The sequence below is a fragment of the Psychrobacter sp. H29 genome (assembly GCF_059073055.1).
The window spans coordinates 576,715-634,385 of sequence record NZ_JCACRY010000001.1; the positions used below are offsets into that span (position 1 = coordinate 576,715).

At 45.3% G+C, this 57,671-nt stretch carries 38 protein-coding genes, 1 tRNA gene and 1 riboswitch (1 of these 40 running past the window's edge); of the genes, 17 read left to right on the forward strand and 22 right to left on the reverse strand.

The window, feature by feature from the left end; translation table 11 throughout:
• Together AC5JP1_RS02375 and AC5JP1_RS02380 are read left to right on the forward strand one after the other, a co-directional pair.
• Positions 1–1,477, forward strand: the 3' portion of a protein-coding gene (locus tag AC5JP1_RS02375; protein ID WP_493842976.1) for an aldehyde dehydrogenase family protein. It extends 35 nt beyond the left edge of the window; 1,477 of the gene's 1,512 nt are visible here — the last part of the coding sequence; its start codon lies beyond the left edge, outside the window; its stop codon occupies positions 1,475–1,477.
• A 257-nt stretch (positions 1,478–1,734) separates the two neighbouring features.
• Positions 1,735–2,346: a TetR/AcrR family transcriptional regulator gene (locus AC5JP1_RS02380; RefSeq protein WP_493842977.1), complete on the forward strand. Its 612-nt coding sequence runs from the start codon at positions 1,735–1,737 to the stop codon at positions 2,344–2,346.
• Between the two features lie 17 nt (positions 2,347–2,363).
• On the opposite strand, the gene AC5JP1_RS02385 is transcribed toward AC5JP1_RS02380, so the two are convergent.
• From AC5JP1_RS02385 to AC5JP1_RS02415, 7 genes are all read right to left on the reverse strand, one after another.
• A complete protein-coding gene (locus AC5JP1_RS02385; RefSeq protein ID WP_443526379.1) occupies positions 2,364–2,993 on the reverse strand; it encodes a CDP-alcohol phosphatidyltransferase family protein in 630 nt (209 codons plus the stop codon).
• Positions 2,994–3,167: 174 nt separating this feature from the next.
• Entirely contained in the window at positions 3,168–3,812 is a 645-nt protein-coding gene (locus AC5JP1_RS02390; RefSeq protein ID WP_493842978.1) for an ATP-binding cassette domain-containing protein, read from the reverse strand.
• Between the two features lie 84 nt (positions 3,813–3,896).
• Complete coding sequence (locus AC5JP1_RS02395; protein ID WP_493842979.1) at positions 3,897–5,660, reverse strand: ABC transporter permease; 1,764 nt, start codon at positions 5,658–5,660, stop codon at positions 3,897–3,899.
• On the reverse strand, positions 5,657–6,955 hold the full coding sequence (locus AC5JP1_RS02400) for an ABC transporter substrate-binding protein (protein ID WP_493842980.1): 1,299 nt from the start codon (positions 6,953–6,955) through the stop codon (positions 5,657–5,659). The genes AC5JP1_RS02395 and AC5JP1_RS02400 overlap by 4 nt, the downstream gene beginning before the upstream one ends.
• 126 nt (positions 6,956–7,081) lie before the next feature.
• Positions 7,082–9,271 (reverse strand): dihydrolipoyl dehydrogenase family protein, encoded by a 2,190-nt coding sequence (locus AC5JP1_RS02405; protein WP_493842981.1) that lies wholly within the window; start codon positions 9,269–9,271, stop codon positions 7,082–7,084.
• A 230-nt stretch (positions 9,272–9,501) separates the two neighbouring features.
• Positions 9,502–9,906 carry a hypothetical protein gene (locus AC5JP1_RS02410; protein WP_493842982.1) on the reverse strand — a complete coding sequence of 135 codons (405 nt, stop codon included), beginning with the start codon at positions 9,904–9,906 and terminating at the stop codon, positions 9,502–9,504.
• A gap of 475 nt (positions 9,907–10,381) precedes the next feature.
• Positions 10,382–10,915: a DUF2058 domain-containing protein gene (locus tag AC5JP1_RS02415; RefSeq protein ID WP_493842983.1), complete on the reverse strand. Its 534-nt coding sequence runs from the start codon at positions 10,913–10,915 to the stop codon at positions 10,382–10,384.
• Positions 10,916–11,151: 236 nt separating this feature from the next.
• On the opposite strand from AC5JP1_RS02415, the gene AC5JP1_RS02420 reads away from it, so the two are divergent.
• The 7 genes from AC5JP1_RS02420 to AC5JP1_RS02450 all read left to right on the forward strand — a co-directional run bounded on the left by AC5JP1_RS02420 (position 11,152) and on the right by AC5JP1_RS02450 (position 30,950).
• Positions 11,152–12,015 carry a universal stress protein gene (locus AC5JP1_RS02420; protein WP_493842984.1) on the forward strand — a complete coding sequence of 288 codons (864 nt, stop codon included), beginning with the start codon at positions 11,152–11,154 and terminating at the stop codon, positions 12,013–12,015.
• 240 nt (positions 12,016–12,255) lie between these two features.
• Complete coding sequence (locus AC5JP1_RS02425; protein WP_493842985.1) at positions 12,256–12,924, forward strand: cupin domain-containing protein; 669 nt, start codon at positions 12,256–12,258, stop codon at positions 12,922–12,924.
• 1,167 nt (positions 12,925–14,091) lie between these two features.
• On the forward strand, positions 14,092–14,652 hold the full coding sequence (locus tag AC5JP1_RS02430; RefSeq protein WP_493842986.1) for a hypothetical protein: 561 nt from the start codon (positions 14,092–14,094) through the stop codon (positions 14,650–14,652).
• Between the two features lie 47 nt (positions 14,653–14,699).
• Entirely contained in the window at positions 14,700–25,274 is a 10,575-nt protein-coding gene (locus AC5JP1_RS02435) for an Ig-like domain-containing protein (protein WP_493842987.1), read from the forward strand.
• A 660-nt stretch (positions 25,275–25,934) separates the two neighbouring features.
• Positions 25,935–27,386, forward strand: a complete 1,452-nt coding sequence (locus tag AC5JP1_RS02440; protein WP_493842988.1) for a TolC family protein — start codon at positions 25,935–25,937, stop codon at positions 27,384–27,386.
• A gap of 67 nt (positions 27,387–27,453) precedes the next feature.
• Positions 27,454–29,778 carry a type I secretion system permease/ATPase gene (locus AC5JP1_RS02445; protein ID WP_493842989.1) on the forward strand — a complete coding sequence of 775 codons (2,325 nt, stop codon included), beginning with the start codon at positions 27,454–27,456 and terminating at the stop codon, positions 29,776–29,778.
• A 2-nt stretch (positions 29,779–29,780) separates the two neighbouring features.
• Positions 29,781–30,950 carry a beta-barrel domain-containing protein gene (locus tag AC5JP1_RS02450; RefSeq protein WP_319051487.1) on the forward strand — a complete coding sequence of 390 codons (1,170 nt, stop codon included), beginning with the start codon at positions 29,781–29,783 and terminating at the stop codon, positions 30,948–30,950.
• A gap of 131 nt (positions 30,951–31,081) precedes the next feature.
• Here AC5JP1_RS02450 and AC5JP1_RS02455 read toward each other — a convergent pair whose 3' ends face one another.
• From AC5JP1_RS02455 to AC5JP1_RS02485, 7 genes are all read right to left on the reverse strand, one after another.
• The gene (locus tag AC5JP1_RS02455) at positions 31,082–31,885 is read right to left on the reverse strand and encodes a hypothetical protein (protein WP_493842990.1); all 804 of its coding nucleotides are present in this window, start codon (positions 31,883–31,885) and stop codon (positions 31,082–31,084) included.
• A gap of 100 nt (positions 31,886–31,985) precedes the next feature.
• Positions 31,986–32,948 carry a 1-acylglycerol-3-phosphate O-acyltransferase, YihG family gene (gene yihG / locus AC5JP1_RS02460; protein WP_319051489.1) on the reverse strand — a complete coding sequence of 321 codons (963 nt, stop codon included), beginning with the start codon at positions 32,946–32,948 and terminating at the stop codon, positions 31,986–31,988.
• Between the two features lie 246 nt (positions 32,949–33,194).
• Positions 33,195–33,737 carry a peroxiredoxin-like family protein gene (locus tag AC5JP1_RS02465; RefSeq protein ID WP_319051490.1) on the reverse strand — a complete coding sequence of 181 codons (543 nt, stop codon included), beginning with the start codon at positions 33,735–33,737 and terminating at the stop codon, positions 33,195–33,197.
• Positions 33,738–33,942: 205 nt separating this feature from the next.
• Positions 33,943–34,833 (reverse strand): glutathione-dependent disulfide-bond oxidoreductase, encoded by an 891-nt coding sequence (gene yghU / locus AC5JP1_RS02470; protein ID WP_493842991.1) that lies wholly within the window; start codon positions 34,831–34,833, stop codon positions 33,943–33,945.
• Between the two features lie 81 nt (positions 34,834–34,914).
• Positions 34,915–35,568, reverse strand: coding sequence for a DsbA family oxidoreductase (locus AC5JP1_RS02475; protein ID WP_493842992.1), 654 nt, complete (start codon positions 35,566–35,568; stop codon positions 34,915–34,917).
• Positions 35,569–35,679: 111 nt separating this feature from the next.
• Positions 35,680–36,234 (reverse strand): carboxymuconolactone decarboxylase family protein, encoded by a 555-nt coding sequence (locus AC5JP1_RS02480; RefSeq protein WP_493842993.1) that lies wholly within the window; start codon positions 36,232–36,234, stop codon positions 35,680–35,682.
• A 506-nt stretch (positions 36,235–36,740) separates the two neighbouring features.
• Positions 36,741–37,031, reverse strand: coding sequence for a putative quinol monooxygenase (locus tag AC5JP1_RS02485; RefSeq protein WP_493842994.1), 291 nt, complete (start codon positions 37,029–37,031; stop codon positions 36,741–36,743).
• 240 nt (positions 37,032–37,271) lie between these two features.
• Here AC5JP1_RS02485 and AC5JP1_RS02490 point away from each other — a divergent pair, with 240 nt between their 5' ends.
• Both AC5JP1_RS02490 and AC5JP1_RS02495 read left to right on the forward strand, forming a co-directional pair.
• Positions 37,272–37,952, forward strand: coding sequence for a glutathione S-transferase family protein (locus tag AC5JP1_RS02490; protein WP_443526921.1), 681 nt, complete (start codon positions 37,272–37,274; stop codon positions 37,950–37,952).
• A 122-nt stretch (positions 37,953–38,074) separates the two neighbouring features.
• Complete coding sequence (locus AC5JP1_RS02495; protein WP_443526922.1) at positions 38,075–38,659, forward strand: TetR/AcrR family transcriptional regulator; 585 nt, start codon at positions 38,075–38,077, stop codon at positions 38,657–38,659.
• 108 nt (positions 38,660–38,767) lie between these two features.
• On the opposite strand, the gene AC5JP1_RS02500 is transcribed toward AC5JP1_RS02495, so the two are convergent.
• On the reverse strand, positions 38,768–39,697 hold the full coding sequence (locus tag AC5JP1_RS02500) for a haloalkane dehalogenase (RefSeq protein WP_493842995.1): 930 nt from the start codon (positions 39,695–39,697) through the stop codon (positions 38,768–38,770).
• A 262-nt stretch (positions 39,698–39,959) separates the two neighbouring features.
• Positions 39,960–41,225, reverse strand: coding sequence for a siderophore-interacting protein (locus tag AC5JP1_RS02505; RefSeq protein ID WP_493842996.1), 1,266 nt, complete (start codon positions 41,223–41,225; stop codon positions 39,960–39,962).
• 172 nt (positions 41,226–41,397) lie between these two features.
• Between AC5JP1_RS02505 and AC5JP1_RS02510 the strand changes: the two genes are divergently transcribed.
• The 6 genes from AC5JP1_RS02510 (at position 41,398) to AC5JP1_RS02535 (ending at position 49,248) form a co-directional block, all read left to right on the forward strand.
• On the forward strand, positions 41,398–42,162 hold the full coding sequence (locus tag AC5JP1_RS02510) for an ABC transporter ATP-binding protein (protein ID WP_493842997.1): 765 nt from the start codon (positions 41,398–41,400) through the stop codon (positions 42,160–42,162).
• A 50-nt stretch (positions 42,163–42,212) separates the two neighbouring features.
• Positions 42,213–43,256, forward strand: a complete 1,044-nt coding sequence (locus AC5JP1_RS02515) for an ABC transporter substrate-binding protein (RefSeq protein WP_493842998.1) — start codon at positions 42,213–42,215, stop codon at positions 43,254–43,256.
• Complete coding sequence (gene fhuB, locus AC5JP1_RS02520; RefSeq protein ID WP_493842999.1) at positions 43,253–45,421, forward strand: Fe(3+)-hydroxamate ABC transporter permease FhuB; 2,169 nt, start codon at positions 43,253–43,255, stop codon at positions 45,419–45,421. The genes AC5JP1_RS02515 and fhuB overlap by 4 nt, the downstream gene beginning before the upstream one ends.
• A 221-nt stretch (positions 45,422–45,642) precedes the next feature.
• On the forward strand, positions 45,643–48,042 hold the full coding sequence (locus AC5JP1_RS02525; protein WP_493843000.1) for a TonB-dependent receptor: 2,400 nt from the start codon (positions 45,643–45,645) through the stop codon (positions 48,040–48,042).
• A 218-nt stretch (positions 48,043–48,260) separates the two neighbouring features.
• Positions 48,261–48,429: riboswitch (yybP-ykoY riboswitch) on the forward strand.
• A complete protein-coding gene (locus AC5JP1_RS02530; protein WP_493843001.1) occupies positions 48,400–49,011 on the forward strand; it encodes a manganese efflux pump MntP in 612 nt (203 codons plus the stop codon). Its footprint overlaps the riboswitch before it by 30 nt.
• Positions 49,012–49,020: 9 nt before the next feature.
• On the forward strand, positions 49,021–49,248 hold the full coding sequence (locus tag AC5JP1_RS02535; RefSeq protein WP_319051504.1) for a hypothetical protein: 228 nt from the start codon (positions 49,021–49,023) through the stop codon (positions 49,246–49,248).
• A gap of 326 nt (positions 49,249–49,574) precedes the next feature.
• Here AC5JP1_RS02535 and AC5JP1_RS02540 read toward each other — a convergent pair.
• The 6 genes from AC5JP1_RS02540 to AC5JP1_RS02565 form a co-directional block, all read right to left on the reverse strand.
• Positions 49,575–49,651, reverse strand: a tRNA-Ile gene (locus tag AC5JP1_RS02540).
• Between the two features lie 93 nt (positions 49,652–49,744).
• Entirely contained in the window at positions 49,745–50,521 is a 777-nt protein-coding gene (locus AC5JP1_RS02545; protein ID WP_493843002.1) for a pteridine reductase, read from the reverse strand.
• A 68-nt stretch (positions 50,522–50,589) separates the two neighbouring features.
• Positions 50,590–51,771: a tRNA nucleotidyltransferase gene (locus AC5JP1_RS02550; RefSeq protein WP_493843003.1), complete on the reverse strand. Its 1,182-nt coding sequence runs from the start codon at positions 51,769–51,771 to the stop codon at positions 50,590–50,592.
• 188 nt (positions 51,772–51,959) lie between these two features.
• A complete protein-coding gene (locus tag AC5JP1_RS02555; protein ID WP_319051507.1) occupies positions 51,960–54,278 on the reverse strand; it encodes an NADP-dependent malic enzyme in 2,319 nt (772 codons plus the stop codon).
• Between the two features lie 348 nt (positions 54,279–54,626).
• Complete coding sequence (locus AC5JP1_RS02560) at positions 54,627–56,093, reverse strand: protein adenylyltransferase SelO (RefSeq protein ID WP_493843004.1); 1,467 nt, start codon at positions 56,091–56,093, stop codon at positions 54,627–54,629.
• A 347-nt stretch (positions 56,094–56,440) separates the two neighbouring features.
• Positions 56,441–57,643, reverse strand: a complete 1,203-nt coding sequence (locus AC5JP1_RS02565; protein WP_493844418.1) for an acyl-CoA desaturase — start codon at positions 57,641–57,643, stop codon at positions 56,441–56,443.
• Between the last annotated feature and the right edge of the window lie 28 nt (positions 57,644–57,671).

The window sequence follows — 57,671 nt, forward strand, 5'->3', positions numbered from 1 at the left end:
AAAGGCCCAACAGGTCGCCCAAGAAGAAGTGGTATTAAATGCCGCTTATATTAATGGCGACTGGATCGCTATTGACAGCCTCACTACCGATTCTGATAATAAAAATAGCCATGCCCTATATGACCCCAACTCAGGCGAAATAATTGCCACGACACGCTTGTGTAGCAGCGCTCATGTCGAATCAGCAGTCAGTGCTGCTACTGAGGCTTATGCCAGCTGGTCACAGACTGATGTGAGCATACGCGCCCGTTATCTAAGCGCGATTGCAGAGTCCATGGAGCAGCAGTTTGATAAATTGGTTGGGCTATCGGTGCTAAACAACGGCAAGCCAATTGAGGAGGCCAAGATAGACGTTGGTGATGCGATTGCTTGCTATCGCTATTATGCCGATCTCATCACCGATCAGGCCACATGGTCTAAGGTATCTACACTTGAATCGGGCATCAGGCTGCTAAAGACGTACGCGCCTGTAGGTGTTTGTGCGCTGATTACCCCCTGGAACTTCCCGATGGTGACGACAGCTTGGAAGCTAGCACCGGCGCTAGCAGCGGGCTGTACGGTATTATTAAAGCCGTCTGAGGTGACACTGTTGCCAGAGCTGATGTTAGGTAATATCTTATCCCAGATAGGATTGCCCCAAGGCGTGGTAAATATCTTACCAGGAGCAGCTGAAGTGGGCGCTGCTATGACCAGTCATCCGCTAATTGATAAAGTCTCGTTTACCGGCAGTAATGCGGTGGGCGAAAAGGTCATGAGTCAAGCAGCCAAAAACGTCAAAGACATCAGTCTAGAGCTGGGCGGCAAATCTGCCATCGTGGTATGCGCAGATGCCGATATTGATCACGCTTGTGATTTGATTATTGGTGGTATATTTACTAACGCGGGTCAAATATGTTCGGCAACTTCACGGCTAATTGTCCACCAAAGTATAGCCAAGTCGCTATTTGAGACCTTAAAAGTAAAAACGACAAATCTACAAATCGGTGACGGTTTTGATACCGATACGCAAATGGGTCCACTGGTAAGCAAGCAGCAACTAGACCAAGTCAAAAAATACGTTGATATTGCCACGACCGAGCAGCTCACGTGCTTAACGGGTGGCAAGATCATGGATAGCGCAGGATATTTTGCGACGCCAACCATCTATACAGACGTGCCAACGACCAGTCAGTTATGGATAGAGGAAGTGTTTGGTCCTGTATTGGTCAGTACAATTTTTACCGAAGCGTCAGAAGCCATTCGCTTAGCCAATGATAGCAAATTTGCCTTGGCAGCGACTATCGTGAGTGCCGATGAGACTGTAGCGCTGGAGATGGCATTACAAATCCAAGCGGGCCACTTTTGGATTAATGAGCAGCAAATCGTGTTGCCAGAAGCGGGCTGGGGCGGATTTAAGCAAAGCGGTATCGGCCGCGAGCTGGGCGGCGATGGTTTATCTGCTTACCAAAAGAGCAAGCACGTACTGCTGACACAATGAATGCTCACTGATTAGATTGCTTATGCTTCTATAAGATACTTTAGAGCCGTGCCCCTAGCTATATGGTGATTGATAGCTAGGGGCATTAGCATCTTATGTTCTATTGACTAATTCGTTTACTATATCAAGGTTGTTAACGTTATTAAAAGGCATTAACTTTACTGGAGGGCTCATTCAGGATAAAATTGAGCAATCATTCAAATTTATCGCCGTGCTCATTTTCATATGATGTCACGGCTTTTTACATGGGGCATAGTATGTCACGCAGCGCACTCTACAATCGTCAAGACGCTCTGGAGCGAGCATTACAGCTTTTTTGGCAAAAGGGCTTTCATGCCACTTCCCTAAAAGATATCGAACAAGCGCTCGATATGCGTCCAGGGAGTATTTATGCTGCTTTTGGCAGTAAAGATGGCCTGTTTCAAGAAGCGCTAGAATACTATGCCCGCCTAGGACTGACCGAGCTTGAGCGTGTATTGAGCCATCATCAAACGCCTTTACCAGGTTTGGCCGCTTATATCAGGCAGCTGGGCGGTATTCGTGATAAAGCATTGCCGAGCCGTGCTTGTATGCTGGTCAAAAGCTTATTAGAGCTAGGCGCTCGTGAGCAGGCGGCACTAGAGAAAGTTGAGCTGCTACTGGTAGGGATGGAGACGCGATTTATAGAGTGCTTTAAAAAGGCTCAGCAGATAGGTGAGATAGACAGTCAGCTTGATGCAGTGAGGCTAGGACGACGACTACAGGCGGAGGTCATGGGTCTGCGTGCATTCGCACAGCGTGATGTCGATAGTGCGGCGATTCATAATCTTGCTGAAGATATGGCCTCATCTATAGAAGCGCTGCGACTTGATCATTCAGCAAAAGCCTAGTAGTGGATTAGATATTTCTATCGCTGCGAAGCCTCTAACTGCTTGAGGGTATGGTAGCCGCCATGGATGCGGGTAAAGATCGTAATCGCGCAAGCAGTCGCAAAGATACTGGCAAGTAGCACAAAATGCTGTGGCCAAATACAAAAAGCGATGAATAGCGCGATGGTTTCGGTGCCTTCAGTGAGGCCGTTTAGGTAGTAAAAGCTTTTGTACTTAAACTGAGGTTTATCCAATTTGAATTTTTCTGCGGCAATCGCAAATGCCAAAAAGCTCGACCCAGTTCCTATGAACGCCGCTAGCAATAACGCGCCTGCAATAGCGTTTTGTGCAGGATTGGCCAATATAAACCCAAGTGGCACGGCGGCATAAAATAAAAAATCGAGCGTAATATCTAAATAACCACCTGCGCTGGAGCTTTGCTGTGCATGACGTGCCAATGCACCATCGAGACCATCAAAGAGTCGATTCACGATAATAGCCGCTAGTGCGCCATGCCACAGCTCAAAGGCGATGAGCGGCAATGCCAACATCCCAATCAAGAACCCAGCGACTGTTAGCTGATCTGCGGTGACACCGCGCTTGTGCATGACCACAACGACAGGGTTGAGTATTGGCTTGATAACAGGCGTAAGAAACTTGTCTAGCATGTAAGGTGCCTTTTGTATTTTGCTTATATAGTCAATCCACTATAAAAGCGTTACAGCGTTAACCTCGCTTGAAGTATGACATATACATCTGCACTCGGTTGCCTTGTACCATTCTTAAATTGGATCAACTATACTGTGTTTGGATGTTTGAGCATGATGACCAAGGTTGGCTGGCTATTGATCAAGATGAATGACTTTACCGCCTGCTGCTTCGGCATCGCTCTCATCATGTGTCACCATGATAGCAGGGAGCTTGTACGTCTGTATTTGCTCAAACACCAGCTGGCGCGTGTCTTTTCTCAGCTGGGTATCAAGCTTGCTAAATGGCTCATCCAGTAGTATGGCTTTGGGCGTGCCAAGTAAGGTCCGTAGTAATGCCACGCGTGCTTGTTGACCACCTGATAGATTGTCAGGATGCCGATCTCCCATACTTGCCAAACCCACTTGTGCTAACGCGTGCGCTATTTTTTCGAGTCGTTGCTTCTTACCACCATTTTTATTGTCTTTTGGCATCGCAAAAGCAATATTGCCTGCCACTGACAAATGCGAAAACAGCAGTGCATCTTGATAGAGTACGCCAATACCGCGCATGTGCGCTGGCAGGTGAGTGACGTCTTGATCGTTTAGCCATACCGTACCAGTTGCCGTAAAATCCTTGGTTAATGATCCCGTCAACCAGTTCAGTAAGCTTGACTTGCCGCTACCAGAAGGTCCCATTACGGTAAGTATGTCGCCACCAGCGATATGCTCATCCATACTGAGTAATCGCTCGTTTTGACGAAACAGCTGCAAGTCTTTTATCTGTAAAGTTGATGGCATCGAGAATCCTTTATATGCGTTTTTAACGACTGTTATTTCTATGGTTGATATTTTTGGTGACCGTTTTTATGAACGATCAGACTGCTAGCGAGCGCCATTTATAAAAAATAACTTTGGTAATATCCAAGCCAATATAAAACCGATGAGTGGCAGCGCCATTTGTATGATGGCATAAACGGCACTGGTGCGCCTACTGGCACCGTTCGCGAGCGTGACTGCTTCTGTCGTTATCGTGGCGATACGACCGCCGCCTGCTAATAGTGTTGGTAAATACTGACCAAAGCTAATCGCTAAACCAAGTGCGATAGCAATCAAAATCGGGGCAAACAATTGCGGCAGTTTGATTTGAAAGAACACCTTAATTGGTGCTGCACCTAGGCTGGCTGCCACATGGGCAAAGCGAGGATCTAGACGTCGATAGCTACTGGCAAGTGACAAAAACACATAAGGTAAGACAAATAATACATGCGCAAAGGCAACATTGAAGAAAGCTGATTGGTAATTGAGTAATTGCTGCATCCACACCAAGCCAAACAAAAAAGCAATGCTTGGCACCAGTAGCGGTAAGTAAATAATTAAACTGGTCAAGTTTGAAAGATGCTTTGCACGCAATTGCTCAGCTTCTAAACACAATAGGGCAAGTACAATCGCAAATGCAGTGCTGACAAGACCGATAGTCAAGGTGTTAAAAAGTGGCGTATCCATCTGTGCAAAGGCACTATCAAAATGCAACCAGACAAACTGCTCTGGTAGCATCGCTGGGAATCGCCAATATCCAGCGATAGACCATAATGCCAGACCGAAAAGTGAGAGCAGCATAAAACCAATAACGAAGACAGTCAGTACACCAGTAATTTTTTGCCATGCCACATCAGCATATCGGCGTTTGCCATTTATCAAAGAAGCGCCGCAGCATGCCTTGATTATTTTTTCACTGCCTAACCAAAAAGCGACCAGTCCTGCCGTCAATGCTAGCTGTAGTAGTGCTCCAGCAGAGGCCTTTATACGCAAGGTCAAATCCACATCATTGAACCAATTCATGATAGAGACGGCGAGCGTGGGCGGGGTGTTAGGACCGAGTATCAATGGCATCTCGACGCTTGCACTGGCATAAGCGAGTACCGCCAATATGGGCAGACGTAAAAAAGAGTATAACAGAGGAAATACCGCCTTAAAAAAAGCAGTAATCGGGTAGTAGCCGAGATTGAGTGCGACTTTATATTGCTGTCGTAGCTTTTTACCAAGCTCAGGCTGTGCTAACGCGCCTAACGCCATTAATAACAAAAATGGGAGCTCTTTTAAGGTCAAGCCCAAAATGATGCTAATGCCATAAGGGTCATGTGGCAATATACCATTCGGTGCCAACGCCCAGCCGCTGAGCCACGGAGAGATGAGCCTTGCAAACATCCCAGACGGCGCAATCAAAAACCCTACCGCAATAGCGGCTGCGGCATGAGGAATGACTAAAATAGGGCTTAGTAAGTGCTCAATACGTTGTAGCCAAATACTGTTAAAAAAGGCTGCCAATATCATCAGTGTGAGAATAAAAGCAAGTAGGGTGCTGATGAGTCCAGTAGCAACGCTCAAGGCTGCCATCTGAGTAAGTCCTGGCGTTTGCCAAAGCTCAGTAAACCCCTGTAAGTTAAGCGTGGTTCTATCGAGCGCAGGCACCCAGCCAAAAGCAGGCAACACCACACCAATCAAACCGCCCAATACAGGTAGTATCAATATCAAAACCAAGAGCTTTGGACTCAAAGTGACAATACGTGTAAACCAGTCTGTTTGCTCAAGGACAATAGGTTTGGCGCGCGCTTGCGTCTTTGCTATTTTGTCAAAACCCTGACTCATGGGCTTACCCCATAACGCATTTGCCAACCTTGCATAATGGCATCTACCCAGCTTGGATGCGGTTCACTCACTGTGCGCGTGATGCTGTCAAAGGGTAGGGCGCTTGGATGTGTTTGCTTACTATCAAACAGTGCTTGCTGCTCAGGACTGAGTGTCGACTGGACCAATACCGTTTTGTCACCCCACACGGCAGGGGTCTGCTTGTGTGCCTGCGCCTCTGGACTCATCAAAAAGTTAGCGACCAGCTGCGCGGCTTGTGGGTGACTTGTATTGTAAGGAATGGCAACGAAGTGCGTATTACTCAAGCTACCATCACTCATGGCATAACTGCGTATGCTTTTGGGTAAATCAAACCGCTGGACGGCGGCAGGCACTTCAGGTGCTGAAAAGGTAAAGGCTAAGCTCAGCTCGGTATCATCGACCAAACGGCGCATCTGTGCCCCTGTCTGTAAAAACTGCTCACCATCACGCCACAGCGTTGGATGAAAGTCATCCAAAAATGCCCACAATGGATCTAGTACAAGCGCGGTGTTTTGTTCAGTGGCAGGCGGGTTCAATTGTGCTTTGGTGTTTTGACCGGTCTCAGCATCGCGCTGCTCATGGAGCATGACCAAGGCATATTTTAAAAAGCTCATACCCAAAAAATCAGGCGGCTTTGGGTAGCTAAAGCGTCCAGGATTCTGTGCTGTCCAAGTGCTGAGTTCATCAAGGGTGGTCGGTGGTGTATTGACAGAGAGACTGTCATAATAAAAGGTCAATGACGCCTGTCCCCAAGGGGCTTCCATTCCTTCGGTTGGTACACCAAAATCATAATTGACTGTCGGATTATTATTGGGATCGGTTAATGAGAAATTTGGCAGTTTATTTGCCCATTGCTTGAGTAACAATGAGTTTTCACTCATGGTGGCAAAGTTAGCGCCATTAATCCATACCAGGTCAACACTGCCCTTATCGTTATTGTTGGCTGACTTTTCTGCGAGTACGCGGCTGACAGCCTCACTGGTATCGCTCAGTTTGACATGGACTAAGTTAATATCATATTTATCATCAACCTGCTTGGCCGCCCACTGTAGATAAGCATTGATCTGTGGATCGCCGCCCCACGCATAAAAATAAACGTCTTGGTTCTTACCTTGCGCCTCTATCTGTTGCCATGGCGATAACGCTTGGTCACTCGTGGTGCTGTTGGTTGATGCGGTACTGGCAGAAATACCAATACAAATGCCAAGCATCGCTGCATAAGCACTGCATCTTGTGAAGCGTCTTAGCATCAGTAGAGAAGAGGTTGGGTCCATTGAAGCTTCCATTATGCTTATATGTCTGAGTTGAGCTGATAAAAACTATTAAGGACACACCTTAGCTCAACCAGATGATCTCAGGCTTGTTTTGTCGATCAGGTCATTCAATGGCCATACAGGCGGCTAACCACGACGCCATGTGTGATATTTCTCTAACCAGTTCAAGACGGTTTCAGGGGCATGGTTGCGTTTCCATTCGCCAGCAACATATTTGTTGCCCTCCGCCCATGTTGGGTAGGTATGAATAGTACCAAGTATTTTGTTCAGTCCCAAGCCATGTTTCATTGCGAGTACAAACTCGCTCATCAAATCACCAGCGTGCTCGGACACTATCGTAACCCCTAGGATTTTGTCTTTGCCTTTAGGCGTAATGACTTTAATAAAGCCTTTGGCAGCGCTATCAGTGATCGCACGATCTAATTCTTCAAAGTCGTAGCGCGTCACTTCAAAATCAATGCCTTTATCGATTGCTTCTTGCTCGTTCAAACCCACGCGAGCGACTTCTGGATCAATAAAGGTCGTCCATGGAATCACTCGGTAATCAACTTTGAACTTCTTAAAGTGACCAAACAAGCCATTGACCGCAGCATACCACCCTTGATGTGAGGCGACATGTGTGAACTGATAAGGCCCAACAATATCGCCTGCTGCATAAATATTAGGATATAGCGTTTCTAGATATTCATTGGTAACCACCGTACGATCTGTCTCGATACCGAGCGCTTCTAGTCCATAACTTTCAAGGCGAGCGCTGCGACCGACTGCACACAGTAGCTCATCGTATTCAAGCGCCATCTCTGGTTGCTGGTCTTTTTGCTGACCGCTTTGATCCTCATCACCTAGCTGCTGAACGATAATGTACTTTTTGCCATCACGAATCTCGCAGCGAACCGCTTGGTGAGATGTCAAAACCGTGACACCGCTGGCCTCTAGTGCGTTTTGAGCAAACTCGGAGACTTCCTCATCTTCTTTTTTCATAAGACGTGTGCTGCGTTCGATTTGGGTGACGTCTGAGCCTAGACGCGCAAATGCTTGTGCCAGCTCAGAGCCAATCGGACCACCACCTAACACAACGAGCTTTTTGGGTGTCTCATCAAGCGTTGCAAATTTCTCCCACAAGGTATCGCTGGTGACATAACCTGTCTCCTCAATACCTGGAAGCGGCGGGACAAAGGGACGTGCACCAGTGGCAATCACAATAGTGCGTGCCGTGAGCGTCTGAGTGCCACCATCATTGAGGGTGACCTCCACCGTCCATGGATCAATCAGTTTGGCATACCCTTTTAGGACTTCAACGCCCAGATCAGTGTAGCGCTCGACGCTATCGTGCGGTGCAATCTCCGCGATGACATCGTGCACGCGCGCCATGACTTTTTTAAATGAGAAATGCGGCGTGGTATTCTCAAGACCATACTTCTCACCATCACGCATTTGCTCTGCGACTTTTGCACTTTTAATAATGGCTTTGCTTGGGACACAGCCATAGTTCAAGCAGTCACCGCCCATCTCTCCTGCTTCAATCAGGGTGACTTTTGCCCTAACGGTCGCGGCGATGTAGCTGGTCACTAGACCGCCTGCACCTGCACCGATGACGATCATATTGCGATCGAATGTTTTGGGCTTATTATAGTTCTTATAGACGCGTCTTTTTTTGAACATATTTATCACTCCTTTTGCGATCAATGGGAACAAGCCCAATAGCGCAAATGAGAGGATCAAATCGAATGATAAGATCCCTGATAGACTATCAATTTGTGCCAACTGTGTCCCTGCATTTACAAAAACAAAAGTACCAGCAAGCATACCGATTTGGCTAACCCAATAGTAAGTCCATGACTTGATAGCGGTAACGCCCATCAACAGATTAATCAAAAAGAACGGAAATATCGGTACCAATCGCAAGGTAAATAAGTAAAACGCGCCTTCTTTCTCAACGCCTTTATCAATTGCTGCCAGACGCTCAGGAAAGCGCTGCTTGATGGTATCGCGCAGCAGATAACGTGAGGTCAAAAAAGCGAGCGTTGCACCTATAGTAGAGGCAAATGAGGCAATCAGTAAGCCCTGAACCAAACCGAACAGTGCTCCCGCTGCCAAAGTCAAAATAGCAGCGCCTGGCAAGGATAGGGCAGTGACGACCACATAGAGTAAGAAGAAGCCACCGATAACCAATAATGGCGACTGTGCCTTATACTCATTGAACTGAGCCATCGACCCTTTTAAGCCGTCAAGCGTCAGTAATTGATTGAGGTCAAAATAAAAAAAACTTGCCGCTAGTATCAATATTAATAGTATTAAAAATATTCTCTTAATCATGAGGGATCCGGCCCAATAGTATGGCGAAGGCTAAAGTCGTCGTCATTGCACTATGAGTAGTGTCATGACGTGATGGTAGTAATTGTATAGAGCTACTGCGCTGAACGGTTTACTGGTATGCCTGAGACAAAACGTAAAACCTCAGAACTATAGTATATGACCTGCAACCTGCTGTCTGGTATTTATATTATTTGGTAATTATAGAGTCTAACAGCAGATGCAACCAAAAATTATGCCACAGCAGCGTTTTTGCCCAGTGTCCAAGTGTCATAGTCTCTCATCAAGAACACTACCAAGCAAGCAGCTAGCATCGGCCATGCGGCAAAGAACAGCAAGTTGTCAAAGGGCTGAAGATAAAGATGAAAGGTGGCAAAGGTTGAGGCGGCATGGAGCAATAAAATAATACCGTATGTCCATTTTTTGAATAAACCCGCGACAAATAACAATATGAGAATGATCTGCAAGCTAGCAACCGCATAAACCATACTAGTGCCCAAGTTTTCTAGAGCGTAAAACTTAGCAAATACATTGGCAGCATGCTCAGGGTTTACGAATTTGTCTAGTGTCCAAACAAGAAAGACAATAAAAACACCCAGTCGAAGTAATAGTAATGAGAGAGGTAAGTGTTTTGGCATGAGTGATCTCTTCTGAGAAAGGGTGAAAGTGAATTAAAAACGATATAAACACAGCTATATAGGTAATCTACGTAGATGATGACAGTGCAAACGTCTGCTATTACATGTCAATAGACATAGTCGACATGCTTATATATTTGAGTGATTACTCAAATATAAATAAAAGATTACCGCTGAATACCTTAAAATCGCATTGTAGTGGTTATTGAATGACTGTTCAAGCTTATACATTCATAATATGGTATTTATAGGGCTTGGTTACTTTTTTCGACCAAACCAGCAATAGTCGCTTAAAGAAGCATAACCGGTTATCGGTGCTGTTTTTTTGATTGTAGACAATGCATTTCCAAGCAGTTTGGTAAGCGAATGTCTACGCCAGCTGACTCTAGATAGCAAAACCCCTTCATAGAATTAGTGTTCTATGAAGGGGTTTTGACTACAAACTTATCTAAGCAGTACAGCAGTAAAAAGATACCTACCACATCAAATCGTCTGGAATCACATAAGCGGCGTAAGGATCATCTTCTTCTAGTACTTCTTCAGCGGTGTCATTAGACACGACCATGAAGCCTTCCATTTTTGTATCGATGCGATCTGCCAATGGACGAGGAAGTAGAGCGTAGCTGTTTTCTAGTCGTGCGATCACGACATGACCTGCTACGATCTGATAATACAGCTTCTGTGTGATAGCAATTTTCTTTACTTTAGACTCATCAACGAACTGATAGCTGACCTCACCATCTGTATCCACTATTTGATGCTGCTTAATCATTTGGATGATATTAGCCTTTAATGCTTTTTCTTCTAGCGCTTGCTGTTTTTGTTGATTGAGCTGCTGATCTTTTTCAAGCTTTTTTGCTTGGGCATCTGCCAGCGCTTTTTTGGTCTCTAGACTTTCTGAGTCGCCAGTACGCTTGGCATGCTGAGTTTGCTTGCTGATTTTTTTGGCTTTTTTACTATCGACCAATCCAGCCTTTAATAGTTGAGCCTGTAGGGCGTTTTTTGCCATAATTTAATCACCTAAATAACGATACGTAAGTCTTAAATGCTGAATCATAAATACTAAAGGAGGTATTGTAGCAAACTTTAGTAGCGCTTGTGGTTACGCACTGGCTGAAACCGTCCAAATTGGTTATCATTGAATTAAGGGATAGCGTTTGTAACGCTTTCTCTCGCATAGAGGGCGTAGGTTGGCGGTATATGCCAAGCTATATAAGAATAAATAACACAATCTAAGGATGGATTATGACAACCTCACAGCATATTTTAGCTTGTATTGACGGCTCAGCAGTAACCGAATCGGTTTGTGACTATGCAGCATGGTATGCCAGCAGACTGAACCTACCTGTTGGGCTATTACATGTCAGCGATGTACCCGCTTCAGTCAGACGTGACTTGTCAGGGGCGATAGGGGTAAACAGTCGCCAGTTCTTGCTACAAGAGTTGTCGCAATTAGATGAGCAAAGAGCAAAGGTCGTTAATAGCTATAGCAATGCCTTGGTACAAGACGCAAAAAGTCATATCCAAAATTACTTTGCCGATGTCAATGTGCGCGTGTATCAGCGCCACGGTAAGCTGTTGCCTAGTATTGAACACTTCAAAACAGAAAACCGTGCAATCGTGATGGGACGGCGCGGTGAAGATCATAAAAACAGCCGAATCAATATTGGTAGCCAAATCGAGACGGTGGCTCGTGGATCAGACATACCCATACTGATCTGCTCAGAGACCTTTGAAACGCCTAAATCCTATATGATTGCGTTTGATGGGAGTAAAACCTCCATCAAAGCGGCATGGATGGTAGCAAAAAGCCCTTTATTAAAAGGCTTGAAAGGTCATATCGTGATGGTGGGTAATCATAATGAGGCTGCCAAGCAAAGTATGAGCGGCGCCGCGGCTGAGCTAGAGGACGCAGGCTTTGTGGTTGAAGCACACCACTTATCTGCTGCTGATACTGTTGATGGGTTATTAACATTTCAAGTGGATAATCATATCGATATTATGGTGGTAGGTGCCTACGGACACTCTAAGTGGCAGCAGCTATTCCTTGGGAGCACCACAACAGAAATCATCGCCAGTACGTTGTCACCTGTCATTTTAGTGCGTTAATTGGTATGTCAGTAAGTCCTTGCTGCTTTTTTTGTTAGGCTGCTTGTTTCTTTATTAGAGAGACACTAGATTAAGCTCACACAAGCTTTTGCTAGGCTATTGGTCTAAGCACATATGGTCTACGCACATATCGTCAGCGTTCACTATTCATTGTCATAAGCGGTTATCTAGCGCGCCAAATAACCGCTTGAGTTGGATGATGAGTGATTCAGCAACTTCACATTATCCTAGGAATACTTTATGCGTATCAATGCAGATTTCTCATGCCGTGCTGCCCTTACACCTGCAAACCATCAATGGGTACAGTCGCCTCAGAGCGGCGTAGAGCGTGTCATGCTAGACCGCGTGGGTGAAGAAAAAGCCCGTGCAACCAGTCTTGTGCGCTATGCACCGAACTCTTATTTTCCGCATCATATGCATCCGGGCGGAGAAGAGATTCTAGTCCTGTCAGGAACATTTTCTGCAGACGACACACATTATCCAGCAGGTTGGTATTTACGTAACCCGCCAAACTCAGGTCACAAACCCTATAGCGATGAAGGCGCGGTGATCTTTGTTAAACTGCGACAAATGACATCTGATGAATCAAGTCATGTGGTTATCGACACTCAAGATAGGACCAATTGGCAGCGACAAAGCAACCGTGATGTCTGTCCTCTTTTTTCAAATGGGACTGAGCAGGTGAGCTTGCTACGTATAGACGCTGGCGAGTTGCTATTTACTGATCTTGTCAGCGGCGGTGCAGAGTTGTTAGTGTTGGCAGGTGAGCTGCTAGACGAGGGACAAGTATATCAGCGCGAGGGGTGGATACGGCTACCTGCAGACACATATGCACAGATCAAAGCAGGCCCAAAGGGTGCCACGATATATCTAAAAACGGGGCATCTGAGCCAGATAATTGGGCTTTAAGCACCTCACGTCTACAAAACACCGCACTAAATGTTCATACTCATACTAGCAGTCATAGTAGATATAGCCATGCCTGCATCTATCTACTTGCTGTATTAAACCAGTCCGCAATTACCTGCCACCTTACTACTGTCATATAGCATCTAAGCATCTAAGCATCTAAGCATCTAAGCATCTAAGCATCTAAGCATCTAAGCATCTAAGCATCCCGCGTTTAGCGCCTCTCTATCGTTCATAGTAATCAAGCATCATTCTTTAATATGGTCTCTAAAACCTCTTTTTGGAGATCTCATCTTTATGCGGAGCATATAGAGCGCTGTATAACCTCTTACCTTTACGCACAAACATTGCCAACAATTTACAATACTGCTGCTGATTAGTCAGGAATATTCTATGTGTCATTCCAAATATAAAATCACCGAAGGATTTACTCTTTCATATATTCATGAAGCCTAAGATGAGGTGACTGGACACTCGTAAAGCACAGCATTTATTAATCAAACTAAGTCCGTCCGATTACCGTTGTCATATAAGCTACACTTTTGAAAATACTCAATAAAAAGATAGTAAGTTTTTTATTATATGTTGATGTATAAGTAATATTACTTAGTTAATAATTAATAAAATATCAGTACTATTTTATTTAGTTTGCCTACAATATTTTTTCTATTCATAATTTTTACTTATTTATAGAGATATAATAGAACTGATTTAATAAATAAAAACAGGATAAAGCCACGACAGTTGACGACTTATTTATCTATATTGACTAAAACTAGCAAGATAGATTCTTACTGATATAGTTAGATGACTTGAGATTTTTTAAACTTTTACAATAATTTCTGATACTTATACAAGTGTTATGAGCCTTTTGTATCAAAGGAATTTATTATATTTAATGATAAGAATGTATGTACCGTAAGGTCTAGAGAGCAGAAGAAAGTCTTAATAAAAAACACAATGAAACATTGTTTACAATTTTATAATAATGGCCGTATTGCATTAAAATTGTAAAAGAATAGTATTGATATAAGAAGCAGATTTTCTAAGGTATATATCTTTAAAAAGAAGATATATATTCTACGGGGATGGTTTGTGTCTAAAAAACATAAATTAAAAAATATTAATTAGTAAGGTGTGTTTGTTATCGACAGGAGGTCGATGGTTATGATGATATTAACCAGACTATTATCGGCTAAATTAGCGAAATTAGTAGGTTGCCAGGATGAAGCGGCTGACCCAGTAAGACCTGCCCGTAGTCCTGATTTTTTGATCATATCAACAAACAAGACTATCGATAGCACTGCGCTTCGTTCCAGAAAATATCAATATATCCCTCGTATAACATCACACTTGCAGGTTTGCTTACCAAAAGTAATGCCCTCTACCATCCAGCGAATGACAACTGATAAGCAAACACGCTTAGAAAGTGTTGCTTACTTCATTGCTGGTGGTCTCTGCAATATACCTACCGTTCTGTACAAGTCTATATATGGTCAAGCACCATACAGCCAAGAAACCAAAAGCCATAAGCCAAGCTTTTTTCAATTCCATACTAATATCACTGACAACATCTTAGTAAAACGAGATGACGTAGAGGCTATGTCTCTAGGTACCATGAGGTACGTCGATACTATGTCCATCACTACTGGTGATACTGAGCACGTCTTCCAAACCATTATCCAGCTATCGCTATCAAAAATTAAGGACAACAAAATTCACTTATGATTCTAGATTGCAACCTAGTTTAGAATTCTTTAATCAAGGATGATTTTATGAAAACTATAACCGTTAAGGCCAACAATCAAGTCGGGACAGTTGCTGAACACACTGTGATTACACAAAACAATATACCCACAGTAATACAAGCTACTGACAAAACGAATTATGAGATTTTTGATGTAGCAGCTGGACGCGCTCCCAACAATATAGTCACTAAGCGTGTGAGTAAAGATTTACATGTTTCTTTCGAGAATAATAGTCAGAACCCTGATCTCATTATTGAAGGGTTTTATGATATTGACAGCGCACTTGTCGGTGCTGCTGGAAATGGAAATTATTACTACTACTTACCTGATACAGGTGACGTGACAGATTACGTTACTGAGATGCAGGTAGGCGAGGTTCAAAGTCACTCTCTGGGCGGAAATGCGTATTCAAGTCCTTGGTGGATAGGGGCAACAGATGCTGAAGGGTTTGCAGCGCTACCATGGTTGTTGGGTCTAGCAGGTGCAGGAGTCGCAGCAGCGGCTTTAGGGGGAGGGAGTAGTAATAATAACGATGATGATTCAGAAGCAGACACTACCGCTCCAGATGCCCCAAGTATTGATGCTTTCGACGGTACGACCGTCACAGGTAGTGCTGAGCCTGGTAGTCGCGTAGACATCTTAGATGCAGATAATAATATCATTGGTACGGGAGCAGCAGATGCTACCACAGGTGTCTACGAGGTAACTCTTGATACACCGCTTGCCAATGGTGAGACGATTAACGCCATTGCTACCGATGCGGCAGGTAATACCTCAGCAGAGTCTGATCCAATAAATGCTCCTGACACTACCGCTCCTGATGCGCCAAGTATTGATGCCTTCGATGGTACTACCGTCACAGGTAACGCTGAGCCTGGCAGTCGCGTAGATATCTTAGATGCAGATGACAATGTCATTGGTACAGCAATAGCAGATGCTACCACAGGTGCCTACGAGGTAACTCTTGATACGCCGCTTGCCGATGGTGAGACGATTAACGCTGTTGCTACTGATGCAGCAGGTAATACCTCAGCAGAGTCTGATCCAGTAAACGCTCCTGACACTACCGCTCCCGATGCTCCGAGTATTATTATTGGTAATGGTGACGCCTTGATCACCGCTGATGAGATTAGTGATGATCAAGTCACTATCTCTATTGGTTTGCCAGATAATGCTTCTGTAGGTGACACTGTTACTGTCAATGGTATCGACCAGCTAATAACCGATGATGACATTGCTAATGATATGGCAACCGTAACTATTGATGCACCACTAGAAGGTCAATCACTGCAAGTCACTGCCAGTATCACAGACATAGCTGGAAACGAGTCGACGGCTGTTACAGTTAATGCTACTCGAGACACAGATGATGCGCCTGAAGCGCCAGACGGTGTAGCTATCGGTAACGGAGATGCCTTTATCACAGCTGACGAGATAGAGGGCAATCAGGTAGATGTTATTGTTGATTTGCCAGAGAGTTCGAGTGTTGGTTATACCGTGATTGCCAACGGTGTCGAAAAAGTTTTGACTAATGACGATATTGAAGCTGGTAATGTTGAGGTGGAAATACCTGCACCAGAGGAAGGAGCTGCATTAAAGGTTTCTGTCAGGATCGAAGATACAGCTGGTAATATCTCCCCTGCTGTAACGGCCAATGCTGTTCGAGACACCGCGGCGCCTGACACACCGCTTGCAGCGCCAGTCATCACCGACAACGTAGATGGCAATGGCGATTTGCTTGACCCTGCCGAAACCATCCCTGATGACGGCATCACCAACGATAACACCCCAGGCGTGGTCATACCAGATAGTGAATTGGCGAACGGCACACCGACATTGTTGGTCGATGGCGAGGCCGTACCAGCCACCTTAGTGGATAACACCCTAACACCAAACACCCCGCTTGCCGATGACACCTATGACATCAGCTATACCATCACAGATGCTGCCGGTAACGTGAGTAACGCGTCTCCTGCGACCACCATAACGGTAGATACCGTGGCTCCTGGCGGCGAAGCAGATGCCGCTATCGCAGCACCAGTCGTGGTCATTGACGACGAAGCAGATGATGGGGTCAATGCCGCAGAGTTTGCAGATGGCGTTCAAACCCAAGTAACCCTGCCATCTGGCACCGTTGCAGGCGACACAGTAACCTTAACAGTAACTCTGGCTGGTGGCGATCCGATCACCGTTGAGTACGAAGTGACCGCAGATGACCTTGATGCAAATCTTGGTAACGGTATTGTTGACGTGACCATTGCAAATGATGCAGACGATGGCATCACTGCCGATGGTGAGTATAGTGTGACCGCCACCGTAACCGACGCGGCTGGTAACGTGAGTGCGCCTAGTAACGCGGTGAGCTTTACGGTAGACACCGCGGCGCCTGACACACCGCTTGCAGCGCCAGTCATCACCGACAACGTAGATGGCAATGGCGATTTGCTTGACCCTGCCGAAACCATCCCTGATGATGGCATCACCAACGACAACACCCCAGGTGTGGTCATACCAGATGGTGAATTGGCGAACGGCACACCGACATTGTTGGTCGATGGCGAGGCCGTACCAGCCACCTTAGTGGATAACACCCTAACACCAAACACCCCGCTTGCCGATGACACCTATGACATCAGCTATACCATCACAGATGCTGCCGGTAACGTGAGTAACGCGTCTCCTGCGACCACCATAACGGTAGATACCGTGGCTCCTGGCGGCGAAGCAGATGCCGCTATCGCAGCACCAGTCGTGGTCATTGACGACGAAGCAGATGATGGGGTCAATGCCGCAGAGTTTGCAGATGGCGTTCAAACCCAAGTAACCCTGCCATCTGGCACCGTTGCAGGCGACACAGTAACCTTAACAGTAACTCTGGCTGGTGGCGATCCGATCACCGTTGAGTACGAAGTGACCGCAGATGACCTTGATGCAAATCTTGGTAACGGTATTGTTGACGTGACCATTGCAAATGATGCAGACGATGGCATCACTGCCGATGGTGAGTATAGTGTGACCGCCACCGTAACCGACGCGGCTGGTAACGTGAGTGCGCCTAGTAACGCGGTGAGCTTTACGGTAGACACCGCGGCGCCTGACACACCGCTTGCAGCGCCAGTCATCACCGACAACGTAGATGGCAATGGCGATTTGCTTGACCCTGCCGAAACCATCCCTGATGACGGCATCACCAACGATAACACCCCAGGCGTGGTCATACCAGATAGTGAATTGGCGAACGGCACACCGACATTGTTGGTCGATGGCGAGGCCGTACCAGCCACCTTAGTGGATAACACCCTAACACCAAACACCCCGCTTGCCGATGACACCTATGACATCAGCTATACCATCACAGATGCTGCCGGTAACGTGAGTAACGCGTCTCCTGCGACCACCATAACGGTAGATACCGTGGCTCCTGGCGGCGAAGCAGATGCCGCTATCGCAGCACCAGTCGTGGTCATTGACGACGAAGCAGATGATGGGGTCAATGCCGCAGAGTTTGCAGATGGCGTTCAAACCCAAGTAACCCTGCCATCTGGCACCGTTGCAGGCGACACAGTAACCTTAACAGTAACTCTGGCTGGTGGCGATCCGATCACCGTTGAGTACGAAGTGACCGCAGATGACCTTGATGCAAATCTTGGTAACGGTATTGTTGACGTGACCATTGCAAATGATGCAGACGATGGCATCACTGCCGATGGTGAGTATAGTGTGACCGCCACCGTAACCGACGCGGCTGGTAACGTGAGTGCGCCTAGTAACGCGGTGAGCTTTACGGTAGACACCGCGGCGCCTGACACACCGCTTGCAGCGCCAGTCATCACCGACAACGTAGATGGCAATGGCGATTTGCTTGACCCTGCCGAAACCATCCCTGATGACGGCATCACCAACGACAACACCCCAGGTGTGGTCATACCAGATGGTGAATTGGCGAACGGCACACCGACATTGTTGGTCGATGGCGAGGCCGTACCAGCCACCTTAGTGGATAACACCCTAACACCAAACACCCCGCTTGCCGATGACACCTATGACATCAGCTATACCATCACAGATGCTGCCGGTAACGTGAGTAACGCGTCTCCTGCGACCACCATAACGGTAGATACCGTGGCTCCTGGCGGCGAAGCAGATGCCGCTATCGCAGCACCAGTCGTGGTCATTGACGACGAAGCAGATGATGGGGTCAATGCCGCAGAGTTTGCAGATGGCGTTCAAACCCAAGTAACCCTGCCATCTGGCACCGTTGCAGGCGACACAGTAACCTTAACAGTAACTCTGGCTGGTGGCGATCCGATCACCGTTGAGTACGAAGTGACCGCAGATGACCTTGATGCAAATCTTGGTAACGGTATTGTTGACGTGACCATTGCAAATGATGCAGACGATGGCATCACTGCCGATGGTGAGTATAGTGTGACCGCCACCGTAACCGACGCGGCTGGTAACGTGAGTGCGCCTAGTAACGCGGTGAGCTTTACGGTAGACACCGCGGCGCCTGACACACCGCTTGCAGCGCCAGTCATCACCGACAACGTAGATGGCAATGGCGATTTGCTTGACCCTGCCGAAACCATCCCTGATGACGGCATCACCAACGATAACACCCCAGGCGTGGTCATACCAGATAGTGAATTGGCGAACGGCACACCGACATTGTTGGTCGATGGCGAGGCCGTACCAGCCACCTTAGTGGATAACACCCTAACACCAAACACCCCGCTTGCCGATGACACCTATGACATCAGCTATACCATCACAGATGCTGCCGGTAACGTGAGTAACGCGTCTCCTGCGACCACCATAACGGTAGATACCGTGGCTCCTGGCGGCGAAGCAGATGCCGCTATCGCAGCACCAGTCGTGGTCATTGACGACGAAGCAGATGATGGGGTCAATGCCGCAGAGTTTGCAGATGGCGTTCAAACCCAAGTAACCCTGCCATCTGGCACCGTTGCAGGCGACACAGTAACCTTAACAGTAACTCTGGCTGGTGGCGATCCGATCACCGTTGAGTACGAAGTGACCGCAGATGACCTTGATGCAAATCTTGGTAACGGTATTGTTGACGTGACCATTGCAAATGATGCAGACGATGGCATCACTGCCGATGGTGAGTATAGTGTGACCGCCACCGTAACCGACGCGGCTGGTAACGTGAGTGCGCCTAGTAACGCGGTGAGCTTTACGGTAGACACCGCGGCGCCTGACACACCGCTTGCAGCGCCAGTCATCACCGACAACGTAGATGGCAATGGCGATTTGCTTGACCCTGCCGAAACCATCCCTGATGATGGCATCACCAACGACAACACCCCAGGTGTGGTCATACCAGATGGTGAATTGGCGAACGGCACACCGACATTGTTGGTCGATGGCGAGGCCGTACCAGCCACCTTAGTGGATAACACCCTAACACCAAACACCCCGCTTGCCGATGACACCTATGACATCAGCTATACCATCACAGATGCTGCCGGTAACGTGAGTAACGCGTCTCCTGCGACCACCATAACGGTAGATACCGTGGCTCCTGGCGGCGAAGCAGATGCCGCTATCGCAGCACCAGTCGTGGTCATTGACGACGAAGCAGATGATGGGGTCAATGCCGCAGAGTTTGCAGATGGCGTTCAAACCCAAGTAACCCTGCCATCTGGCACCGTTGCAGGCGACACAGTAACCTTAACAGTAACTCTGGCTGGTGGCGATCCGATCACCGTTGAGTACGAAGTGACCGCAGATGACCTTGATGCAAATCTTGGTAACGGTATTGTTGACGTGACCATTGCAAATGATGCAGACGATGGCATCACTGCCGATGGTGAGTATAGTGTGACCGCCACCGTAACCGACGCGGCTGGTAACGTGAGTGCGTCTAGTAACGCGGTGAGCTTTACGGTAGACACCGCGGCGCCTGACACACCGCTTGCAGCGCCAGTCATCACCGACAACGTAGATGGCAATGGCGATTTGCTTGACCCTGCCGAAACCATCCCTGATGATGGCATCACCAACGACAACACCCCAGGTGTGGTCATACCAGATGGTGAATTGGCGAACGGCACACCGACATTGTTGGTCGATGGCGAGGCCGTACCAGCCACCTTAGTGGATAACACCCTAACACCAAACACCCCGCTTGCCGATGACACCTATGACATCAGCTATACCATCACAGATGCTGCCGGTAACGTGAGTAACGCGTCTCCTGCGACCACCATAACGGTAGATACCGTGGCTCCTGGCGGCGAAGCAGATGCCGCTATCGCAGCACCAGTCGTGGTCATTGACGACGAAGCAGATGATGGGGTCAATGCCGCAGAGTTTGCAGATGGCGTTCAAACCCAAGTAACCCTGCCATCTGGCACCGTTGCAGGCGACACAGTAACCTTAACAGTAACTCTGGCTGGTGGCGATCCGATCACCGTTGAGTACGAAGTGACCGCAGATGACCTTGATGCAAATCTTGGTAACGGTATTGTTGACGTGACCATTGCAAATGATGCAGACGATGGCATCACTGCCGATGGTGAGTATAGTGTGACCGCCACCGTAACCGACGCGGCTGGTAACGTGAGTGCGCCTAGTAACGCGGTGAGCTTTACGGTAGACACCGCGGCGCCTGACACACCGCTTGCAGCGCCAGTCATCACCGACAACGTAGATGGCAATGGCGATTTGCTTGACCCTGCCGAAACCATCCCTGATGATGGCATCACCAACGACAACACCCCAGGTGTGGTCATACCAGATGGTGAATTGGCGAACGGCACACCGACATTGTTGGTCGATGGCGAGGCCGTACCAGCCACCTTAGTGGATAACACCCTAACACCAAACACCCCGCTTGCCGATGACACCTATGACATCAGCTATACCATCACAGATGCTGCCGGTAACGTGAGTAACGCGTCTCCTGCGACCACCATAACGGTAGATACCGTGGCTCCTGGCGGCGAAGCAGATGCCGCTATCGCAGCACCAGTCGTGGTCATTGACGACGAAGCAGATGATGGGGTCAATGCCGCAGAGTTTGCAGATGGCGTTCAAACCCAAGTAACCCTGCCATCTGGCACCGTTGCAGGCGACACAGTGACCTTGACAGTAACTCTGGCTGGTGGCGATCCGATCACCGTTGAGTACGAAGTGACCGCAGATGACCTTGATGCAAATCTTGGTAACGGTATTGTTGACGTGACCATTGCAAATGATGCAGACGATGGCATCACTGCCGATGGTGAGTATAGTGTGACCGCCACCGTAACCGACGCGGCTGGTAACGTGAGTGCGCCTAGTAACGCGGTGAGCTTTACGGTAGACACCGCGGCGCCAGGTCAACCAACCGTGGTCATTGGTAATGGTGATGATTTAGTTAACGGCTTTGACTTAAACGACGATGGGTTAGTTGAGGTTACTGTGATCTTACCAGACAACGCTGAGGTTGATGACATTGTAACGGTCGATGGTATGGCGACTTTGATTACTCAAGATATGCTAGACAACGGGTATAACTTTGCGGTTGAAGTTCCATCACAAGGGACAGTACTAACAGTTAACGCGAATGTGACTGATCAGGCGGGGAACGCTGGTCCGATAGGTAGCGACAGTGCTACAGTTGGTGATACCACGGCACCTGCAGTATTAATTCCTGAAGCACTTGATGGGGTCAATGCGGAAGAGTTTGCAGATGGCATTCAAACCCAAGTGACCCTACCACCTGGCACCGTTGTAGGCGACATGGTGACCTTAACAGTGACGCCTGATGCTGGTAACCCAATTACCGTCGAATATGAAGTAACCGCAGCTGACCTTGATGTTAATGATGGAGATGGTATCGCTGAGATCACGATTCCAAATGGCGTTGATGGTATCAGTGATAATGGTGCCTATACGGTAGTTGCTACGGTGACAGATGCAAATGAAAATGTCAGTGCTCCGAGTGCTGCTGTCGAATTCGATCTTAATACGACCTTTACTGCCCGTGATGATCTGGATGATCTTGATTTAGGAGCGTTGCAAGTTACGTACTATGATCCGATCAGTGAATCTGACTTAGATGTTTTGGGGGTTGCTGAAGGTACTGGTGGTGCCGATAGCAGTCTTGGCTTTACCGTGAGTGCAGGTACAAATGGCACAGTCAGTATCGAAGTTAGTCAGACGGCATTAGTGACAGTAGCGGATGCAATTAATATAGAGGTTTATAATAGTAACAATGAGCTTGTTTACGTTGGCACTACTGGTAGTGAGCCATTGGTAGGTAATGTTATTGGAATTGAATTATTGGGATTAACTGGCAATGATACATTGACTGCGACAGTTTCTGGTTTAGAACCAGATGACTATACTATTGTTGTGAGGAATGATGAGAGCGCCTTAGGAGCTTTAGTCAATGGTCTTACCTTAGCCGAGTTGGGTGAAGCAGGAGTTGTACTGGGTCCTGATAATCAAGAAGTTGTGTTTACCACAATCAATAATGCATTAGGTCCAGTTTTAGGAGGCACTGTTAATGGTCTTCTCAATATTGCATTAACTGCGGCTGGGGATGAAGGTTTAGGTCTCGATGCTGTAGTAGATATACTGGAAGATAATGTATTAGGATTAGGTGTTTTAGACCCATTACTTGATGACATTACTGCTGTGCTTCTTAGCAATACCCTAACCCTACTTGAAACCACAGATATTACAGCGACAGTGACTGAGTTTGATTATGCCGATGATACTGTCATTACTGGTAATGTGATTGATCCTGATGTATCGAGCTCAGGTGAGTTGGGCGAAGATACGGTAACGGTGGATACAGTACTGACTGATATCGATAGTAACGATAGCCAATCGGAACCTACCTTTGCGGTAGTCAATGGTACAACGGTGTTTACGATACAAGGTCAGTATGGTGTCTTAGTTATTGATGAAAATGGTGACTATACGTATACGGCAAATGGTGATTTTGCGTCGTCAGGTCAATCGGAGACATTTACTTATACAGTTTCTGATGGCGTTATTAGTGATACAGCAGAGCTGGTGATTAATCTTGATGCGGTCGTTGATACGACGCCACCAGAGGCCCCAATGATTGATGAGCCTATCGCTGGCGACAATATTGTTAATGGTACCGAAGCTGCGGCAAGTTTTGCTGTAACAGGTACGGGGGTTTCAGGCGACACAATTACGTTGACTGACGGCTCAAACAATATCTTAGGTACGGCTATTGTCGACGCAGCTGGTGACTGGAGTATCAATGTCGATGAGGCAGAAGTAAGGGCAATGGGTGAGGGCGCTGAGCAATTGAGCGCTACCGCAACAGACCCTGCTGGAAATATGGGCACCGCCGCGACTGCTACTATTACTGTTGATACGACTGTACCAATAGCGTTCGATAATGAGGTGACATTAGATATAGGTTTTGAGTCATCTACCACCAATGCACCTTTACAAAGTACTGACGTGGGAGGGCTTCTCAATATCGGCGTGCTCGCAGATACCATTGACGTAGATTTACTGAGCGTTGATAACGCGCTGTCGTTCACTATGGCTGACAATACCACTCGCCAAGTAACCGTTGATGGCAGTGGGTCTGCTACACTGAGTCTAGGTGGACTTTTTGATCTCTTGGCTCTTGGAGATAATGATTTTGATCTTTTAGTCTATCGAGTAGAAGAAGACAGCTCTGAGGCTACGCTAACCTTTACGCAGGAGAATTGGCTTCAGGGTTCAGGTGTCTTGCCCGCTAGGTGGAGCGCAGAGGATCTAGTTTTACCAGAGTTTCAATATGGTGGCACATATTATGTGACGCTAGGTAACAGTAGCGGACTTTTAGATGCTTCATTATTAAGTAGCCTTACTATTCGTACCACCTCTGATGTCGTTACCAACTATACGCCGCCTGATACAGTCAGTGCTTTCATAGGTGGAAATGTTATTACTGACATAGGTTCTGATGGTGCAGATACGATTACTTCTGGTACCGTTGTCTCATTAGTAGATGGTTTGCCTGTCGAGGTTGGTGGTAGTGCCATTGATGGTATATATGGCACACTTACTATCAATCCAGACGGTAGTTATAATTATGTTGCTGACGCGACATTTACAGGCACTTATGGTGATGTAGATAGCTTTGAGTATACGATCACTGCAGAGAATGGTGAGTCTTCTACTGCAAATCTGGATATTACGCTCGATTACAGTACTAGTAGTGGAACGTTTGCTGCACGGAGTATATCGTTAGATGAAAGTTTCACACTTGCCATCGATGACACTATAGAATTACCTGATACGCTACTAACCACTTCGAGCGAAGGGATCGATACTCTAAGCTTTGAGGGTTCAGGTCAAATCATTAGCCTCTCTGACATGATGCAGCCTGATATCATTGATATTAGCGGTATTGGTGCGAATACTTTAAATATAGCAGATAAAGATGTTGAAGCCACTATCTATGTCAAAGGTGATAACGATGATACAGTCAATCTAGAAGGTGATAGTTGGACCAATACTGGACAGACTACCTCAGAAGGTGAGATGTATAACGTATGGCAGTCATCTAATGAGACACAGGTTCATATTGATACTGACATCGTCAATATTATCTAAGACTGGCTGATCTTATTTTAATGCACAGAACGCTTCCAAAATGGAGGCGTTTTTTACGACGTTTTTATAGATATTTTTGAGATAGAGTAAAGTATATTAGGCAATAAATATAATAGCCTGGTTTTTAAATAAGAAAGTAAAAAACCATAAGGCATAATTAAGACATGGACGAACAGAGAGCTACCTGATTGATGAATAGTTATTTCTTTCCAAAAATTGCTATGTTTTATAAAGTACTGCAAACGATCTTGTACAGATTTTTATTCGTCAGCATTCGCTTAGAGAGTCAATCGATGATGTAGAGCGTGATTTATTAGGGATTGTTTACTATCAACAAAAATAGGTGGTACTTATCTTAAGTGAGCAAAGTGAACTCAATGAAAAAGGTAAGTTTAAGTAAAAAGAACCAGGTATGACTTAGCTTTATATATGTATGGAAAGCTCAGAAAGTTTCATCTGATATCGCATATGAATTGTTGCCTTATAGACTAAGGTCTAGTAAGGTTTAGTGCATAGATGTTATATACTTCTTCAAGAGCATATCAATAAGAGCGTTCATTGAAAACTAATATGAAAAAATCGCCAAATATAAAACAGTTAACCAGTCGTCATGCAGTGCATCATCTTATGACTGTTCTAATAACGAGCATGTGTTTTACCATGACGGCCCAAGCAGCAGTAGAGGATTTTCAAATCAACAGTCTGGTCGCGCAAGCGATTCAAACTCATCCACTGGTAGGATCAGCCCGCGCCAGTCAACAAGCAACGACTGAAGGTATCAACGCAGCTAAATTAAACCTTTTACCGACACCAAGCGTTAGCTCGGGCTATGACAGAGACAATGACTTTGTCTCACAGGTCACTCTTCGTCAGCCTCTATGGACGGGTGGTAAACTCACAGCAGATGTGAACCAAGCCATATTTGATGACAAAGCCGCTGTAGAATATATCTATGAGCAGCAAAACTCGGTGGCCAAAACGACGATCGGTGCTTGGCAGAGCTATATACAAGCTGTCGCCACACAAAGTGTCCATGTTGAGAATCTAGAAGAGCTTGGTGATTTTGAGGCTATGATGCAGCGCCGTGTTGGTCAGGGTGTATCAGCCCGTATTGAGCTTGACCTAGTGACGAACCGGATTTTGCAAGAGCAGACGTCTTATCAAGCAGCAGTTGAGCAGCAACGTATTGCCGCTGCTCGGCTCGAGCAAATTATTGGTCAGCCGTTGTCTCAAATGAGCGTGACGAGCATACCGAATATCAAAGTATTGGTCGAGCAGGCCAAGCGTCAATCTGTTGATTTTGAGAGAATGGCTTTTGATAGGGCAGGATTCTACAATCCTACTGTTGTAAAAGAGCACTATCAAATCGAATCTGCTAAGCAAGGGGTTGAGTCACAACAAGCGGCGCGCTACCCAACGGTCTATGCTCAGTACGAGCAAGCTTATTACCATGAAGATAATGAAAATGATGGGCAGTTTTCTTTGGGGCTAACCTATGAACCAGGTGCGGGGTTTTCCAACTTTGCACTAGCACGAGCATCACAGGCAGAAGTCAACAGTTTGGTGCAAAACCAAGAAGCATCGCGGCGTAACGTGATAGAAAATATTCAAGTACAGTATCAGCAGTTCGTCAGCGCAAAAGACAGAGAGACCTCACTGGTGGCTGCTGTAGCTGGCGCTCAGATTGTGGTTAACTCTTACCGCAGACAGTTTATTGCAGGTCGCAAGTCATGGCTTGAGGTACTTAACGCCGTACGTGAGCACAATGATTATCAAGTACAGCTGGTGCAGACCCGAGCAGAGATGTTGGGCGCATTTTATAGTCTTCAAGTAGACTTTGGTATCATGCAGTGGCAGCAGTTTTCTCACAACCGTCAGCCTGTGACTTTGTTCAATCCCGTAGATTCTGTAAAACAGTGGTTCAATAAGCAAGACAAAAGCAGCGCCAGTCATGAGTTTGGTTATGGCAGAAACGATGTAGAAGAAGAGTATATTGAGATTAGTTTGCCGGCAACTGCTGAGCAGGGACTAAATGATGGCGAGTATCTCATGCTGAATGATGACTACAGCATCACGCCGATAACGGAACAAAGAAATATGACAAACCGTTAGGTAGCCATTTAAGCGCACGTTATATCTTGCATACGCAACCATCTAAAATATTAAATAAGTGATTCATATGAGTGCACAATTACAAAAGACATCATCTCAGTCTGTTGGTCACAATGAGTTGCAGCACGCAGAGCACGTTGATCTGACTGAAACGCTGACCGAGGCTATCAAGCACTTACTTGGTCAGCAAGGCTATCCGGTAGACAATATTCGTCTGCATGATGTCGTCAAGCGCCATAGTGAGCAATCGGACAGGCAAGGTCAAAGCATTCATGAGCTGGGCGGTGTCATTGCTGTGTTACAAGGGGTTGGTATTACTGATACCCCTGAGATATTAGAGCAGCCTGACGCGGCCTTTTTGCCTCTATTGGCATATCGATCAGATTTGGGATGGGGTGTCATCGACGGTCAGACGCCGCAAAAAAGCTGGAACTTTAGACAAGCGGACAAGCAGGTACATACCCGTGTCGATGAGCTAGCTTTGGTATTACGGATTCGTTTAAAAGAAGATCATATTAAGCAGCGTAAAGCGTCGTTTTCTGACTTACTAAAGTCTGACTTGGGCAACTATAAAGGCATTTTAGCCGAAGCTGTTATTGCAACCTTTTTGATTAATATGTTGGCATTAGCCGTCTCTTTATTTTCGATGCAGGTGTATGACCGGGTCATACCGACTCGTAGCGAATACACCCTCATCATTTTGGCGAGTGGTGTGTTTTTAGTCATTGTCTTTGAAGCATTCATGAAATTCTCACGATCGAGAATCATGGACAAAGTGGTGGTCGGTCTTGATCAGTATTTATCTAGAGAAGTATTCCAACGTTTATTAAAAGTACGTATTGATCAAATGCCAGGGTCGGTTGGCTCTATGGCAGCACAGCTACGCGGCTATGAGCAAGTACGCAGCTTTTTTACGGCAAGCACGCTGTTTGGTTTGGTCGACTTGCCGATGACCATTATCTTTATCAGTTTGATCGCCTTTATCGGATCGCCGCTAGTGGCTGTTGTGCCAGTGGTGGCCGCAGTCATTGCGATTACGATGGGGCTGGTTGCCCGCAAACGCATTGATGCTATTGCGTCAGAAGGTGCGACCGCCTCTTATTACAAAACAGGTCTGTTAGTTGAAGCAGTAGAAGGTGTTGAGACCATAAAAGCGGGGGCGGGCAGCTGGAAGTTCCTCTCGCGTTGGCTTGATGTGATGAACGTCACTATCAAAAACGATTTGGATATGAAGCATGCTAATGACAATTTAACGTACTTCACGCAGATGCTGCAGCAAGTCAGCTATGTGGGTATCGTGATTGTTGGCTCGTTTGTAGTGATGCAAGGCGACATGACGATGGGTGGATTGATTGCTTGTTCGATCCTAGGTGGTAGAGTGCTAGCGCCTGTTATGTCTATACCCAACTTACTGGTGCAGTACGCTCATGCCAAAGCTGCTAAGTTGAATATTGAAAGTCTATTTGCATTAGAGCAGGACAATCAAGGCGTTGCCTATCCATTGTCACCCATACATATCAAAGGTGCTTATCAGTGTGATGGTTTGGCATTCAACTATAAAGATAACGACCGTTCAGCCATTAGTATTCCGCAGCTCTCTATCAAGCCAGGAGAACGTATCGCGATACTTGGGCCTATCGGTTCAGGTAAATCTACCTTGCTCAAAGTACTGGCAGGGCTGTATGCGCCGACTCAAGGGCGTGTGCTGTTAGACGGTCTTGATATCCATCAAATCAGCCGAGAGACCCTCAGTGAACGCTTGGGCTATTTGCAACAAGACCATCGACTGTTTCAGGGTACGCTGCGCGAAAACCTGCTAATCGGCATGGCAGCACCCAATGATGACATTCTACAAGACACGTTGAATAGGACAGGGCTCATCAATTTGGTATCGAGTCACTCAAGCGGTTTAGATTTGCCGATTAGTGAAGGCGGTAAAGGGCTGTCAGGTGGACAAAAACAACTGGTTGCATTTACGCGCTTATTATTGACCAAGCCTGATGTGTTCTTGTTGGATGAACCGACTGCGTCTATGGACAATCGACAAGAACAGCGTTGCCTGCAGGTCCTGCGTCAGGAGTTGACACAGGGGCAGACATTTATCGTCGCCACTCACAAAACCGCCTTGCTAGATTTGGTTGACCGACTCATTATTATGGACAATCAGCGTATTATTATTGACGGCCCAAAACAGGCGGTACTCGATGAGCTTCGAAAAAACGACCAAGCGAGAAACAAGACAACCGTACAGCAAAAAGACAAAATTATTAACAAAACCAATCAACCATCACCAGAGCATGCTGATAACACCAAACCTGCAGCATCTAGAGTTAGAAACATCAGTATAAAACCGACCAAAGCCAAAAACTCAACAGATGATCAAGGGGAGTAGGCATGTCAGAGTATAAGTACACACCCACCAAGCCCAAGGTTAATCGTTCAAGATTGAGCATTTGGATTGCACTCGTTGGTATTATCTGCTTGATTGTCTGGGCATCATTTGCCAAGATTGATCAAGTTACCCGTGCTCAGGCAACTGTCATCGCCAGTGCTCGAACCCAAGAAATTCAAGCATCAGAAGGCGGCGTGTTGACACAGTTAGCTGTCTCAGAAGGCGAAGATGTCAAGGCAGGTCAGTTACTGGTCGTTCTAGAAGAGGAGCGCGCCAAAGCTGCTGTTGATAACTCGGCATCCAAAACAGCAGCATTGACGGCTAAGCTTGCAAGATTAAATGCTGAGATTTTTGAGAAGCCATTAGTATTCCCTGAAGGGGTGCAACAGTATCCTGAGTATGTCCAAAACCAAAGAGCGCTATACGATAGACGTCGTCAAGCTATCAATGAAGAGGTCTCTTCTCTTGAAAAAATGCTGGTGCTGGCACGTCAAGAACTGCGTATGAACGAGCCATTGCTAGAGTATGGCGATGTTAGTCAGGCTGACGTCATCAAGCTAAGTCGTCAAGTGGCTGATATTGAAGCGCAAATAAATAATAAGCGTAATAAATACTTCGAAGAAGCACAGGCTGAAATGACCAAAGCTCAAGAAGAGCTGGATACCGAGCTTGAACAGTTACGAGATCGGGCACAAGTGCTAGAAGAGAAGCGGCTAATGGCACCAACAGAAGGTAAAATAAAAAATATTAACGTGACCACTATTGGCGGTGTCGTCAAGCCAGGTGAAGTGATTATGCAAATTCTGCCGACCAGTAGTGATTTGGTCATTGATGCTAAGGTCAGCCCTGCCGATATTGCTTATGTTAAAGAAGGTCAAGAAGCTACGGTTAAGCTCGATGCCTATGATTACTCTATCTTTGGTGCGATGGAAGGGACGGTCAACTATATCAGCCCAGATACCCTGATGGAGCAAACCCCTAAAGGAGAAGAGCCTTACTACCGCGTACTTATTGTGATCAATGGAGCGGAGTTTAAGGGTCGCGGTGATGAAATTGTTATCAAGCCGGGTATGACCGCTTCTGTTGATATTAAAGCCATGGAACGGACCGTATTGTCATATCTCACCAAGCCAATTACCAAGACATTATCAGAAGGTCTAGGTGAGCGCTAATCAATTCATATTAAGTCATTACTAATAGCCATACAAAAACCCCTAGTTGATCGCTAGGGGTTTTTGTAGGTGAACGTACCGCTTGAACTTCTCAGGTCTTAATCATACGGTTACTCAGAGCCTCTACTATTTTAGTTAGACTGCTCGATGGGTATCTGGCTATTTTGAGTGCTCGCCTCATTTCTCAATTGCTGCCGCTCATCAATTTTTTGTTGATTGCGCTTTTTGACTTCGTTGATGGCTGCGCTTAACTGATCATTAATTCCTTCCACTTCAGATTTTGCTGAGAGATAGTCTTTATCTACTTTTACATTGCTCTTTTGTGTGGGGATATCCCGATCTAATAAACCTGCATTATTTTTTGCTTGCTCCATATTATTTTCAGAATTCGCGGGTATAGATTGAGGGGTGTTGTCTACTTGATTTTCTAAAGGTTGGTTTCTTTGGGTTTGTTCCCTTTGGGCAGGAAGCCTAATTTGTTGCGGTGCTTCTGGGGTGGTAGTAATAGACTGTTGAGCAGTGTTAGATTGTTTGGCAACGTTAGCCTTGCTATTAGATACCTCAGGTGATCTGGTTTCTTCATTCTCTAAGCTAGTGATAGGTTTGCTGTTACTTGCAGTATTTTTTGAAGCATTACTGTTCTCAAGTCCGTCATTGTTTATGGCATCAAGGCTTACTACCTCATCGCGACTATCGGTACTGCTACCTTCGTTATCCAGCGTTTTAGTGCTAGTCACAGAGGTGGTATAGATTTTATCACTAGGCGCTGAGGGTGTACTGCTGATAGCGGCTGGCTGATCTGTATTTATACTACTGTTAGCTATTTCTACCGTATCAGCATGATTGGTATTGAAATAAAAAATAAGAAAAACGCCCACATGCACCAATATCGCAAGACTTAATGCCCAAAACCATTTTTCACGAAATTTCATCATTATATGGCGCTACCTATCTTATATTAGTACCTGCACTGATTACTTTGAGGTTATCAAATAATAAGGGTCATTGGTATAGAGCGTTTATTCTGTTTTTAGCTTAAGCATCTTGCATGGCATCTTCGGTTTCAAATTCAGCCAGCATTTCTGTAATAAGCTGATCTTTTTTGTGCCATACCTGTTCAACCCAGTCAAACATCTGTGCTTTTATCGCCTCATCTGTTTCGTAACCGCCGTTTTTGATCGCCGTAAATAGATCTTCTGGTATCTCGATATGGCGGACATCGACGCCTAGACGTTTGATGTTACCTTTCCATAGGTCACTGTAGGTGGGTACGCCATCAGGATAGACAATCGTCATATCTAGCATGCCGTCGATCTCTGAGCCCAAAGCACTCAAAGCAAGTGATAGTCCACCAGCACGCGGCTTTAGCAAATGCTTATAAGGCGAGTTTTGTTTGTCCCGTTTGCTAGGGGTAAAGCGGGTGCCTTCTAGATAATTCAGTAGCGTAAAGGGCTTGTCTTTTAGTAAGGCGCAGGCGCGTTTTGCTTCTTCAATATCTTTACCCTTTAACGCAGGGTTTTTGGCGATGGCTTCCTTAGAATGTCGACGCATCATCGGAAAGTCTAGAAAGTAAAAAGCCTGACCAATCACGGGAATATATATAAGTTCAAACTTGGTAAAAAAACGCGTCAATGGTAACCGCTTTTCACTGATATATTGCACGATACTGGTATCGACCCACGACTGATGGTTGCTGACCAGTAAGTATTTACCATCTGTATGTACGTCATCAGGTAAGCTGATGCGCCAATCTTTGCGCGGCAATACATTATCGATGACGGCATTGTTGCTATTGATCCAATAATTAGTGACGTCGATGACAGCTTTGTCAGCGACAGCTGCTCCAGTAATGGCCTTGGCTGCACCCATGATCCATACCGGCGGACCTGCCAACATACTATTAAAAGTAATGACACCTGTTGCCGTCGTTAGAGATGCCGCTTTGCCCAAGATTGGGGCGCGTTCGTGTAGCTTTTGGACGATTGATTTCAATCGCATAGTAGATCCTTTTGCTCATACAGATGATGAGATGTTAATAGTATTTGAATGATAAGATATTGGTAGTGTTGTTATCAATTTTAGCAGAAATAAATCTCAGTGTACGAGTGTTAACAACAAATAATAAATAGCGTCTTTGGCAAAAAATTTCATTTCTAACGTAAAAAGAGCGTACCAAGGAATGACCTTGATACGCTCTTTAGAAGCTGTTGCCTATATTTTTTCGTCTATATAGAGTAGGACTGATTAGACATGCATGCCGCGAATGGGATAGTTGTTTTCTGGTTTTCTGACAAATACCAAACCGTTCGCAAGCGCTTCAAGATCAGGTCTAGAAAAAGGTGCATTTGAGATGTCAACAATTTGTATATTGCCTTCACCGTTCACTACAAACACAGCAGGTTCTGCAAATGGATGATCTGTCTCTTTCGCTGAACGTGGATCAGAGATATAAAGTCCTAGCGTATTCATCTGCTCGACAGTTAACCCATAAGCGATAGGGAAGCTGATATCTAAGTCTTCTAAATGAGCTTCTAGCTGCTCTTTACTATCGCCAGATACAGCAATCACATCGACGCCGTTGTCATAAAATGATGGTAGCACAGTCTCTAATGTATTGAGATACTTGGTGCAGATAGGGCAGTGTTTACCGCGGTATACAACCACCAATTTCCAGTCATGACCATTCTCAGGTTTGCCAAGTTCTGTCAGCTCTCCATTGAGTACTTGTACTTTCATTTCAGGGAAAGTGGCACCGGCTTTGATTTTTTGAGCATAATTGTCTGACATGTTTTTATCCTTTTGATTTTTTATGATGGTGTGCTATCAGTGAGTGTATTCATTGCTTACTTTAACAATCACTATGGATAAGATGTTGATTTATTACAGTACGTTACAACACCACGTCATAACCGTACCTAACGGTATCAACATCGAGAGTAGAAATGATGAACACTCATTTCTAAAAAATAATATTTAATCTATATAAGTGCCGCTATTTTGCATCAGCACTATCAGCACTATCAGCGATCAGCTTGTCTTGAGTCTTTAAGTCAAAATCTGAAGCATCATGACGCTCATGAAGCTGCTGGGAGGGCTCACCCCAAGTGCGGTTTACTTTGCGACCGCGCTGTACAGCAGGGCGCTCAAGAATTTCTTTGGCCCAGCGGCGCACGTTTTTATAGCTCTCAACTTGTAAGAACTCACCTGCCTCGTAGGCTTCTCCAAGTATCAGATTGCCATACCAAGGCCAAGTGGCAATATCCGCAATTGTGTATTCATCGCCACCTAGGTAGCGATTTTTTGCCAGCTCTCGATCTAACACATCTAATTGACGTTTGACTTCCATCGTAAAGCGATTGATAGGATACTCAAACTTCTCTGGTGCATAAAAATAGAAATGCCCAAAACCGCCGCCAAGATAGGGGGCAGAGCCCTGTAGCCAAAATAGCCAGTTCATCACTTCTGTGCGTGCCGCTGCATCTTTTGGAAGTAATTTTCCAAACTTTTCGGCCAGATAAAATAAGATGGAACCACTTTCAAATACTCGGCTACCAGTATCGGTATCAAACAAAGCTGGGATTTTTGAATTTGGATTGACATCAACAAACCCTGATGAGAACTGATCTCCCTCACCGATTTCGATCAGATGTGCATCGTACTCAGCTTCTACAACGCCCAAAGCCAGTAGCTCTTCTGCCATAATAGTGACTTTTTGCCCATTGGGCGTACCTATCGAATAAATTTGTAGAGGGTGCTTACCACGAGGCAATTCGCCTTCGTGGGTTGGACCTGCGATAGGGCGGTTGACGCTCGCCCACTTACCACCGCTTTTGGCATCCCATGTCCAAATACTAGGCGGTTTGTAATGATTAGAATTTGACATAATTATGGTACCTTCTAGGTTAATATGCTCAATATTATAGATAAGGCGTGATACAAGTAATGAGTCAGGTAAGGCTGTTTTTTAGTCTGGCATATCTGCCAATTGCTTTAAAATATTTTTATAGTTCTCGACACCTTGAGCACCGCTTACCAGATGGCGACCGTTAAATATAACCGATGGCACACTTTGAATGCCTTGCTGTTTTGAATGCTGTACCGATTCACGTACCACATTAGCAAAGCGTTGATCTTCGATAACCGCAAGTGCCTCAGCCCGATCCAGTCTAATATCTGCTGCAATATCTGCAAGTACCGTACTGTCACCTACGTTCCGATTATCGACGAAATGTGCGACAAACAACGCTTGCTTTAAATCGTGCATACGCCCTTGCTGATCTGCCCAATGCAGTAGCTGATGGGTATTAAATGTATTGTAAGTACGAAAGTCATCTGTGAACTGAAAATTAAAGCCAACTTCCGCGCCTGCGGCTGTCATTCTAGCTCGGCTTTCTTTAACATCCTCAGCAGTTGTACCGTATTTTCCCATGATATGCTCACGATAGTTCCGTCCTTCAGCTGGCGTGTTGGGATTGAGCTCAAACGGATGCCAGTGAATCTGATGAGGGGTGTTGGTTTGCTTTAATGCCTCAGCCAGTTGACTGTAGCCAATGACACACCAAGGGCATACAACGTCTGACACGATGTCTATTTGTAAGGGTTTCTCTAAATGTTCCATATCATCTCTCATTAGCGATATATTAAAATGAAAAACTGCTGCCCGAAGATGTTTCGAACAACAGTATGAAAACATCAAATTGACGGTGTCAGCGCTAGGCTGGTGCTGCTATTAAACAGCTTTATGCCACTCAAACTTTTGAAATGGTTTGTCTACAGGTGTATCAGCCAGATGGTTTGTGTAGTTGCTCATGACTTTTTGAGCTGCACCTAGAATAATTTCTAGAATTTGACGCTTGGTATAACCTGCATCCAAGAACGCTTGAACGGCGCTATCGTCTACATTACCACGACCACGTACAACAGAAAGTGTGAAATCACGCAGTGCTTCTAGACGTGCGGTTGGTAGCGGAGTCTCATCACGTAGCGCATCAGTAATAGCATCATCTACTTTCATGCTTTTAGCGATACCAGTGTGAGCAGGGACACAGTAATGGCAGGCATGCTCGACGTTGATAGTTTGCCACACGACAGTGGTTTCTTCATCATCAAAGCTGCTGTTCAAGAATAGTTCATGAAGACGCTGATAGCCTTCTAGTAAGCCTGGTGCTTCAGCCATAACAGCATGTAGGTTTGGGATCATACCAAAAGCATTGATAGAGGTATCAAGCAATGCTTTGCTGTCTGCTGGCGCGCTGTCTTTATCGTGTAGTGTAAATTCGGTCATAATACAATTCCTAGTAGTCGGTTTAAACTTAATATGTTTTAGGGTTTTAAGATAGCCCAAGAGTAATCGTTGATTTGATATCGATCATTATTTTGAATGATTACTCAAAACTGATGATTTTGCTTAGTAAGCGAATCAATAGAGACTACTATAAATGATATTGAGCAATCGCTCAATAATTATTTGAGTAATCGTTCAAATAAATTGTAATGATCAAATTACATTTCTACAATATGTAGCAATTATGATAATAATATCAATAGCCTAATGAAGTAACACTGTGTAAGTGAGCGCATTTATAAAGTGATAAAAGCGTATTGACGGGTCATAAGCAGCAATGGAAAAGAGAGATAATTAAGTCATTGCCGCACCATGACAGTGCTAGAGTAAATATGTGCCAAAGAATAGGAGTAGAAATAGAAATAGAGAGCAGACTGTTATCCTTTTGCTATTTCTTTATGTTGATGTTGACACTTATTGAGTGGGTATGAGCTTTGGAGAGGAGGTTAACGAACCTCAGTCATCTCGTGCAGAACAAATGACTCGACGGCATCCTCAGTCGCTGCTGAAAAATCTTTTAGATGCTGGTTTTCCATATGAACCTGCCATAATTCACGCGTTGCCCAACTTTCATGGAACATAAAATGAGCAGGGCTGTCGTTATCTTGGAACAGATCATAACGAATACATCCTTCCTCATCGCGTGTTATGGGTATCAGTTTTTCAAGTTCAGATTTGACAAGAGCAACGCTACTATCTTTTGCGGTTATATGAGCAATAATCGTTAATTCAGACATGTTTAATCCTTTTTATTATGAGTTGGTGAGACGGTTAGAGTGGATTGTATGGGTACATAATTTATCATATCAACATATATTGCTACTTGAACGAACGTTCATTTATGGCTATAGTGTTTGCCAGACAATAAGAAAACGCTTCAAATCATGACGCCTATTTTTGTTCTCTCTACTATTTTTTATGTTTTTTCTACAGCCTTTTATAGTCATCAAACGACTATTTCCCAATAGGATAAGATTATGCTTAAGTTTTATTTTCATCAAACCCCAAACCCAATGAAAGTGGCACTGTTTCTTGAAGAGACAGGTTTGCCATACGAACTCGTCGCTGTTGATACGTTAAAAGGTGAGCAACATACGCCTGAGTACCGTGCTATCAATCCAAATGGTAAAACTCCAGCGCTCGAAGATGATGGCAAACGTGTATTTGACTCTACTGCTATCTTGATGTACTTGTCGGAAAAGACAGGACAATTGGCAGGCAAGCCAGAAGACCGTAGCGAGATGCTGTCATGGCTTATGTTCATTGCATCAGGACTGGGTCCTTTTTCTGGTCAATCAGTTCACTTTAGACACAAAGCACCAGAAAAAATCGCTTATGCCATCAATCGCTATCTTCGTGAAGCTGAGCGTCATTACGAAGTGCTAGACACGCATCTACAAGATCGCGAATATCTGGTTGGGGATGAATATACAATTGCAGACATCTCTGCTTGGGGCTGGATTGATAAGGCAGCGGTCGTACTAGGTGATGCAGGATTGGACAACTATCCTAATCTAAAGCGTTGGTTTGCAAACATTGATGCCCGTCCTGCGGTACAAAAAGCCCGCGATATCCCTAAAGGTATTGATTTTAAGACTGACTTTGATGACGTTGCGGCACGCGCACTTTATCCACAAAATTTTGATAAAAACAGTTAATCAAAGCAAAAGCGGTCAATAAGCCTTATAATATAAAAAGTGATTAAAACCAAGAACTAAGGTTGATTCTACAAACTTTGCCTTAAAATAGGTTTTAAGGCAAAGCTATTAAGGTGAAAATTATGAGTGCTCCGATAAAATTCAATCGTGAGGATGTGATCGAAAAAGCCAAAAATCTCTATTGGGAAAAGGGCTATCACGCAACGTCGATGCGCAACTTACAAGACGTCGTCAACATGCATCCTGGCAGTATCTATGCAGCTTTTGGTAGCAAAGACAAGCTATTTATAGAGTCATTAAATCGTTATGCAGCAGAAGGCGCAAAAAGACTGGCCAATTGTATGGCACAAAAAGACACGGTGCTCGGTGGTCTAAGGCACTTTATTCATACGGTGATCGTGTGTAATAAGGCAACAGCACCAAGTGGTATGTGTATGATCGTAAAAACGGTCGCCGAACTGACTCAGAATGATAGTCCAGAGCTACTGGCTCACGCGACAGGGATTTTAGAAGGAATAGAGACCTCATTTGCCACTTGGTTTGAGCAAGCTATTGAGAGCGGTGAAATCAGTGCAGAAAAAGAATCGACTGAATTGGCACGCTATCTTCAGATTCAGATCATAGGTCTGAGAACTTATGCTCAAGTGACTAGCGATGATGCTGCGGTCGAAAGGTACATCGATGATATTTTCAAAAATATAGTGTAAAAATACAATACAAAAAAGATATTTTCTAACAACAGCACCCTTATTGCCATAGCGGTAGTAAGGGTGCTTTTTATTGATGATGCCTATATGGCTTCATGACTCAATTGCTTATTGAGAAGGTTTAGATTCATCAGGATTATCACGAATGAATTTGAGAAGCAGCTCAGCCAACCTTTCACCTTGATCTTCTTGTAGAAAATGTCCACCATTAACGATAGTTGTATGCTGCTGACCATTCGTACCAGGGATGAGTTTTTGCAAAATACGATCGCCACCGCCAGTCACTGGGTCAGAATCACTGAACAGCGTAATAAAAGGCTTTTCCCATTTACTAAGTTTGGCCCATGCGGCACGGTTTTTTTCTGAAGCAGGGTCATCTGGCGTAGTCGGCACCAGTAATGGGAACTGCCTAGCGCCTTCTTTATATGACTCATCAGGGAAGGGCGCATCATAGGCATCAATCACCGCTTGCGATAGCGTCGTCGTGGTACCGCTTTTGATTGTACCTCCTGCATTGAACTGAGGCGTATCTTGTGAGAACTGTTGCCATTTACGAAACCCTTCACCAGGATCATGATCACCAGTTGGGAGCATGGTATTACCAGCAGCTACTCGAGCAAACCTATCTGGATGCTCTGCTACTAATCGTAGACCGATCAGACCACCCCAGTCTTGGCAAAATAACGTAATATGATTTAAATCTAGCTGATCAAGTACAGATTGCATCCAGTCGACATGTCTTTGGTAAGTGTAGTCAGTACGCGATGCAGGCTTGTCCGATCGACCAAAACCAGGGAGGTCTGGCGCGATAACACGGTGCCCTGCAGCCGTCAGTAGCGGAATGACCTTGCGATACAGATAACTCCAAGAAGGCTCGCCATGCAGTAGTAGTATAGGATCAGCATCTCTTGGACCTTCATCGAGGTAATGTACGCGCAGCTCACCGCCCTCGGTGTCATCGACCATCAGATAGTTTGGGGCAAAATCATAATCGGGTAGATTAGTAAAACGGTCGTCAGGGGTTCTAAGGGTTTTCATATGTCGTCCTTGAATTGAATAAATAACCGTGCGTTCTTGCACAGAAGTTAGACAGTCTATTAGCAATGAGCATCTGCGTGCTATTCGACTATCATCTACAATATCAGTGATAAAGCTGTCTGCCTATACACTATATTGATTAAACGTTCAAAATGAAAACTATACCCTACAAGCATTCGTTGCTGCAAACACTAATAGTGGATGCGTCAGTAGGCTTGACTATGTATAGGGTAGGCTTCGCATTTTATCTTATAGGGCTAAACTAATCGTGACGCCAATATACCTTAACCACGACATCGGTACGGCTGAGCGCCAGTCGGTCTTTTAATAGTGGGCGCAATGCTTTGGCAGTATTCGCTTCTAATGCCCCCCAGACTTTATCGATCTGTAGAGACTTATGAGTCAAATAATCCGCTAACTGACTGTCAATCAGAGTAGCCAATTCTGCTCCCGAGTTTGCTTGATTGGTCACTATAGGCAATACGGTAAAGTGATCGTCCTTGCGGCTTTCAGTATTGCAATCACTATCAGTGTCACTGTTGTCGTGATCAATACCATCAAGGCTACTACGCATTTTTACAGCATCAAAATAACATTGATCGGCTATATCCTGCGTCACACAAATAACCAATGGTGGTTTAGGGTTTTTCCATAGCTCCAGTAGACGAGCGACCGTCGGCATAGACGTTTCATCCGCAATCAGTAACGTCTGTCCGTCACGCAAATGCTCAGTTTTTTCGGGAAATTCTCTTTTGGTCACCACGGTGTCATCTGATTGTAGCGACTGAGCCCAACTGCCGCCTGGCGTATCCCCATGCAAAAACACATCGACCAAAGCCTGCATATCCGTAGACGTTTGCCACGCTTTTCTCAAAGTGTAATAACAATGAGATCGAGCAGGGCGTAGATTGTTTTCTTCACTACTATCAGTAGTGTCAGCTGTTGCCTCCTGAGTCAGAGCGTTGTGATCCAAATCAAATAAGTAAGCGTAGCCGGCTTCGTTTGTAGGTACTGAGGCGGCGCGTTCGACCTCACTGGCGTTGTTGGGTATGGGCATGCTTAACTGGAGGCGCAGCATATTTTTGCTGACTCTATAACTGTCTTGTACATCAAATACTTGCTTGGTCAGTTTGATTGTCTTTTTGCCCAATTTTTTATCGGCTTTTTGTTTGAGCGCAATATATTGAACTTGCAGCTCATCAGGATGCGTAATGGAGTTGGCAAAGGCGATAAAAAAAGACTGACTCTGATCAAACTGGTTTTGAGCAGTAATCGATTGATACTCTACGTTTTTTGGCTTTACTTGTATGTCGATGCCTTCAGCGTAAACCGTCGTCAACTGTACCTCTATATTATTCAATTCAGCGGCGGATATAGGGGTAAACGCCTGTAAAAACCCTAACAGCTCATCTATGTGTTCTTCATTAATATGACTGATGATGTCTTTTAATTCAGGGGCGTTTAAGGGGGTATATGGTCTGTCTGTACCATAACTATTACGTTCAGAAGATAAGAGGATATTGGCCATATTGATACTCATCAGAAATTATGGAATAGGAAGTTAAACATTCAATTAGTTAATGATAATTGTTTTTATTATCATTTACGAGTAAAATCATCTTAATTGTCGTTTTCGTTTTGAGAGAGCGATTGTGACTACCCCTTACTTTTACCAATTTTGACCAACAACGAGTGCCTATATGTTACGTGCAAACCAACTGACCATCAGACGTCAAGACAATACTTTACTAGACAATGTGAGTTGTGAGATTGACCCCAAGCAGTTGGTGGCGCTAGTTGGGCATAATGGGTCAGGCAAGTCGACACTGATTAAGGCACTGGCAGGAGAGATGACGAGTAGTGGGGGTACGATCACATTAGATGAGACCAATATTAGCGATTACGGCAGTAAAGAGCTGGCACGGCAAATGGCATATCTGCCGCAGCAACTGCCTGACGCTGCTGGATTCACTGTTCGTGAGCTGGTGATGCTGGGGCGTTATCCACATCAAAAATGGCTACAAAAGCCAACTCAGACTGATAGAGATAAAGTCGAGCAAGCGCTAAAGGTTACTCAAACAGAGGCATTCGCGGATCGTATTACGGCAACACTATCAGGCGGTGAGCGCGCTCGTGCTTGGCTTGCCATGTGCCTAGCTCAAGATACTCGCTACTTATTACTCGATGAGCCACTTGCTGCTCTTGATATGCACTATCAAATTGAGGTCATTCAGCTTATTCGTCGCTTGGTAGATGAGCAAGGCTTGAGTGTGGTGATTATCATTCACGACATCAATTTGGCCGCGCAGTATGCGGATCGCATTATCGCCCTAAAAAACGGACACGTGTGTCACAGCGGCGATATCGCAAACACCATGCAATCTACTGTATTACACGATATTTTCAATGTCGATATGCAGCTGCTCAGTCATCCTATAACAGGACAGCTCGTCGCTGTCGCTTAATATCGCATTACCTCTTTTCTTTTCTCACTCGTCCAAAAAGATACGCCTTTATGCTCTGTGTTCATTATCAGTATCCATTCTTCAAACGCTTGATAGTCATGTTGATGTTAGTTAAGCCATTAGCATTTGTAGTCTCCATAGCAGTAATCCTAATGTTGAGTGCTTGTAGTCACTCAGCATCCGAAAAAAGCATTACCCAACTTGATGAGACTCACTCTGAAGATCACTTTAAATCCCAGAAAAATGAGCCACAACGTAACAAGTCACAAAATAACCCCAGTGACAGGCTCAATATTGTCTCCCCTGACTGGGGTAATGCGGCGACACTGACCGCGATGGGACATGCACCGATTGCGACAGGTGACGTCAGAGTGTGGGATAGATGGGTTGGTAGTCCTAAGCTACCAGCGTCTATAACAGATTTAGGCATTCGCTATCAACCCAATGCTGAGCTAGTCGCGCAGCTACCAGTTGATATGGTCATAGATAACTATTTTTATGAGCATGCTCGCAACCTATATGGCGATGTCCCAGCTGAATCAGTGATGTTTGCAGCGAAAGGCGAGATAGCAACATGGGCTGATTATACCGAACCGACGCGGGAGCTTGGCGTACTTATTGATAATACCAAAATGGCTGAAGACTATATCTTACAGAGTAAAAAAGAGATACAGCTTGCCAGTCAGCAGTTCCAAAAGCGTTATCCAAAAGCAGAAAAGTTCGCTGTTGTACAGTTTGCCGATGCCAACAACATGCGTATGTATGTGGATAACAGTCTATTCAAAGTGGCATTAGACAAAATGAATAAAGAACTTGTAGTCTTAGGGGAGGGCAACCAATGGGGATTTGTCCCTATAAGAATGGGAGATTTGGCTCAGTTAGACGACGAGACGTGCTTACTTATCATAGATCCGCTTAGTCCTATAACCAAAGCTGAGATCAAAGACAGTTTGGTGTGGCAGCGTTTAGGTTACGGAGCTGATCGCTGTATGGCGGAGCTACCGCCAGTATGGATTTATGGGGGCATGTCGTCACTAGTCAGTTTGGCACATAACCTGTCGGAAGTTTCACTAAAAGGCGGGGCAACACTATGAGCGCCAATACCACGAATCATATCAATAGCAACATCGATAATAACGTTGACAGTGTTCATGCTATGACATCACCTTCTCAAACGGAAACGGTTGCGAATTCGCCATCATCGCTATCCGCGTCGACCTCATCAAAACACGCATCGCCGCAGCTACCAAATCGACCAAAACCTTATGTGACGTCATCGAGCAATACACTATGGCGACTGTGGATGACCTTTATTGGACTGATAGCTTTATCAGGATGGAGTGGTTGGGCACTACTAGATCGAGATTGGACGCGTCCAATCAGCGAGCTGTTTTTGCCAAGTTTGCAACTGGATATTGCCAGTATGGCGACACAGCTCCACTTAGTCGCCACCAGTGTGGTTGCGCTCTTAGCAGGTGGATTACTGGGTGTTGTTAGTATTTTATTACAGCAGCTGGTCAAGAACCCTCTAGCATCAGACACCACGTTAGGTGTGGGAGTGGGTGCACAGTTAGCCATGCTTATCGTCACTCTATTTTTACCCAGTCTGGCGATTTATGGTGGACTTTATGTGGCCTTTGTGGGGGCTGTCATCAGTATGGGCTTGGTATTCGCCCTATCAGCACCTAGTCGATTTAATCCCCTTATTTTGATACTGGCAGGTTTGGTGGTCAATATTTTGCTCGCCGCAGTGGCCAATGTACTGGTATTGTTCTTTGCGGAGCGCAGTAATGGTATGTTGTCGTGGGCTGCTGGGTTTTTGGCTCAAAGCAGCTGGGATACGAGTTATGCGCTGATAACAACGGCTGTCCTAGCGATGTTAGTATGCTTGCCTTTGTTAAAGCCGCTGACCCTGATGAGTTTGGATGACTCGCAAGCGAGACGTTTGGGCGTACCTATCAATGGTATTCGAGCTCTGGTGGTACTTGTCGTGGCGGTGGTGACGGCACTGGTTATTAGCGAAGTTGGTTTGATTGGTTTTATTGGGCTTGGCGCCGCAAGTTTGGTCAATGCGCTAGGTATTTCCTCTATTGGTAAGCGTTTGACAACCGCATTTGGACTTGGTGCGTTGCTATTGCTATTGACCAGCAACGTTGCTTTGTTGCTTGAACCGATATTGGATATGCAAATTCCAGCGGGTGCGATGACTGGTATTTTAGGAGCGCCGCTTATTATTTGGCTGATTTTGCGTCAGCGCCGCGCGCGGATAGAGACAGTGACACCTATGACCACTGGCCAAAATACAAGCATTATATTTTGGCGATGGGGTTTTGGTGTGATCGCTATTATTGTAGCTGCTTGTTTATTTGTGCAAGATATCAACGGTTGGGGTCTCAGTACAGACTGGGCGCTCACGCAGCAATATCGTCTGCCTCGTAGCTTGAGCGCTGCGGCAACAGGGTTGATGCTGGCAGTCGCAGGAGTGTTGCTACAAACCCTAACGCGTAACCCTATGGCCAGCCCTGAGGTGTTGGGTGTCAGTTCAGGTGCCGCACTTGGAGTGATTTTAGGGTTTTTATTATTGCCAAGTTTAGGGCTGTCTGCAGGAGCAGGGACGTTACTGATATCAGGTCTGTCCGGTGCGATGGCGGTGTTGTTGCTGGTTATTTGGTTGGCACGTAGAGTCAGTTCAGGTTATCTATTACTGGTCGGTATCGGCATTGCCGCCATGATGGATGGGGTGATGCATATGGTCAAGCTCTCAGGCGACCCGCGTTTAGAGGCGATGCTCAGCTGGCTATCGGGCACGACCTATAGCGCCCAGCCCAGTACGGTATGGTACCTCATTGGTATCGCAATTATCTTATTGGTACTGAGCGTGTTGACTATCAAACCCTTGCGTGTCCTTGGCTTAGGTGCAGGAGTCGCTCGAAACTTGGGTGTGGCAGTGACGCCTGTGACGCTATCGCTATTGGTGTTAGTAGCGGCACTTAGCATAGCCAGTACGCTTGCCGTTGGCCCATTGAGCTTTATTGGTTTAATGGTACCTCACTTAGCGACTTCACTGGGTGCTGTGAAGCTTGAAAGGCAGTTACCACTAGCGGCACTGTTAGGGGCAGGTGTTATGGTAATAGCGGATTGGATCGGACGTTATATTATTTTTCCTTATGAGCTGCCTGCGGGTACGGTTGCAGCGATCATCGGTGGTGGTTATTTCTTATGGTTCATTCGTAAGGTGCCAGCCTCAGCCAATAGATAGGTTCTATACATAATAGTGTTGAGTTAGTGAAGGTCAATGATCCGAGAGATAACTGATATAGAGGGAGAGACAGTCAATAAAGGCTGTTATTTAATGGAAATAAAAATGATTATCATTTAGAATATCATTCACAAAGTTAGTACATGCAGTAATATTAGCTAAATATGACTCATACCACTATTTATCTATCAACTCATTGAAATAATCTAAGTGAAACAATCATGAAAAGCCATCATCAAGTCGCTCTATCTGTTCTTACCCTCTGCATTAGCCAACAGTTATATGCTCAAACCAATACCAGTGAAGCGGATACCGTATTAGATACGCAGATTTCGACAGAACTGACGTCAAATTCAGTATCAAATTTATCGTCAGATGAGACACCTAATGTGACTTTAGACACTATCAATGTTACGGGTAAAGCGAGAACAGGTACGGCACTGGCACAAAAAATCAGTGAGATGCCATCAGTCACCCAAGTAATCACCGAAAACGAGATTCAGGTGCAGGCAACAGGTGACCGTACGACTGGTGATATTTTGGCACAGCTGATTCCAAGTCTAGGTGCTAGTAGTGGCTCAACCAGTAATTATGGCACCACTATGCACGGTCGTCCTGTGCAGTTTTTGCTAAATGGTGTACCTCTGAGCAGCTCACGCAGTCTTTCACGCGAGTTAAACAGTATTGATCCTGCGCAGCTTGAGCGAGTAGAGGTACTCTCGGGCGCTACCAGTATCTACGGTGCTGGTGCAGCAGGTGGTTTGATTAATCTTGTGACCAAATCTCTCGTAGGTTACGGTCCTATCAGACAGACCAGAGTGGGTGTCAGTAGCAGTCGTGATTTTGAGTCTGACTCATTGGGTTATCATGTGGGGCAGACGTTAGGATATGGCGGTGAGCGGATGTATGGTCGCCTAGACGTCGACTATGATAGCAAAGGCGGCAAATTCGATAGCCATGGCGATCGTATCAGTCCAGATGTGAACCAAACGGATCAACAAAATACTGAATCGCTGAGTGTGAATGGTAGCCTAGGTATAGAGCTAACGGATACCCAACGTCTTGATCTTGCAGCGACTTATTACAAAGATAAGCAAGATACTGACTATGGCCCAGACTACGGTGATGGCTTGGCAGTATTATTTGGTGCCAGCCCGTCTTTAGAAGCCATTGATGGTGCCAATGTGGAAAATGAGCCTTATACCGAAAAAAGCTCGATAAATTTAAATTATAGTGATGATGATTTTGTGGGATCAGGGTCTAGCTTAAGCTTGACGGGTTACTACCGAGATGAAAAAGGCCGTTTTTACCCTTCTGGTAAAACCGCAGGAGACCAAGCGACTGAGGTATGGCAAGCCAATGGCCTAACTGATGAAGACACGTTGAAGAAACTGGCAAGTGCTGCAACATTTGTCACTCAGTCAGAAGCTGATATTGAAGTAATGGGTTTGCGAGCAGCCATGCAAACCGAAACGGAAATTGCAGGAAAAAAGACACTGTTTAGCTACGGTGCTGATTTCGAACGCGAAAATAGTGCGCAAACTTACTACGGTCAAGACCTAAATACGTTCCTTGCTAGTAATGGCTTAAGTGCTCAAACGAATGGGCTTACTTATAACGGTGGACCAGATACGACCATCGATAAATGGGGCGCTTTTGTCAATGCAGACGTAGATATAACTGACAAATGGCATACCAGTGCTGGCGTACGTTACCAAAAGCTCAAATCTGAGACTGATACCTTTACGCCCATCTATGAGCAGCTGCTTGAAGAGTATTTTAATAGTTCTGCTATCAGTGCGACAAGCGCAGCTTATGGTATTGACTATCAAGCAGGCGACGTAAAAAAAGGCAGTACCGACCATGACAAAACCTTGTTCAATCTTGGTACCAGCTATCAGATAACCCCAAATGATCAAGTATTTGCCAATTTTTCACAAGGGTTTACGACAGCAGATATACAACGCGCGCTGCGTGATGTGCGTGCAGGCTTTGTGGTCAACTCAGACAACGTACAACCGATTGCGATCAACAACTACGAGTTTGGCTGGCAAGGCAAGCATGGTGATACAGCAGCACGCTTGAGTGGATTCTATAACGAATCAGACAAAGTCGTGCGCTTTACTGATAGCTATACCGTAGAAGTTGTCGATACCGATGAGCGTATCTATGGGGTAGAGGGCTCGCTTAGTCATGATATCAATGATAAGTGGCAAGTGGGCGGTAGTGTCGCCTATACCCGTGGTCAGTATGACAAAGATGGCGACTGGTTGGAATTGGATGCAGTACGTCTAACCCCGCTCAAAGGTACCGCATTTGCCCAGTACCAGTTTGATGAAGGCAGCAATATTCGCCTGCAAGCATTAGCAATTGGCGGTGATAATGAAGCTTTTAAAGACCAACAGCAAGATCCTGACTCTAGTGCATTGCCAGTTACAGGTTACATGACTCTCGATGTATTGGGACAAGTAAAAATGCCAGTCGGCCGAGTAGACTATGGCGTTTATAATTTGCTCAATAAAGATTATTTAACAGTCTATCATCAAACGACCTTTGGTGATTTGAACCGCCTACCTGCATCAGGTACGACTTATGGTTTGAGCTATACCGTTGATTACTAAACAGTAATGTTGTCCAATAAGTATCAATATTAAAAACCTTTCGTGCTAATTTTTGGTATGAAAGGTTTTTTAGTATAAAAAATTAAATGTTGATAGCGCTTTAATAGGTGTATGTAGCCAGTAAGTATTTACTAGCGCTATATGTTTTTAACCAAACCAAATTCAAACTTTGCTAGGTTGATATTTTATGATTGACTTATAGCGTATAGATGGTAGTCTAAGCGTTCTTTGGGGAGTAGCCTGTTTTCGTTCTACGAAAGCGTCCGTATCAACATACTTGGCCACATGCCATGGTACGAACACCTCTCGGTTGGCGAGACCATCGATATATCTACACTGCAGGTCGAGGGTGTGGCTATGTCGTGGACTCTATACTCGACCAGAGATAATCAAATGAACCCTATTGCTCTTCTTTTACTTGCTCTTTCTATGTCTACTGATGCCTTTTCTGTGGCAATTGGTAAAGGCGCAAATCTAAAAAATCCTCGTTTTACCGAAGCTCTGAGAATGGGTGTTATCTTTGGCACTATTGAAGCCATTACACCTATCATTGGTTGGCTTATTGGCCGTTCTGCCACCTCCTTCGTAGATGCTGCCTTTATTGAAGCATGGGATCACTGGGTCGCCTTTGTCATTCTTGCGGCTCTCGGTATGCATATGCTGTATGAGGGCTTTAAGCCAAGTAACGAATCAATAGAAGCACCGCGTAGACATTCGTTCTTTAAACTTGCTATAACGGCATTTGGTACCAGTATCGATGCGATGGCTGTCGGTGTGAGCTTGGCATTTATAGAGGTCAATATTTTCTTAGCGGCAGGGCTAATTGGCTTAGCTACCACGGTAATGGTTACGCTGGGCGTGATGTTAGGCAGGGTATTAGGCTCACTAATCGGTCATAAAGCCGAAGTGTTCGGTGGTTTTATGCTGATCGCTATCGGCACGTGGATTTTATTAAGCCATCTTCAATGACCATATCTAATGATGGTACTCAATGACTACATAGAAACTGCCAACTGCAGAAATATGATGATCGTTTATATTAAGGAAGCCTACCTAGCTTGGCAGGTGGGCTTTTTGCACCTAAAACTAACACATCACGCTATAGCTATTGGTAAAAGGCCTGAAAAACTCAGCACCACAAAAATTATTGATGATAAACAGTATGGTCATAATGACGATAAGAATGCCTATACCCCACATAGGTAACGTTAACTTCCAATTCGTCAAATTCTGGTGACCGCAGTGTTTACAGCGCCAATCAGAGCGCTTTAGTTTGGTATCACATTTCGGGCACTTGCTATGATTAATAAACAATTTAATCTCCCTTATAGATACATTCTCTTATAAGAGTATATATCCCTGGCACCGAATCAGCAATTGCCTATCAACAATTAGTCGTTGCTAGCGAAGAGGCCTGACTCAAGTGTTTGTGCTTACGCTTATACATAGAGTTCTGGTATGCCAACAAAAAACAGCAGACAATAAAAAAGACCTTCAATCTCTTGAAGGTCTTTTTTATTAAAACTTAAATGTGGTGGGCCCAGTAGGACTTGAACCTACGACCAAAGGATTATGAGTCCTCTGCTCTAACCAACTGAGCTATGGGCCCTAACGTTAGACGCACAATGATACCTGAATTTTTTAATTTTTCAAGTAAAAGATAAGAAGTAATCGAGAAATTATTTATAAGTGATGGTCTTAGTTAAAAACCACTACCAGCCATCGTGAGGCTACGCCCACCATCCACAGTGATAATCTCGCCAGTGACATAATGTGCCTGTATCAAGTACAGCACACTATGCGCAATATCTTCAGGCTTGCCTATTCTTTGCATAGGAATTGAGTCAATAATCTCTTGTTGCTGTGTGAGATCGAGGGCTTGGTCGCCATTAGGATCAGGTAAGATATTCACACCAGGTGCGACACCATTGACGCGTATATCTGGTGCGAGCTCTAGTGCTAGCGATTGCACCATCATTCGATGGGCAGCCTTTGCCATATTGTAGACTGTATAATTGGCAAAAGGTTTATCCTTCGCATGAATATCCAATAAGCTGATAATGCAGCCTTGCTGGTGTTTGAGATAGGGCAGTAGCGTTTGGCTCAATATCAAAGGTGCCTTGGTATTGGTCAAAAACAGCTCATCCCACTGTGCATGATTGATGCCACCAAGTGGACTAGGATAGAATCTTGACGCATTGTGCACCAGTACATCAAGCTGTCCAAAGGCGGACATGATATTTTGGACAAATTGGTTCAATGCCGTGTCATCATTGACTACTGCCAGATCAGCAACGATAACGATGGCACTATTATCACGCATATCGTTGAGTTGAGCTGCTAAACGGTTTGCTGCTGTCTCGCTACGATGACAATGAATAATGACGCAGTAGCCTTGGCTGTGTGCTGCTCTAATAATCGCTGCACCAATACGCTTGGCGCTACCCGTTACCAGCATGACAGGTGCTTGAGTATTCATGCTTGTTCGCTGAAGTGCATTAGGTTCTTTGTTCATAATGAGAATACTGTTTTGAGTGCGTTCTAATATTAGCCGTGTGCCTGTAAGTGATCAATCCTACTTTGGCGTAAGGCTGCCCCAATAGCGGGGCCTTTAAGGTCTGAGGCAATGTCAGTCATACCGATAGCATGAAAGCTATTTAGCGCTAGCATCATTTGACGATGTTGTATGGCCAGTTGTAAGACATGACTACACACAAGTAATTGCGATAGTTTATCTGGCTCCTTGTGAGCGCCGCATGTTTGCAATAGGTCAATCTTGTCAGCAGCGCTTAGACTGTTTATTGCGCGTAGTTTGTTGGCGTGCTGCGCAAATAGGGTAGCGAACTGAGTATGTGTTTTGGGTACTTTGGCTGTGTTACCGATACTATTAATGCTCTTTGTAGCAGTTGATACGTTAAAGTCAGATTCAGAGTTTTCGCTCTTAAATAGTGAAGGGGCAAGGCTTATCATCAATAGCGTCCAACGCTGTGATAAGTTTAAGCGCATTTGACCTGCAAAATACAAGGCAGTCTGAACCGTTTCTCGTATACAAGTGTCTTCCCAAGCATCATGTAGTGGGGCAAAATGCTCTATGAGTCCGCCAATATCAAACAACTGCTGCCAGTATACTTGCGGTGATAGTTGCATGGTGGCGCGACTCGATTCTTGCCAAATGCGTTCGGCACTCAAGTGAGCAAGCTCTCCTGAACTCACTAAGTGATGCATCAGCGTTAAAGTATCATCCGCGATAATAAACCCTAAATCGTAATAACGTCCATAGAATCGAGCCGTTCTTAATACTCGTAATGGATCTTCGCTAAAAGCACTAGACACGTGACGTAAGATTTTACTGTCTAAGTCTTCCAATCCACCATAGTAATCAATGACGTCGCCGCTGATAGGGGTGTCATCCGTGAGACTAGTGACCTCGATAGCCATGGCATTGATGGTTAGGTCACGACGTTGCAGGTCTTCTTTCAAGGTGACATCGGGACTGGCATGTACGCTAAAGCCTTTATAGCCTGAGCCTTGTTTGCGCTCCGTGCGGGCTAGCGCATATTCCTCATGACTGCGAGGGTGCAAAAAAACAGGGAAGTCAGCACCTACTTGCTGAAACCCAGCATCAAGCATCTCTTTGGCAGTAGCGCCAACAACAACGAAGTCTTTATCTTTGATGGGACGTTTTAGCAGTTGATCACGTACCGCACCGCCGACAAGGTAGATTTGCATAAAAGCCTCTTTGTATTGCACTGTAAATCATCAGTTCAATAGCGAACCATAATAAAACCAGTCAATGCTATGAACGAGCACTGACTGGTTTTATTATAACAAAAGAGCCCTGCCAATAAATGACAGAGCCCTTTCTAATAATATATTTGTACTAAGTGCAATGTATGGTAACTAAGTACAGTATACGACTATTTTTCGTTTTCTAGGTCTTGCGCTTCAGTCACAGTCAATGCAGTCATGTTGACGATGCCACGTGCAGTAGCTGATGGTGTCAAAATATGTACTGGCTTATTAGTACCTAATAGAATAGGACCAATAGACGCACTGCCTGTTGCTGTTTTGAGTAGATTAAAGGCAATATTTGAGGCATCAAGGGTTGGCAAAATAAGTAAGTTTGCGGCACCTTTTAGTGGGCTTGATGGCATATCGTTCAAGCGAATATTCTCATTTAGCGCTGAATCACCCTGCATTTCGCCTTCAAATTCAAAGTCTACATTCATGTCAGTCAGCAGCTCATGAACCTTACGCATTTTGACAGCGCTGGTGCGGTTTGAGGCACCAAAGTTAGAATGAGACACTAGCGCAACGCGTGGCGTGATACCGAAGCGACGTAACTGATCTGCTGCCAATACCGTCATTTCAGCCAACTGCTCAGCGGTTGGGTCTTCATGGACATAGGTGTCAGCAATAAATATATTACGATCTTGCATCAATACCGCATTCATCGCATAAAAATCATTCACACCTTCTTTTTTACCAATGACGTTTTTGACATATTCTAAGTGCATTTGATAATCACTGAATGTACCACATACCATGCCATCAGCGTCACCATTATCAACCAACAAAGAGCCGATCAGAGTGGTTTTACGGCGCACATCACGACGGGCAAGTTCAATGCTTACACCGCGACGTTTGTTCTTCTCGTAGTAGCCCTGCCAGTAGTCTTTATAGCGTGGATCATCATCTTGATTAACGATAGTGATGTTTACACCATCTTTTAGACGCAGACCAAGCTTTTCGATATTGGCTGAAATAACCGCTGGACGACCAACCAAGATAGGCTGAGCCAGTCCTTCATCGACAACGACCTGTACGGCTAATAGGATGTTGTTGTCTTCACCTTCACAGTACACGATACGTTTTGGCGCAGATTTAGCACGTGCAAAGATAGGCTTCATCACAAACGCTGAGTTGTAAACAAACTCAGACAGACGCTGACGATACGCTTTCATATCTTCGATAGGCAGTGTCGCGACCCCTGAATCCATCGCTGCTTTGGCAACAGCAGAGGCGATTTCAATGATTAAGTTTGGCTCTAGAGGTCCTGGGATCAGGTATTCGCGGCCAAAGCTTTTCATGGTCTCGATGTTTCTGACGTTGGTGGTTGGTGTTGCCTCAACGTGTGCCATCGCAGCAATTGCTTTTACACAGGCTACTTTCATCTCTTCGTTGACGGTAGTTGCACCAACATCCAATGCACCGCGGAAGATGTACGGGAAGCACAACGCGTTGTTTACTTGGTTTGGATAATCTGAGCGACCGGTCGCCATGATCACATCTGGACGCACAGCGTGCGCTAGCTCAGGCATGATTTCAGGTGTTGGGTTGGCAAGTGCAAAGACGATAGGGTCTTTTGCCATACGGCGAACCATATCTTCTGATAAGGTGCCTGGCATGGATAGTCCAAGGAACATATCAACATCGTCCATGACTTCTTCGATAGCAGTAGCTGTCGTGTCACGAGCGTAGCGTTGTTTGGTTTCGTCAAGGTTTTCACGGCTAGTACTAATAATACCGCGAGAATCTGACACCAAGATATTGTTTTTATTAACGCCAAGCGCACAAATGATATCTAGGCAAGAAATAGCAGCAGCACCTGCGCCTGAACAGACCACTTTGATGTCTTCGATTTTTTTGCCAGTGATTAGCAAAGCGTTCAGCATTGCTGCGGCAACAATAATTGAAGTACCATGTTGGTCATCATGGAACACAGGAATGTTCATGCGTTCACGTAGTACACGTTCAATTTTGAAACATTCTGGTGCTTTGATATCTTCTAAGTTGATACCACCAAATGTAGGCTCAAGCGAAGCAACCGCTTCAATAAACTTGTCTGGATCGTTTTGATCGATTTCAATATCAAAAACATCGATACCTGCGAATTTTTTGAATAAAACGCCTTTACCTTCCATAACTGGCTTTGATGCCAATGGACCGATATTACCCAAACCGAGTACAGCAGTACCATTAGTAATGACACCAACTAAGTTGTTACGCGCCGTATATTTAGAGGCAAGCTTTGGATCTTTTTGGATCTCAAGACACGGTACAGCGACACCTGGAGAGTAGGCAAGTGCTAGATCGCGTTGGTTAGCCAACTGCTTAGTAGGCGTTACTGATATTTTACCTGGGCGTGGAAACTCATGGTAATGTAAGGCAGCTTGTTCAAACTGCTCTTTTTCTGTACTGAGGTTATCCGTATTCGAAGTGGTATCGTCATTCATAATAATTGCCATGGTTGGAATAAATTGGAATAAATTAAATGGTGATGAACATAACGTCCAACCCTCAAAAATTACTACAGGATAATAACCCAAGGGTACAAGGACATTAGACGACTAACGACCATAGGCATCATGGTCGGTGATCAAGGATCAAGTCAAAAAAGCAATCTAGCGAAAACAGTCATTCTATCACTATTGGCAATTCACTGCCTAGTCAACGACAGTGAATTGTGCGAATAATATAATAAAATGATATTCGTTATTTAGCTGGTTGATAATGCCAAAAAATACAGTCTAATATCAACCATAATTTCATAATGTTTCAAAATATTACAGTATATGTATCCACTAAGATGAACAACTAATAGGCATCTGCGGCGTGTCAGGCGCAGGTGCAGTAGTATCCAAATCGGACGCAATATCCTGAACGTCATAAGGATTGCTTAATAAGCGGAAGACTCGATCGACTTCTTCAAATTGCCCTTGTTCTGCGGCAGTAATAGCCCGCTGCGCCATGCTGTTGCGCAGTACGTACACTGGGTTATTGGTCTCCATATCGTTGATGGCTTGCTCAACTGGTAGCTGCTCGATATGTGCCAGATAACGCATCGACCAGTCCTGCCAGACCTGCTGCGCATCAGCGCTCAATTCAGTGGTCATTTTAGCCAGTAGGTCTTGCTCATATGGATGATCATTTGGTGCGATTAGACCGAGTAGAGCGCGAAAGCTATTGGTATAGTCGAGTAAGTTATCTTCTAGTAGTGTTAACCATTCAAAGGCCAAACCTAGGCTTTCGCGTTGGTGTGGTAACCCAAGCTTGCGGCACAGGCCTTGTTGGTAATGCTGCATAAAGGTTGATTCGTAAGGACCTAGGCAGTCAGCAAGCGTCTCACGAGTCACCCCCTCTAAGCGCATAAAGTGTGGCAGCCAAACATTCAGATTCCAATGTCCGATAGCAGGCTGGTTCTGGTAGGCGTAGCGACCCGTGTGATCAGAGTGATTGTTGATCCAAGCTGGATTAAAGCGCTCCATAAACCCAAAAGGCCCAAAATCCAAAGTGCTACCCGTAATAGACAAGTTGTCTGTATTCATCACGCCATGCGCAAAGCCAATCAGTTGCCAGTCAGCAATCATACGTGCCGTACGCTCAACGACTGCGGTCAAAAACGCCAGTACAGGCGTCTCGCTATCCCGGCACTCTGGATAGTAAGTATCAATCATATAGTCCGTAAACTCACCAAGTAAGTCAGGCGCAAAGCTTGCAATCCATTCAACATGACCAAGACGGATATGGCTACCAGCGACACGCATCAACGCGGCACCTGCTTCGATACGCTCACGGCGTACTCGCGTATCAGAGACCACAAAACCCAGAGCATTAGAAGAAGGAATACCAATCTGGGTCAATGCATGACCACACAAATATTCTCGAATCGTACTACGCAGTACTGCACGTCCATCTCCCATGCGCGAGTAGGGAGTCAGTCCTGCTCCTTTGAGGTGTAAGTCTTGTGATTGTCCGTCATTATCCAGAACCTGAGCCATGAGTAAACCGCGCCCATCACCCAATTGCCCTGCCCATTGTCCAAACTGATGACCTGCATAGGCCATGGCTAATGGTTTAAAATCAGCTGGCACGTATTGACCACCTAAAATATCCACCCAGTGAGTCATCAGCTCGTCATTCTCTGCCCAGCCCAATTGCTGTGCCACTTGTGTATTGAAGTGTCCAGCACGTGGATTGTCGAGTGGTGTCGGCGGCTGCTCATGATAAAGGCGAGTGTCGAGGTTGGCATAGGTATTTTGATAACGCATACAGGCCGTTTCCATTAAAATATAAAAGTGAGGGTTTTACTATAACATAGCTCTCATATGTCATCGTTGCACTCTGTCCATCTCTTGTAATCTCTGCCCTAAAAACTAACCTTATTTAGCATTCTTAGTCTATACAGTACTTAGCTAGCAGGATAGAGCGGTTGCACTTAATCACCTTATTGCATTCTGTCATCTATGCTCTTGGGAGCGCATTAAATAAAAAGTATAAATCACAGACAAAAAAATCCCCCTATCTATGAGATAGGGGGAAGGAGAAACATTACTATTAATAATAATCAGCCAGTACCCATTCAATATCGATTACTTGGTAATTGGTTGGCTAAAATTTAAGCTGCCTTTTGACTGACACCGATAGAACGAAATGCGGTTTTGAGGTTGCTATTATGTTCAAGAATTTTTTGCTCAATCTTGGCATAATCATGCTTCAATTTATCATCAGCTTCGTGCAAGCGATCAGCGAATTCTGTCTTTTTAAGCTCGATTGTTTTGGCTTTTAGCGCTTGCCATTCTTCAACGGTTTGCGTGAAAGCATCGTATTCAAACTTAATGCGATCTTGGAAGCTCTTCATCGCATGAGGCAGATCAATACCGCTTACGGTTGCTGTCTCAATTTGCTGTTGCGCCGTTTTGAACTGCATTTGAACTTCAGCATGCTTGATCGTCGTGTCATCCACGGTACGAAGATCAGAAGTCAGACCAATCTTTGACAAACCAGCAATCAACCATTTGGTTGGATCATACTGCCACCATTTCACGCCATTACGATAGTCGTATTGGAAGAAGTGATGATAGTTGTGATAACCCTCACCCCACGTAAAGATAGCCAAGAAGAAATTGTCACGAGCCGTATTGGTATCGGTATAAGGACGAGTACCCAGCATATGGCATAACGAGTTAATAAAGAACGTAAAGTGATGCGTCAGTACTAAGCGTAGTAAGCCTGCGATGACCAATGTGCCCCAGACATCACCCAGTAGCCAACCAACAGCGGCAACCATGCCGACATTCATAGCCACGACCCACAGACCATAGTATTTATGCTGAATCTGTAGCACTCTGTCTTTGGTCAAGTCAGGGATGTTTTTATAATCAAACTTGCCGCTCGGGTAGTTACGTAACATCCAGCCAATATGACTGAACCAAAACCCGCGCTTCGCTGAATACGGATCATCCAAGCGATCATCAACATGACGATGGTGGACACGGTGACCTGAGACCCAGTCAAACGCAGAGCCCTGTACTGCTAAAGTAGAACCTAGCAATAAAAAGTTTCTGACAATTGGATGCGCTTTGTAAGCACGGTGCGCAAGCAAACGATGGTAACCCGCTGTGATACTCATGCCAGTCCATACCATAAAGGCACCAAACACACCCCATACAGGTGCACTCACGTCATGAGTAAATAAATACCATGGCGTAATGATAGCGGCGGCAATGGGTGTCGCTACCAAGATAGTCGCCGGAATCCAATTGATCGGTGCTTTTGTAAATTCAAACTCGCGCATGTCGATGCTTTGCTCTTTTGTCATAGCATCAGTTTGGTCAGAATCTTTAGCA

Coding starts and splice junctions, on each gene's coding strand:
- AC5JP1_RS02465 (WP_319051490.1), bottom strand. CDS start 33,737: ATGTCAGACAATTATGCTCAAAAAATCAAAGCCGGTGCCACTTTCCCT.
- yihG (WP_319051489.1), bottom strand. CDS start 32,948: ATGCGATTGAAATCAATCGTCCAAAAGCTACACGAACGCGCCCCAATC.
- AC5JP1_RS02480 (WP_493842993.1), bottom strand. CDS start 36,234: ATGACCGAATTTACACTACACGATAAAGACAGCGCGCCAGCAGACAGC.
- AC5JP1_RS02485 (WP_493842994.1), bottom strand. CDS start 37,031: ATGTCTGAATTAACGATTATTGCTCATATAACCGCAAAAGATAGTAGC.
- AC5JP1_RS02505 (WP_493842996.1), bottom strand. CDS start 41,225: ATGGCCAATATCCTCTTATCTTCTGAACGTAATAGTTATGGTACAGAC.
- AC5JP1_RS02455 (WP_493842990.1), bottom strand. CDS start 31,885: ATGATGAAATTTCGTGAAAAATGGTTTTGGGCATTAAGTCTTGCGATA.
- AC5JP1_RS02400 (WP_493842980.1), bottom strand. CDS start 6,955: ATGGACCCAACCTCTTCTCTACTGATGCTAAGACGCTTCACAAGATGC.
- AC5JP1_RS02490 (WP_443526921.1), top strand. CDS start 37,272: ATGCTTAAGTTTTATTTTCATCAAACCCCAAACCCAATGAAAGTGGCA.
- yghU (WP_493842991.1), bottom strand. CDS start 34,833: ATGTCAAATTCTAATCATTACAAACCGCCTAGTATTTGGACATGGGAT.
- AC5JP1_RS02390 (WP_493842978.1), bottom strand. CDS start 3,812: ATGCCATCAACTTTACAGATAAAAGACTTGCAGCTGTTTCGTCAAAAC.
- AC5JP1_RS02555 (WP_319051507.1), bottom strand. CDS start 54,278: ATGAATGACGATACCACTTCGAATACGGATAACCTCAGTACAGAAAAA.
- AC5JP1_RS02450 (WP_319051487.1), top strand. CDS start 29,781: ATGTCAGAGTATAAGTACACACCCACCAAGCCCAAGGTTAATCGTTCA.
- AC5JP1_RS02435 (WP_493842987.1), top strand. CDS start 14,700: ATGAAAACTATAACCGTTAAGGCCAACAATCAAGTCGGGACAGTTGCT.
- AC5JP1_RS02385 (WP_443526379.1), bottom strand. CDS start 2,993: ATGCTAGACAAGTTTCTTACGCCTGTTATCAAGCCAATACTCAACCCT.
- AC5JP1_RS02530 (WP_493843001.1), top strand. CDS start 48,400: ATGTCGTGGACTCTATACTCGACCAGAGATAATCAAATGAACCCTATT.
- AC5JP1_RS02440 (WP_493842988.1), top strand. CDS start 25,935: ATGACGGCCCAAGCAGCAGTAGAGGATTTTCAAATCAACAGTCTGGTC.
- AC5JP1_RS02545 (WP_493843002.1), bottom strand. CDS start 50,521: ATGAATACTCAAGCACCTGTCATGCTGGTAACGGGTAGCGCCAAGCGT.
- AC5JP1_RS02500 (WP_493842995.1), bottom strand. CDS start 39,697: ATGAAAACCCTTAGAACCCCTGACGACCGTTTTACTAATCTACCCGAT.
- AC5JP1_RS02510 (WP_493842997.1), top strand. CDS start 41,398: ATGTTACGTGCAAACCAACTGACCATCAGACGTCAAGACAATACTTTA.
- AC5JP1_RS02565 (WP_493844418.1), bottom strand. CDS start 57,643: ATGACAAAAGAGCAAAGCATCGACATGCGCGAGTTTGAATTTACAAAA.
- AC5JP1_RS02560 (WP_493843004.1), bottom strand. CDS start 56,093: ATGCGTTATCAAAATACCTATGCCAACCTCGACACTCGCCTTTATCAT.
- AC5JP1_RS02420 (WP_493842984.1), top strand. CDS start 11,152: ATGACAACCTCACAGCATATTTTAGCTTGTATTGACGGCTCAGCAGTA.
- AC5JP1_RS02380 (WP_493842977.1), top strand. CDS start 1,735: ATGTCACGCAGCGCACTCTACAATCGTCAAGACGCTCTGGAGCGAGCA.
- AC5JP1_RS02515 (WP_493842998.1), top strand. CDS start 42,213: ATGCTCTGTGTTCATTATCAGTATCCATTCTTCAAACGCTTGATAGTC.
- AC5JP1_RS02410 (WP_493842982.1), bottom strand. CDS start 9,906: ATGCCAAAACACTTACCTCTCTCATTACTATTACTTCGACTGGGTGTT.
- AC5JP1_RS02535 (WP_319051504.1), top strand. CDS start 49,021: ATGATGGTACTCAATGACTACATAGAAACTGCCAACTGCAGAAATATG.
- AC5JP1_RS02425 (WP_493842985.1), top strand. CDS start 12,256: ATGCGTATCAATGCAGATTTCTCATGCCGTGCTGCCCTTACACCTGCA.
- AC5JP1_RS02405 (WP_493842981.1), bottom strand. CDS start 9,271: ATGATTAAGAGAATATTTTTAATACTATTAATATTGATACTAGCGGCA.
- AC5JP1_RS02550 (WP_493843003.1), bottom strand. CDS start 51,771: ATGCAAATCTACCTTGTCGGCGGTGCGGTACGTGATCAACTGCTAAAA.
- AC5JP1_RS02475 (WP_493842992.1), bottom strand. CDS start 35,568: ATGGAACATTTAGAGAAACCCTTACAAATAGACATCGTGTCAGACGTT.
- AC5JP1_RS02430 (WP_493842986.1), top strand. CDS start 14,092: ATGATGATATTAACCAGACTATTATCGGCTAAATTAGCGAAATTAGTA.
- AC5JP1_RS02395 (WP_493842979.1), bottom strand. CDS start 5,660: ATGAGTCAGGGTTTTGACAAAATAGCAAAGACGCAAGCGCGCGCCAAA.
- AC5JP1_RS02445 (WP_493842989.1), top strand. CDS start 27,454: ATGAGTGCACAATTACAAAAGACATCATCTCAGTCTGTTGGTCACAAT.
- AC5JP1_RS02415 (WP_493842983.1), bottom strand. CDS start 10,915: ATGGCAAAAAACGCCCTACAGGCTCAACTATTAAAGGCTGGATTGGTC.
- AC5JP1_RS02495 (WP_443526922.1), top strand. CDS start 38,075: ATGAGTGCTCCGATAAAATTCAATCGTGAGGATGTGATCGAAAAAGCC.
- AC5JP1_RS02525 (WP_493843000.1), top strand. CDS start 45,643: ATGAAAAGCCATCATCAAGTCGCTCTATCTGTTCTTACCCTCTGCATT.
- fhuB (WP_493842999.1), top strand. CDS start 43,253: ATGAGCGCCAATACCACGAATCATATCAATAGCAACATCGATAATAAC.